The sequence below is a fragment of the Brevibacillus sp. NPDC058079 genome, from assembly GCF_042885155.1.
Classification (GTDB): domain Bacteria; phylum Bacillota; class Bacilli; order Brevibacillales; family Brevibacillaceae; genus Brevibacillus.
This window is the reverse complement of sequence record NZ_JBHVSO010000002.1, coordinates 648482-704114: the sequence shown is the minus strand read 5'-3', so window position 1 is coordinate 704114 and position 55633 is coordinate 648482. Positions and strand designations below refer to the sequence as shown.

66 protein-coding genes, 2 tRNA genes and 1 pseudogene (2 of these 69 cut by a window edge) are annotated in these 55633 nt (G+C 44.0%); 43 read left to right on the top strand and 26 right to left on the bottom strand.

The window, feature by feature from the left end; genetic code table 11:
- The 3 genes in view from ACFVS2_RS09880 to ACFVS2_RS09870 are tightly spaced (at most 52 nt apart) and all read right to left on the bottom strand, a layout consistent with a single transcriptional unit that may run on beyond the window.
- Nucleotides 1-1002, bottom strand: the 5' portion of a protein-coding gene (locus ACFVS2_RS09880; RefSeq protein WP_390233381.1) for a hypothetical protein. Its footprint begins 387 nt before the window's first position; the window shows 1002 of its 1389 coding nt (coding positions 1-1002); it begins with the start codon at nt 1000-1002; the stop codon falls past the left edge of the window.
- On the bottom strand, nt 983-1552 hold the full coding sequence (locus tag ACFVS2_RS09875; RefSeq protein WP_007716978.1) for an RNA polymerase sigma factor: 570 nt from the start codon (nt 1550-1552) through the stop codon (nt 983-985). Before ACFVS2_RS09875 ends, ACFVS2_RS09880 begins: the two co-directional genes overlap by 20 nt.
- A 52-nt stretch (nt 1553-1604) precedes the next feature.
- Nucleotides 1605-3269: a DNA repair helicase XPB gene (locus ACFVS2_RS09870; protein WP_390233378.1), complete on the bottom strand. Its 1665-nt coding sequence runs from the start codon at nt 3267-3269 to the stop codon at nt 1605-1607.
- Between the two features lie 141 nt (nt 3270-3410).
- Between ACFVS2_RS09870 and ACFVS2_RS09865 the strand changes: the two genes are divergently transcribed.
- From ACFVS2_RS09865 to ACFVS2_RS09845, 5 genes are all read left to right on the top strand, one after another.
- Nucleotides 3411-4730, top strand: coding sequence for a hemolysin family protein (locus ACFVS2_RS09865; RefSeq protein ID WP_390233376.1), 1320 nt, complete (start codon nt 3411-3413; stop codon nt 4728-4730).
- 131 nt (nt 4731-4861) lie between these two features.
- On the top strand, nt 4862-5866 hold the full coding sequence (locus ACFVS2_RS09860; RefSeq protein ID WP_173617063.1) for an ABC transporter substrate-binding protein: 1005 nt from the start codon (nt 4862-4864) through the stop codon (nt 5864-5866).
- Between the two features lie 92 nt (nt 5867-5958).
- The gene (locus ACFVS2_RS09855) at nt 5959-7014 is read left to right on the top strand and encodes an ABC transporter substrate-binding protein (protein WP_390233372.1); all 1056 of its coding nucleotides are present in this window, start codon (nt 5959-5961) and stop codon (nt 7012-7014) included.
- A gap of 28 nt (nt 7015-7042) precedes the next feature.
- A complete protein-coding gene (locus ACFVS2_RS09850) occupies nt 7043-7978 on the top strand; it encodes an ABC transporter permease (RefSeq protein WP_390233369.1) in 936 nt (311 codons plus the stop codon).
- A complete protein-coding gene (locus ACFVS2_RS09845) occupies nt 7971-8768 on the top strand; it encodes an ABC transporter ATP-binding protein (protein ID WP_173617066.1) in 798 nt (265 codons plus the stop codon). Before ACFVS2_RS09850 ends, ACFVS2_RS09845 begins: the two co-directional genes overlap by 8 nt.
- Nucleotides 8769-8778: 10 nt before the next feature.
- Here ACFVS2_RS09845 and ACFVS2_RS09840 read toward each other — a convergent pair whose 3' ends face one another.
- Nucleotides 8779-10002 carry an MDR family MFS transporter gene (locus ACFVS2_RS09840; RefSeq protein WP_390233367.1) on the bottom strand — a complete coding sequence of 408 codons (1224 nt, stop codon included), beginning with the start codon at nt 10000-10002 and terminating at the stop codon, nt 8779-8781.
- A 132-nt stretch (nt 10003-10134) separates the two neighbouring features.
- On the opposite strand from ACFVS2_RS09840, the gene ACFVS2_RS09835 reads away from it, so the two are divergent.
- From ACFVS2_RS09835 to ACFVS2_RS09805, 7 genes are all read left to right on the top strand, one after another.
- Nucleotides 10135-11937, top strand: coding sequence for an SgrR family transcriptional regulator (locus ACFVS2_RS09835; RefSeq protein ID WP_390233365.1), 1803 nt, complete (start codon nt 10135-10137; stop codon nt 11935-11937).
- Between the two features lie 100 nt (nt 11938-12037).
- Nucleotides 12038-12469, top strand: a complete 432-nt coding sequence (locus tag ACFVS2_RS09830) for a tellurite resistance TerB family protein (RefSeq protein WP_048033900.1) — start codon at nt 12038-12040, stop codon at nt 12467-12469.
- Between the two features lie 108 nt (nt 12470-12577).
- Complete coding sequence (surE, locus tag ACFVS2_RS09825; protein WP_390233486.1) at nt 12578-13399, top strand: 5'/3'-nucleotidase SurE; 822 nt, start codon at nt 12578-12580, stop codon at nt 13397-13399.
- Between the two features lie 3 nt (nt 13400-13402).
- A complete protein-coding gene (locus tag ACFVS2_RS09820) occupies nt 13403-14443 on the top strand; it encodes a hypothetical protein (RefSeq protein ID WP_390233362.1) in 1041 nt (346 codons plus the stop codon).
- Between the two features lie 149 nt (nt 14444-14592).
- The gene (locus tag ACFVS2_RS09815) at nt 14593-15075 is read left to right on the top strand and encodes a hypothetical protein (protein ID WP_390233359.1); all 483 of its coding nucleotides are present in this window, start codon (nt 14593-14595) and stop codon (nt 15073-15075) included.
- 64 nt (nt 15076-15139) lie between these two features.
- A complete protein-coding gene (gene thpR / locus ACFVS2_RS09810) occupies nt 15140-15736 on the top strand; it encodes an RNA 2',3'-cyclic phosphodiesterase (RefSeq protein ID WP_390233356.1) in 597 nt (198 codons plus the stop codon).
- A 49-nt stretch (nt 15737-15785) separates the two neighbouring features.
- Nucleotides 15786-16454 (top strand): hypothetical protein, encoded by a 669-nt coding sequence (locus tag ACFVS2_RS09805; RefSeq protein ID WP_173617072.1) that lies wholly within the window; start codon nt 15786-15788, stop codon nt 16452-16454.
- Between the two features lie 36 nt (nt 16455-16490).
- Here ACFVS2_RS09805 and ACFVS2_RS09800 read toward each other — a convergent pair whose 3' ends face one another.
- The 3 genes from ACFVS2_RS09800 to ACFVS2_RS09795 form a co-directional block, all read right to left on the bottom strand.
- A complete protein-coding gene (locus ACFVS2_RS09800; protein WP_173617073.1) occupies nt 16491-16970 on the bottom strand; it encodes a chemotaxis protein CheW in 480 nt (159 codons plus the stop codon).
- A gap of 267 nt (nt 16971-17237) precedes the next feature.
- Nucleotides 17238-17345 carry a hypothetical protein gene (locus ACFVS2_RS34605; protein ID WP_354142434.1) on the bottom strand — a complete coding sequence of 36 codons (108 nt, stop codon included), beginning with the start codon at nt 17343-17345 and terminating at the stop codon, nt 17238-17240.
- Nucleotides 17342-17611, bottom strand: coding sequence for a hypothetical protein (locus tag ACFVS2_RS09795; protein ID WP_020477524.1), 270 nt, complete (start codon nt 17609-17611; stop codon nt 17342-17344). Before ACFVS2_RS09795 ends, ACFVS2_RS34605 begins: the two co-directional genes overlap by 4 nt.
- Before the next feature lie 529 nt (nt 17612-18140).
- Between ACFVS2_RS09795 and ACFVS2_RS09790 the strand changes: the two genes are divergently transcribed.
- Nucleotides 18141-18611 carry a DUF6896 domain-containing protein gene (locus tag ACFVS2_RS09790; RefSeq protein ID WP_390233353.1) on the top strand — a complete coding sequence of 157 codons (471 nt, stop codon included), beginning with the start codon at nt 18141-18143 and terminating at the stop codon, nt 18609-18611.
- A 468-nt stretch (nt 18612-19079) separates the two neighbouring features.
- Nucleotides 19080-19397 (top strand): hypothetical protein, encoded by a 318-nt coding sequence (locus tag ACFVS2_RS09785; RefSeq protein WP_390233351.1) that lies wholly within the window; start codon nt 19080-19082, stop codon nt 19395-19397.
- A gap of 566 nt (nt 19398-19963) precedes the next feature.
- Here ACFVS2_RS09785 and ACFVS2_RS09780 read toward each other — a convergent pair.
- Nucleotides 19964-20485, bottom strand: a complete 522-nt coding sequence (locus ACFVS2_RS09780; protein WP_007716952.1) for a hypothetical protein — start codon at nt 20483-20485, stop codon at nt 19964-19966.
- 86 nt (nt 20486-20571) lie between these two features.
- On the opposite strand from ACFVS2_RS09780, the gene ACFVS2_RS09775 reads away from it, so the two are divergent.
- Nucleotides 20572-21252 (top strand): TerC family protein, encoded by a 681-nt coding sequence (locus ACFVS2_RS09775; RefSeq protein WP_390233349.1) that lies wholly within the window; start codon nt 20572-20574, stop codon nt 21250-21252.
- Between the two features lie 41 nt (nt 21253-21293).
- Here ACFVS2_RS09775 and ACFVS2_RS09770 read toward each other — a convergent pair whose 3' ends face one another.
- The gene (locus tag ACFVS2_RS09770) at nt 21294-22382 is read right to left on the bottom strand and encodes an HD-GYP domain-containing protein (protein ID WP_173617077.1); all 1089 of its coding nucleotides are present in this window, start codon (nt 22380-22382) and stop codon (nt 21294-21296) included.
- A 154-nt stretch (nt 22383-22536) separates the two neighbouring features.
- On the bottom strand, nt 22537-23154 hold the full coding sequence (locus ACFVS2_RS09765; RefSeq protein WP_390233346.1) for a MerR family transcriptional regulator: 618 nt from the start codon (nt 23152-23154) through the stop codon (nt 22537-22539).
- Nucleotides 23155-23386: 232 nt separating this feature from the next.
- On the opposite strand from ACFVS2_RS09765, the gene ACFVS2_RS09760 reads away from it, so the two are divergent.
- From ACFVS2_RS09760 to fabI, 3 genes are all read left to right on the top strand, one after another.
- Nucleotides 23387-24112: a ZIP family metal transporter gene (locus ACFVS2_RS09760; protein ID WP_056485663.1), complete on the top strand. Its 726-nt coding sequence runs from the start codon at nt 23387-23389 to the stop codon at nt 24110-24112.
- Between the two features lie 39 nt (nt 24113-24151).
- Nucleotides 24152-24319 (top strand): hypothetical protein, encoded by a 168-nt coding sequence (locus tag ACFVS2_RS09755; RefSeq protein WP_173617015.1) that lies wholly within the window; start codon nt 24152-24154, stop codon nt 24317-24319.
- A 96-nt stretch (nt 24320-24415) separates the two neighbouring features.
- Entirely contained in the window at nt 24416-25189 is a 774-nt protein-coding gene (gene fabI, locus ACFVS2_RS09750; RefSeq protein ID WP_390233344.1) for an enoyl-ACP reductase FabI, read from the top strand.
- A 149-nt stretch (nt 25190-25338) separates the two neighbouring features.
- Here fabI and ACFVS2_RS09745 read toward each other — a convergent pair whose 3' ends face one another.
- Complete coding sequence (locus ACFVS2_RS09745; protein ID WP_390233342.1) at nt 25339-27768, bottom strand: UvrD-helicase domain-containing protein; 2430 nt, start codon at nt 27766-27768, stop codon at nt 25339-25341.
- A gap of 71 nt (nt 27769-27839) precedes the next feature.
- The gene (locus ACFVS2_RS09740) at nt 27840-29204 is read right to left on the bottom strand and encodes a hemolysin family protein (RefSeq protein WP_390233339.1); all 1365 of its coding nucleotides are present in this window, start codon (nt 29202-29204) and stop codon (nt 27840-27842) included.
- Nucleotides 29205-29488: 284 nt separating this feature from the next.
- Here ACFVS2_RS09740 and ACFVS2_RS09735 point away from each other — a divergent pair, with 284 nt between their 5' ends.
- Nucleotides 29489-30190: a YitT family protein gene (locus tag ACFVS2_RS09735; protein ID WP_228088492.1), complete on the top strand. Its 702-nt coding sequence runs from the start codon at nt 29489-29491 to the stop codon at nt 30188-30190.
- Between the two features lie 29 nt (nt 30191-30219).
- The gene (locus ACFVS2_RS09730; protein ID WP_173617080.1) at nt 30220-31149 is read left to right on the top strand and encodes an MBL fold metallo-hydrolase; all 930 of its coding nucleotides are present in this window, start codon (nt 30220-30222) and stop codon (nt 31147-31149) included.
- Here the strand turns inward: ACFVS2_RS09730 and ACFVS2_RS09725 are convergent.
- Nucleotides 31119-31481, bottom strand: coding sequence for a hypothetical protein (locus tag ACFVS2_RS09725; RefSeq protein WP_173617081.1), 363 nt, complete (start codon nt 31479-31481; stop codon nt 31119-31121). The two genes, ACFVS2_RS09730 and ACFVS2_RS09725, sit on opposite strands and share 31 nt — an antisense overlap.
- Before the next feature lie 106 nt (nt 31482-31587).
- Here ACFVS2_RS09725 and ACFVS2_RS09720 point away from each other — a divergent pair, with 106 nt between their 5' ends.
- Nucleotides 31588-32433, top strand: a complete 846-nt coding sequence (locus ACFVS2_RS09720; RefSeq protein WP_390233335.1) for a PHP domain-containing protein — start codon at nt 31588-31590, stop codon at nt 32431-32433.
- Nucleotides 32434-32499: 66 nt separating this feature from the next.
- Here ACFVS2_RS09720 and ACFVS2_RS09715 read toward each other — a convergent pair whose 3' ends face one another.
- The 4 genes from ACFVS2_RS09715 to ACFVS2_RS09700 form a co-directional block, all read right to left on the bottom strand.
- A complete protein-coding gene (locus tag ACFVS2_RS09715) occupies nt 32500-32922 on the bottom strand; it encodes a DUF3995 domain-containing protein (protein WP_173617083.1) in 423 nt (140 codons plus the stop codon).
- Between the two features lie 107 nt (nt 32923-33029).
- Nucleotides 33030-33545 (bottom strand): TetR/AcrR family transcriptional regulator, encoded by a 516-nt coding sequence (locus ACFVS2_RS09710; protein WP_390233332.1) that lies wholly within the window; start codon nt 33543-33545, stop codon nt 33030-33032.
- A gap of 272 nt (nt 33546-33817) precedes the next feature.
- Nucleotides 33818-34273, bottom strand: a complete 456-nt coding sequence (locus ACFVS2_RS09705) for a GNAT family N-acetyltransferase (RefSeq protein WP_390233330.1) — start codon at nt 34271-34273, stop codon at nt 33818-33820.
- Nucleotides 34274-34351: 78 nt separating this feature from the next.
- Nucleotides 34352-34861 carry a YjcG family protein gene (locus ACFVS2_RS09700; RefSeq protein WP_015892264.1) on the bottom strand — a complete coding sequence of 170 codons (510 nt, stop codon included), beginning with the start codon at nt 34859-34861 and terminating at the stop codon, nt 34352-34354.
- A gap of 145 nt (nt 34862-35006) precedes the next feature.
- Here ACFVS2_RS09700 and ACFVS2_RS09695 point away from each other — a divergent pair, with 145 nt between their 5' ends.
- Nucleotides 35007-35165 carry a hypothetical protein gene (locus ACFVS2_RS09695; protein WP_015892263.1) on the top strand — a complete coding sequence of 53 codons (159 nt, stop codon included), beginning with the start codon at nt 35007-35009 and terminating at the stop codon, nt 35163-35165.
- A 2-nt stretch (nt 35166-35167) separates the two neighbouring features.
- On the opposite strand, the gene ACFVS2_RS09690 is transcribed toward ACFVS2_RS09695, so the two are convergent.
- On the bottom strand, nt 35168-35872 hold the full coding sequence (locus ACFVS2_RS09690; protein ID WP_390233327.1) for an alpha/beta hydrolase: 705 nt from the start codon (nt 35870-35872) through the stop codon (nt 35168-35170).
- Nucleotides 35873-36048: 176 nt separating this feature from the next.
- On the opposite strand from ACFVS2_RS09690, the gene ACFVS2_RS09685 reads away from it, so the two are divergent.
- The 3 genes from ACFVS2_RS09685 (at nt 36049) to ACFVS2_RS09675 (ending at nt 37180) form a co-directional block, all read left to right on the top strand.
- Nucleotides 36049-36642 carry a phosphatidylglycerophosphatase A family protein gene (locus ACFVS2_RS09685; protein WP_173617498.1) on the top strand — a complete coding sequence of 198 codons (594 nt, stop codon included), beginning with the start codon at nt 36049-36051 and terminating at the stop codon, nt 36640-36642.
- Nucleotides 36643-37002: 360 nt separating this feature from the next.
- Nucleotides 37003-37079, top strand: a tRNA-Ile gene (locus tag ACFVS2_RS09680).
- 25 nt (nt 37080-37104) lie between these two features.
- A tRNA-Val gene (locus ACFVS2_RS09675) sits at nt 37105-37180 on the top strand.
- Between the two features lie 152 nt (nt 37181-37332).
- Here the strand turns inward: ACFVS2_RS09675 and ACFVS2_RS09670 are convergent.
- The 3 genes and pseudogenes from ACFVS2_RS09670 to ACFVS2_RS09660 all read right to left on the bottom strand — a co-directional run.
- A complete protein-coding gene (locus ACFVS2_RS09670; RefSeq protein ID WP_390233326.1) occupies nt 37333-37677 on the bottom strand; it encodes a site-specific integrase in 345 nt (114 codons plus the stop codon).
- 26 nt (nt 37678-37703) lie between these two features.
- Complete coding sequence (locus tag ACFVS2_RS09665) at nt 37704-38111, bottom strand: tyrosine-type recombinase/integrase (protein WP_390233324.1); 408 nt, start codon at nt 38109-38111, stop codon at nt 37704-37706.
- 48 nt (nt 38112-38159) lie between these two features.
- A pseudogene (locus ACFVS2_RS09660) lies at nt 38160-38336 on the bottom strand (tyrosine-type recombinase/integrase); the annotation flags it as partial.
- 462 nt (nt 38337-38798) lie between these two features.
- Here ACFVS2_RS09660 and ACFVS2_RS09655 point away from each other — a divergent pair.
- The 9 genes from ACFVS2_RS09655 (at nt 38799) to ACFVS2_RS09615 (ending at nt 44167) form a co-directional block, all read left to right on the top strand.
- Nucleotides 38799-39431, top strand: a complete 633-nt coding sequence (locus tag ACFVS2_RS09655) for a hypothetical protein (protein ID WP_390233322.1) — start codon at nt 38799-38801, stop codon at nt 39429-39431.
- Nucleotides 39432-39778: 347 nt separating this feature from the next.
- Entirely contained in the window at nt 39779-40237 is a 459-nt protein-coding gene (locus ACFVS2_RS09650) for a superinfection exclusion B family protein (RefSeq protein WP_390233483.1), read from the top strand.
- A gap of 33 nt (nt 40238-40270) precedes the next feature.
- The gene (locus ACFVS2_RS09645) at nt 40271-40885 is read left to right on the top strand and encodes a hypothetical protein (RefSeq protein ID WP_390233320.1); all 615 of its coding nucleotides are present in this window, start codon (nt 40271-40273) and stop codon (nt 40883-40885) included.
- Between the two features lie 51 nt (nt 40886-40936).
- Nucleotides 40937-41713: a CPBP family intramembrane glutamic endopeptidase gene (locus ACFVS2_RS09640; RefSeq protein WP_390233318.1), complete on the top strand. Its 777-nt coding sequence runs from the start codon at nt 40937-40939 to the stop codon at nt 41711-41713.
- Between the two features lie 19 nt (nt 41714-41732).
- Nucleotides 41733-42167 (top strand): hypothetical protein, encoded by a 435-nt coding sequence (locus tag ACFVS2_RS09635; protein WP_390233316.1) that lies wholly within the window; start codon nt 41733-41735, stop codon nt 42165-42167.
- A 30-nt stretch (nt 42168-42197) separates the two neighbouring features.
- Nucleotides 42198-42671, top strand: a complete 474-nt coding sequence (locus tag ACFVS2_RS09630; protein ID WP_390233315.1) for a hypothetical protein — start codon at nt 42198-42200, stop codon at nt 42669-42671.
- A 44-nt stretch (nt 42672-42715) separates the two neighbouring features.
- Nucleotides 42716-43054 (top strand): hypothetical protein, encoded by a 339-nt coding sequence (locus ACFVS2_RS09625; RefSeq protein WP_390233313.1) that lies wholly within the window; start codon nt 42716-42718, stop codon nt 43052-43054.
- A gap of 252 nt (nt 43055-43306) precedes the next feature.
- Nucleotides 43307-43729, top strand: a complete 423-nt coding sequence (locus tag ACFVS2_RS09620; RefSeq protein ID WP_390233311.1) for an HD domain-containing protein — start codon at nt 43307-43309, stop codon at nt 43727-43729.
- Nucleotides 43730-43885: 156 nt separating this feature from the next.
- Nucleotides 43886-44167 carry a hypothetical protein gene (locus ACFVS2_RS09615; RefSeq protein WP_390233309.1) on the top strand — a complete coding sequence of 94 codons (282 nt, stop codon included), beginning with the start codon at nt 43886-43888 and terminating at the stop codon, nt 44165-44167.
- Nucleotides 44168-44287: 120 nt separating this feature from the next.
- On the opposite strand, the gene ACFVS2_RS09610 is transcribed toward ACFVS2_RS09615, so the two are convergent.
- The gene (locus ACFVS2_RS09610; RefSeq protein ID WP_390233307.1) at nt 44288-44707 is read right to left on the bottom strand and encodes a hypothetical protein; all 420 of its coding nucleotides are present in this window, start codon (nt 44705-44707) and stop codon (nt 44288-44290) included.
- A gap of 42 nt (nt 44708-44749) precedes the next feature.
- Nucleotides 44750-45325, bottom strand: a complete 576-nt coding sequence (locus tag ACFVS2_RS09605; protein WP_390233305.1) for a hypothetical protein — start codon at nt 45323-45325, stop codon at nt 44750-44752.
- 542 nt (nt 45326-45867) lie between these two features.
- Between ACFVS2_RS09605 and ACFVS2_RS09600 the strand changes: the two genes are divergently transcribed.
- The gene (locus ACFVS2_RS09600) at nt 45868-46371 is read left to right on the top strand and encodes a hypothetical protein (protein ID WP_390233303.1); all 504 of its coding nucleotides are present in this window, start codon (nt 45868-45870) and stop codon (nt 46369-46371) included.
- A gap of 91 nt (nt 46372-46462) precedes the next feature.
- The gene (locus ACFVS2_RS09595) at nt 46463-47032 is read left to right on the top strand and encodes a hypothetical protein (protein ID WP_390233301.1); all 570 of its coding nucleotides are present in this window, start codon (nt 46463-46465) and stop codon (nt 47030-47032) included.
- Nucleotides 47033-47223: 191 nt separating this feature from the next.
- Here the strand turns inward: ACFVS2_RS09595 and ACFVS2_RS09590 are convergent, their stop codons facing one another.
- Nucleotides 47224-47772, bottom strand: coding sequence for a hypothetical protein (locus ACFVS2_RS09590; protein ID WP_390233299.1), 549 nt, complete (start codon nt 47770-47772; stop codon nt 47224-47226).
- A 791-nt stretch (nt 47773-48563) separates the two neighbouring features.
- On the opposite strand from ACFVS2_RS09590, the gene ACFVS2_RS09585 reads away from it, so the two are divergent.
- From ACFVS2_RS09585 to ACFVS2_RS09575, 3 genes are all read left to right on the top strand, one after another.
- Nucleotides 48564-49073 (top strand): hypothetical protein, encoded by a 510-nt coding sequence (locus ACFVS2_RS09585; protein ID WP_390233297.1) that lies wholly within the window; start codon nt 48564-48566, stop codon nt 49071-49073.
- Nucleotides 49074-49454: 381 nt separating this feature from the next.
- Nucleotides 49455-50294, top strand: a complete 840-nt coding sequence (locus tag ACFVS2_RS09580) for a hypothetical protein (protein ID WP_390233295.1) — start codon at nt 49455-49457, stop codon at nt 50292-50294.
- 97 nt (nt 50295-50391) lie between these two features.
- Nucleotides 50392-50796 (top strand): ankyrin repeat domain-containing protein, encoded by a 405-nt coding sequence (locus ACFVS2_RS09575; RefSeq protein ID WP_390233293.1) that lies wholly within the window; start codon nt 50392-50394, stop codon nt 50794-50796.
- 541 nt (nt 50797-51337) lie between these two features.
- Here the strand turns inward: ACFVS2_RS09575 and ACFVS2_RS09565 are convergent.
- The gene (locus ACFVS2_RS09565) at nt 51338-52057 is read right to left on the bottom strand and encodes a hypothetical protein (protein WP_390233292.1); all 720 of its coding nucleotides are present in this window, start codon (nt 52055-52057) and stop codon (nt 51338-51340) included.
- Nucleotides 52058-52108: 51 nt separating this feature from the next.
- Nucleotides 52109-52738 carry a matrixin family metalloprotease gene (locus ACFVS2_RS09560; protein WP_390233290.1) on the bottom strand — a complete coding sequence of 210 codons (630 nt, stop codon included), beginning with the start codon at nt 52736-52738 and terminating at the stop codon, nt 52109-52111.
- A gap of 645 nt (nt 52739-53383) precedes the next feature.
- On the opposite strand from ACFVS2_RS09560, the gene ACFVS2_RS09555 reads away from it, so the two are divergent.
- From ACFVS2_RS09555 to ACFVS2_RS09540, 4 genes are all read left to right on the top strand, one after another.
- Nucleotides 53384-53749, top strand: coding sequence for a YhjD family protein (locus ACFVS2_RS09555; RefSeq protein ID WP_390233289.1), 366 nt, complete (start codon nt 53384-53386; stop codon nt 53747-53749).
- A 55-nt stretch (nt 53750-53804) separates the two neighbouring features.
- Nucleotides 53805-54014: a helix-turn-helix domain-containing protein gene (locus ACFVS2_RS09550; RefSeq protein ID WP_390233480.1), complete on the top strand. Its 210-nt coding sequence runs from the start codon at nt 53805-53807 to the stop codon at nt 54012-54014.
- Nucleotides 54015-54739: 725 nt separating this feature from the next.
- The gene (locus ACFVS2_RS09545) at nt 54740-54886 is read left to right on the top strand and encodes a hypothetical protein (protein ID WP_390233287.1); all 147 of its coding nucleotides are present in this window, start codon (nt 54740-54742) and stop codon (nt 54884-54886) included.
- Between the two features lie 523 nt (nt 54887-55409).
- A protein-coding gene (locus tag ACFVS2_RS09540; RefSeq protein ID WP_390233285.1) for a hypothetical protein crosses the window boundary here: on the top strand, nt 55410-55633 show its 5' portion. 28 nt of this gene lie beyond the right edge of the window; 224 of the gene's 252 nt are visible here — the first part of the coding sequence; it begins with the start codon at nt 55410-55412; its stop codon lies off the right edge, out of view.

Genomic DNA, 55633 nt, shown 5'->3' with positions numbered 1-55633 from the left:
AGGAACGGGCATATCTGATGCTTGTACAGCGGTGTTCAAATCCGAGAACGAGGAGAGCGTAATGGGCTGCTTCGCTGCTGTTGGCAACGTTGGACCCACTAATGCATTCTCAGTCGTACCGCCATCAGCAGTGTCTGGTTCCACTTGGGAAGCGATCCCAAAAGTCGTAGGCTTCTCAGCAGCAGCGCCATTGGCTTCCTTAGCGGCTACAAGGTTACCAGTATTTGCTGACTCGGCTGGAACTTCCGATTTCGCTTTTGCCGCTTGATCAGCTGATTTCCCCTGTAATCCGCGAGATGCCACGCTGTTCTGCCCGTCTTTATTGATCGTACGTGGCTCGGGTGTTGCTACTTTTTCCTCTGGTTTCACCATCGCAATCGCATTGTTCGATTGGGGAGGTGATGCAGGAGGCGTATCTTTTGTAGGTGCAGTCGGAGCGACCTGCGATTGTGTAGCAGCGGACTCTGGATTGCTTTCTGCTTTTTTCATCGTCGGACTATCAGCAGCTGCTGGTACGGAAGCGATAGCAGGTGCTTGCGGTGCCGATTTTGATACCGTATCGTTGAATGCAAAAGTGTTCTGGTTGTCGTGCGTCCCGCTTTCTTGTATGGCAGCCATTTGAATATTACCCGGTGCCATTTGTTGGTAGCCGACGAAACCAACTGCGAGCAAGACAGCCGCTGCGCTAACCCAGGCGTATGAAGGGAAGCCTTTGGTCCAACGCTTGTTTGGTTTTACTATCACTGTGCTCGTTTGTTGTTCTGAAGATGCAGTAGCGGCGTGAGGGGGTACACCTTTTCCGGCGGTCTGGTAGATTGCTTGCATGATTCTGTCTTCCAGGTTCGCTTGAGGTAGTGGAACCTCCTTCAAGAACTGCACCTCCTCTTCTGTTGTCATTTGCGTTTCTATCCAAGCGATGCATTCGTCACAGGTTTCAATATGTGAGTGTGAATCGCTATCTGTGTCATCTAGCCATGCTTTTCTAAATGCCTGGCAGTTCATGTACGAGCCCCCCTTCCTTGCGGGATAACAATTTTGCGAGTTCCTGACGAGCACGCAAGTAACGGACGCGAGCTGTAGATTCGGCGATGCCGAGGAGTGTAGCTATTTTTTCAAACGGATATTCGTGCGTACAGCGAAGGACAATCACTTCTCGATAAGAATCCGACAGTAAAGCAAAGGCCTCCTGAATTTCTCGACGTTGCTCTTTTGTCATGAGCGATTCCTGAGGGGATTCATCTCGTGTATTAGATGGCACATAGGCCAATTGTTCATCCGAGTCATGATACTTTCGGCGACGCAAGAAGTCGATGCTCTTATTTCGGGCAAGCGTATGTAACCAAGAAGAAAACTGGCTGTCCCCGCGGAATGTGGACAATTTTTCATACGCTTTTACAAATACTTCCTGAGTGAGATCCTCTGCATCAGAGCGATTGTTTACCATTTTGTAAATGAAAACGTAGATCATATGCTGATATCGCTGGATGAGGTCGCGATACGCTTCGATGTCGCCTTGAAGAATCCGCTGAATGATTTCGGCGTCGGATTGCATTGAATCTTTGGCCTCCCTTCCCTCTATGAGACGCTGGTTATTCGTAAACGTTTCAGACCAGCGTTTCGCTTTCTATAATATCGTATGGATAGCCTTGTTCGACCAGAAAAAGCTGGCGATGAAGCGAAAATTCCTGCTCTCTCGTGTCTCGTGTTACCAATGTATAAAAATGGGCGGTGTTGTCGTCTGTTTTGGGCCTTAAGATACGTCCCAGGCGCTGTGCCTCCTCTTGTCTGGAACCATACGTCCCGGAAATTTGGATCGCGACGTTGGCATCCGGCAAATCAACCGCAAAGTTGGCTACCTTGGATACGATTAGGCGTGTAATTTCCCCTTTTTTAAACTGCGTGTACAAAATCTCACGTTCTTTGTCCGGTACTTTTCCTGTAATGAGTGGCAGTTGGAGGGCTGATGCCATCTGCTCAAGCTGATCGATATATTGCCCGATGATCAAAACACGATCGTGGGCGTGCCTCTCCAATAGCTCGCGGACGACCTCCAGTTTTTTTGGATTTTCCGCCGCAATGCGAAACTTTTGACGAGCGGTTGCATGTGCATAAGCCTCTCGCCACTTCGGCTCAAAGGGGAGTCGAATTTCTCGGCAATGCGCCTCTGCGATCCAGCCTTGCTCTTCCATGACTTTCCACGGAACCTCGTACTTTTTTGGGCCAATCAGCGTGAAAACTTCTTCCTCCCGCCCGTCTTCCCGAACAAGAGTAGCAGTCAGCCCAAGTCTGCGAGTGGCTTGAATCCCAGAAGTAACACGAAAGATGGGTGCAGGCAACAAATGCACCTCATCGTAAATAATAAGCCCCCAGTCGCGCTCTGAAAAGAGTTTCAGATGAGGAAAATCATCTTCGGCGGTGGGGCGGTATGTAAGAATTTGATAAGTCGCCACAGTTATTGGCTTGACTTCTTTGTTGTCACCAGTGTATTCGCCGACCATATTTGGATCAAGTCCTGTTTTGTCCAAGAGCTCTGCGATCCATTGACGAACCGATGTCGTATTCGTGGTCAAAATGAGGGTGGCTGTTTGCAATTGGCAAATGGCACCAAGCCCAATGACTGTTTTTCCAGCACCACAGGGCAGGACGAGTACGCCGCTTCCCCCAGTCACAGCTCCACCAGAATAGAAGGCATCGACAGCTTCTTTTTGATAAGAACGCAAAGAGAATGCTCTGCCTCGGGATGTCGTTTCCCGCAAGCTGACTGCACAGGATTCGCCTTCTGTATAGCCCGCCAAATCTTGAACAGGAAACCCGAGCTTGATCAGCTCTTGTTTGATCAGACCGCGCGCATAGCTTTTGATAACGAATTCATGCTCAAAAAGAGCAGCGATTGATTTATAACTGGTCACCTCTGCTAAAAGAAGTGGGTCATCACTCATTAATACGAGATGATCGCCAATGCGTTCCAAACGAAACAAGCCGTATTTTCGCATCGTATCTTCTATTTCTTTGACGATGGTAGGTGGGACACCGTACTTGCTGTAGCTGCCAAGCACGTCTGTTACCTCTTGTGATGTAAGACCAGAAGCAGCCGCATTCCAAAGCGATAAAGGGGTGATCCGATAGGTATGGATGTATTCTGGATTCTTGATTAGCTCGGTAAAACCACTGATAGCTTGTCTGGCCTCGGGAAATAAAGGATGCTGTGTTTCCAACAATATCGTCCGATCGCTTTGGACGATCAAGGGCAGGTCTGGACGGTACGACAATAGACTCACCTCGTTACAAAAGGCATAGGAATCAGCACTATGGTATCACAATCTCAAAAAGAAAGAAAAACGAACAGGTAACATTTTGGCGAGGATGGGAAACAATATTCCAAAGCATGGACGGAAAGGATGGCGGGGAGCATGGCAATTTGGGGAAGCTTGTTTAATTTGATCTTGGTCATGATCCTCGTACTCCTGAACGGGTTCTTTGTTGCGACCGAATTCGCGATCGTAAAAGTAAGGGAATCGCGCATTGCGCAGCTCGCAGCGGAAGGAAACAAGCGCGCTGTTGACGTCGAGAGGGTCTTGCACAATTTGGATGCCTATCTCTCCGCGTGCCAACTCGGGATTACGCTGGCTTCATTAGGACTCGGTTGGCTGGGTGAGCCTGCCGTCGCGCATCTTCTACATCCAGTTTTTCGTTATTTCCAATTAAATGAAACGGTTGTTTCCAGTATTTCCTTTATTATCGCTTTTTCGCTGATTACGTTTTTGCATATCGTGCTGGGGGAGCTGGCACCTAAGACACTGGCTATTCAATACTCCGAAAAGGTGGTACTTGCGGTAGCCAAGCCGATCCAGCTCTTTTACAAAATCATGTATCCCTTTATTCAAATGCTGAACTGGGCTGCGAGCCGTTTTCTTGCGCTTTTTCATATATCCTTGGAGCCGCATCAGGAAGCACATACAGAAGAAGAGATTCGCATTCTTGTCAATGAAAGTCATAAAAGCGGCTTGATTGATCAAACCGAACTGATGCTGGTTGATAATATTTTTGATTTCTCGGAGACGATGGCAAGAGAAATCATGGTTCCGCGTACGGATATGGTTGTCTTGAACCTGCGCGATCCCTTTGATGAAAACGTCAAGCATGTCCAAAACGGACGGTTTACCCGCTATCCAGTAGTAGATGGTGACAAGGATCATGTAGTAGGTAGCTTGCACATCAAGGATATGCTGACAGGGCTATTAGAAGGAGAGAGCCATGACCTTCAGACCTTCATGCGTCCTATTTTGACTGTACCGGAGACAATCTCGATCAGCCGGTTGTTGACCATGCTGCAAAAACAACGAGGACAAATGGCAATTATCATAGACGAGTATGGGGGCACTGCCGGGCTGGTGACCCTTGAAGATATAATGGAAGAAATTGTTGGTGACATTCAGGATGAGTTCGACGACGAGCGTCCAGAGGTGGAGCGCAGTGACGGGATGCTGTCATTGGATGGGCGTATGCTACTGGAAGAAGTGGGCGATTATCTGGACATCGAATTGGAGTCAAGCGATGTAGATACACTAGCAGGCTGGATTTACATGCAAATCGACCATCCGCCACGCGTGGGGGATCGAGTAAAAGAGGGGAAGTACGAATTTGTTGTGGGAGAAGTCGACCATTACAGAATTACCAGGGTATATGTAAACAAAATCAGCAAAGCAGAGGAAGAAATCAGTTCCACGTAAGTGAGGAAAGGGGGCTTCTCAATGCGTAATATAATTGCTATAATGGGACACAAGTTGCATAGATGGCAATGAGCCTAATTGCTTAGGGTGATTAGAGCAGCAGAGAGTAGAGACTAGAGGAGGAAGTACAGATGAGACGAGCAGTCAGTATGGTACTGACCGCATTGCTGGCGTTTTCTTTGGCAGCATGTGGCAACGAAACAGGTGGGAAAACAGAGACAGCAGCAACGACAGGCCAAGGGCAAACAGTGAAGCTGGGGCTGACACAATTCGTGGAGCACCCTGCACTGGATGCGATTCATAAAGGAATTTTGGATGGTCTGAAGGATGCTGGCTACGAAGAGGGCAAGAACTTGGAGGTAGACTCCCAGAACGCCCATGGTGACATGAACAATACGGTCTCGATCGCACAGAAGTATGCCGGAGATAAAAAGGATCTTGTCGTAGCGATTGCGACGCCATCCGCTCAGGCTGCAGCCAAGGCGATTGCTGACAAACCTGTTGTTTTCAGTTCCGTAACAGACCCGATCTCGGCTCAACTGGTTGGCAGTCTGGAGAAGCCAGACAAAAATGTGACCGGGACGTCCGATAAAGTATCGATGGAACAACAATTGAAGCTGGTGAAAGCCTTCCTGCCTGAGCTGAAAAAGCTGGGCGTGATCTATACGACCTCCGAAATTAATTCAGAGGTACAGGTCAAGGAATTGGAAGAAGCAGCGCAAAAAGAAGGCGTAGAAATCATCAAAGCAGGCATTTCGCAGCTATCCGAAGTGCAGCTGGCAGCTCAAGGGCTTGCTAGTAAAGCAGATGCCATTATTATCCCAATTGACAACACCGTCGTATCTTCGTTTGAAGCGGTACTCGGAGCAGCAGAGGGAAACAAAATCCCTGTATTTGCTTCTGACACCGATACAGTGAAACGTGGAGCGGTTGCTACGTATGGGATTGATTACTACCAAATCGGTAAACAAACAGGCGATATGGCTGCCCGTATTTTAAAAGGGCAAAGTGTTGCTGATACTCCTGTAGAGATTTCGAAACAAGCTGATTTGTATATCAATGAAACAGCTGCTGCAAAGTTTGGGCTCACTATTTCTGAGGCACTCAAACAACAGGCGAAAGAAATCATCAAGTAAAAAGAGAGCGTCATGCTCTCTTTTTATTCTTTTAAAACCGTTTTATCCATGTTAAAATTGTAGAAAAAAATTCACGAGGGGGAATTCACTAAATGTTCAAACAAAAGAAGAGTATTAAGATTTTTCAGAGTTTTTTATTTCCTTTATTGCTTTTGTCTGTTACCGCTTGTGGACAGCAAAGCGCTACCCCTGCAAACAATTCTACACCCGCTCCTGCAACCACGACGGCACCTGCTCCGTCTACTGAAACCAAGCAGCTGACAATTGGAATTGCCCAATTCGTTGAACACCCTGCTTTGGATGCAGCAAGAGAGGGCTTTATCAGCCAATTGGCTAAAAACGGCTACGAAAAAGACAAGCAAGTAAAAATCGATGTGCAATCCGCTCAGGCGAGCATGGATACAGCCATTCAGATTGCCCAAAAATTCGAGGCTGACAAAGTTGATTTGGTGTTGGCCATTGCGACTCCAACGGCACAGGCTGCCGCACAAACCAGTAAAGAAATTCCGATCCTGTTTACTGCGGTTACTGATCCGGTAGAAGCTGGTCTGGTTGCAGCGATGGACAAGCCAGGAGCGAACGTAACTGGTACATCGGATATGAACCCTGTCGAAGAGCAATTGAAGCTGATCAAAGAAATGAAAGCTGATGCGAAATCTGTTGGAATCATTTATAGCTCAGGTGAAGTCAACTCCAAAGTACAAGTAGATGCGGCAAAAGCTGTAGCCGGTAAGCTTGGTTTAGAAATCAAAGAAGCGGCCATTACGAGCGCGACAGAAGTGAAGCAAGCAGCTGAGTCCATGGTAGGCAAAGTAGATGCTTTCTATGTACCGACTGACAACATGGTCGTATCTTCGATTGCTGCTGTTATCAGTGTAGCGGAAGCACAAAAAATTCCGGTCATCGCTGGTGAAGAAAACTCTGTGAAGAGCGGAGCGATTGCCACTTACGGGATCGACTACACGAAGCTGGGCGAGCAAACAGCTGATATGGCAGCAAAAATCCTGAAGGGTGAAGCGAAGCCAGCTGATATGGCTGTTGAAGTGCAAGCAGACATGAAACTCGTATTGAATAAGAAAGCAGCGGAAAAAATGGGTGTGACGATTCCGCAAGCCATGCTCGACCGTGCTGGACAAGTGATCGAGTAATAAATGCAGTAATTGGAGGATTTCTTCTATGAATCAACTGGCAGTAATGGGAGCCATTGAGCAAGGTTTACTATTTGGTATTTTGGCTCTCGGTGTATATCTGACCTTCCGAGTCCTAAACGTTCCTGACTTGACTGTAGATGGTAGTTTTGCCTTGGGAGGCGCAATCGCAGCCAAGTTCATCATTGATGGAACCAATCCGTTTTTGGCTACCCTGCTGGCTTTCATCGTAGGTGGTTTGGCAGGAGCTTTTACAGGCGTCTTGCATACCAAAGGAAAGATTAACGCACTTTTGGCGGGGATCTTGACGATGATTGCCTTGTACTCGATCAATTTGCGTGTCATGGGGAAAGCGAATCTGCCTCTTTTGCGGGAAGATACCCTGTTCACTTATGTGAAGGATATGGGCATTCCGAACCTGTCCGTAGGTGGAGTTACCTTGCTGTCTGGTGTAGCAATCGTCTTTATCGCAGGGGTTATGGTGTTGAAGCTCATCATTGACTGGTTCCTGCATACGGATATGGGTCTGGATTTGCGTGCGACAGGTGACAACTCGAAGATGATCCGCAGCTTTGGGGTAAACACGGATTCGACAACGATCATCGGTTTGGCTCTCTCCAATGGCTTGGTAGCTTTAGCTGGTGCGTGGGTAGCCCAATACCAAGGCTTTGCGGATGTAGGAATGGGGATCGGGATGATCGTCATCGGTCTCGCTTCCGTTATTGTCGGGGAAGTTTTGTTTGGTAGCTCTTCGATTTTCAGAGTGACGCTTGCTGTCATTCTCGGCTCGATTGTGTACCGCTTAGTCATTGCACTGGCTCTGGATGCTGGGCTCAATCCTTCTGATATGAAGCTGATTACTGCCCTGATTGTTATCATTGCCCTGACTGTTCCAACTGTGGCAAAAGGCATTTGGAAAAAGCAAGCGGGACGGACGGCAAGGGGAGGAAGCAGCGATGCTTAAAATTACAAACGTCAACAAAGTATTCAACGCAGGAACTGTGAATGAAAAGATCGCGCTTCGAAACGTCAATCTGAACGTAAAGAAAGGAGAGTTCATCACCGTTATCGGTAGTAATGGTGCCGGTAAATCGACGATGATGAACATGATCTCCGGTGGACTGACGCCAGATAACGGAAGCATTACAATTGACGGCAAAGATGTCACACGTTTAGCGGAGCACCAACGCGCAGGTCTGATCGGCCGTGTGTTTCAGGACCCAATGGCAGGTACAGCGCCGAACATGACGATTGAGGAAAATCTGGCAATCGCTTTGGGACGGGGAAAACGTCGTACACTTGGATTTGGGGTGAATAACCATAAGCGAGAGTTGTTCCGCGAGCAGCTCAAGCAGCTGGATCAAGGGCTGGAGAACCGTTTGAAGACCAAAGTTGGTTTTCTCTCAGGAGGACAGCGTCAAGCGCTTAGCCTGTTGATGGCTACCTTCACGGAGCCGAAGATTTTGCTCCTCGATGAGCATACAGCAGCGCTTGACCCAAAACGGGCGCAGTTGATTGTAGATTTAACCGAAAAAATCGTGGAGCGCTATAAACTGACGACAATCATGGTCACGCATAATATGGAACAAGCGTTGAACATGGGTAATCGTCTGTTGATGCTCCATGATGGGGGAATCATCCTCGACATTCCGGATGAGAAAAAACGGACGATGAAACCGCAGGATCTGCTTCGAGCATTCGAAACAGCCCGCGGTGGAGAAAGCTTCAGTGAAGATCGCTTCTTGTTAACCTAATCGGATCGAATCAGCCTTCCTGTTCAAGCGGGGAGGCTTTTTCGTTGTTGGAAAGATACACGTACATGAATCCGGCACCGATTAAGAGGATGCCTGCAACGATCGTGAAAAGCATCGCGCCGCCATAATGCAGCAAGACAAGGCTTCCCAAGTATGGTCCGCTCATGCGGGAAATATCCCAGTGTGTTCCTGTGATCGCGAAGTACCGCCCGCGCATCGTGACAGGTGAAATCCGTGTGACGAAGGCCATCAACTGAGTCAGACCAATACTCTCTCCGAGGACGAGCAACACTTGCAAAGCGAGAAGGACAGGCACGTTGTCAATGAAGGCATAGCCCAAGGATACGATAAGAAAACAAATATACGAGCTGCTAATCAACAGGCGAGCCGACAAGTGCTGGGTCCATTTGACGAGCAAATACTCGAACAGGAGCAACAGTACCCCTTTTACCGCAATGAGCAAGGCGAGTGTCTGCAAATAGTCTGGTAGCGTGTATTTCAGATGAAGCTGGAGGTTCGTTTCGGTTTGCGCGTAAAACAGACTGATCGGCAAAGACAGCATCATAATGGCAAGGGCTGGTCGATAAACATGCCAGGAGCCGCGTGAACGTACGTCTGCTGCTTCTTCGACAGGAGCCTCTGGCAGTGGTGTTTGAGGGATTTTCCACCAGACGGCAAGAGAATAGATCAATAGCGAGATCGCAGTAAACAAAAATGCCATAGCAGGATCGTACTTATAAATAACGACGCCGACTAAAGGGCCCAATGCGGCCCCGATACTGCTAGAAGTATTGAGAAGGGCAAAAGCACCGGCCATTTGTGCGGAGGAAATCGTATCAGCTAGATGCGCGCGGCTGGCAGGGATAAACAGGGATCGGCCAGCACCGTTGATGATGTACAGGATCGCAAAGCCCAGCATAGAGTCTGCCCAAGCCATTCCCAACATGGCGAAGCCTTGCAGAAACAAGGCGAGTAGCATGATCGTTTTTCGTCGATAGCGGTCCGTGATGCCACCAGCAAATAGCGTCAGCAAAATCTCGGAGAAGGGTTGCAAACCAATAACGAGCATGGTCATAGTGACAGAGCCGCCGATGTTCTCGCTCAAGTACAATACGAGAAACGGGGCGATCATGGCGCTGGATAAAGAGGTAAGCGTTTCGCCGAACAGACGGACCCAGAGGAGTGTCGGATACGCAGCAAAGAATCGACTGAGTGCATTAGGGATGTGTGACATAAGAAAGTCCTTTCTCCGGCTTTTCCGGTTAGTTGGTGTTTTTAGAATTGTAAGGTGGCAAAGACCGGAGAAAAAGCGTACGATTAGGCGAATAGCTTTTTCATGTTTTATGAGGAAATTGGTGGTGGCAAGATGCAACTCGTTGAACAATACATGCGCTTATGTGCGGGTCGGCCTAATGAAACGATAGGGCATCCGCTTGACATATCGTTAGCTGAAGTTGCTTCGCTTTTATTCTGTACATTGCGGAATGCGACCTTGACCTTGAAAAAAATGCAAAGCCAGGGATGGGTAGTCTGGCAGCCGGGGAGAGGGCGAGGAAATCGATCTGTACTGACATGCTTGCTTGTGCCCGAAGACCTGATCATGAGTGTAGCCAAGGAACTCGTGCAAAAAGGGGAGATTCGTGCTGCACGGGATATGATCGACGAATATGGGGTAAATGTGCCTATTTTAGGTGAAAAATTTTCACGATGGATGAATAGTCAGTTTGGACATCGTGTGAAGCGGGAAAAGGGAAGTAAGGGCAGAGGCGATACCTTGCGATTGTTTTACAGTCGACCATTCGCAGTGCTTGATCCGATTCATATTCTCCTGCGCTCCGAGTCACATATGGTCAAGCAGCTATTTGATTCTCTCGTCCAGTTTGATACAGTCACGAAACGGATTGAACCCGCTATCGCTTTTTATTGGGAGGCTAGTGAAGAAGGAAAGCAGTGGACTTTTTATTTGCGGAAAGGTGTCTTATTCCATCATGGCCGTCCACTTGTGGCCGATGATGTGCGCTTTTCCTTGCTTCGATTGATGGAGCATTCCTATAAACATCGCTGGCTAGCTGCTTCAATCGAATCGATTACCGTCAAAGATGACTACGTATTGACGATCTCTTTGCATATGCCGGATGAATTGTTTCTACAGGCACTGAGCAAGGAATATTTGGCGATTGTCCCCTGTGATTATGTTTTGGAGATGGGGGAGCAATTTACGCAAATGCCAGTAGGAACGGGGCCGTTTCGAGTAGTCCGTAACGATGATTCCATGCTCGTACTTGAAGCGTTCACGCCTTATTTTGGGGGGAGGCCGTTCTTGGACCGAATCGAAATCTGGTGCGTACCTGGAATGGCAGCAGAAGCACAGGTAGATGAGAGCTTGTTATCCGTAATGGCTATGGATGATCATCGTGATACGAGCTTTCTGGCGTGGAGTGACGTTGACAGATTGGAAGAATGTTTTCAATACGTGAGCTTGAATGGAGCAAAAAATGGCCCGCTGTCACATAGCGAGTTTCGGAGTCTCATGGTGGCTATCATTTGTGGACAAGCCTTGAGACAAGAGCTACAGGGAACGAGAGAGCATGCAGTCATCTGGGGTGGAACTGATTCGTTCCAAGAAAAAAGAGAGGTGCCGGATTCACAGGAGTTGGTTCGTATTTTCAAAGAGAGCGGATATCTGGGAGAGGCACTGTTGCTCTATACGTATCCAGATTCCGATCATATAGAAGATGCCCAGTGGATTCAGAAAACGTGCAAGGAATACGGAATTGCCATTGAGATCAGGTATGCATCCCCGGAGGAGCTTGCCTTGCCTTCGTTATTACAAGAGGCAGATTTGGTTGTAGATAGTGCGAATGTAGATGAAAGGGCGGAGCTGTCGTTACGAGAATTTCTATACGCTGGTGCGTTGAGTATTTCTCATCATTTAGATCCGCATGGAAAGGAAGAGATCGCGTATTGGATGAACCGCATGTCGTGCGTCCAAACAGCACAAGACCGACAAGCTTGCGTGGACAGTATCATGCATACACTTGCGGCTTACAGTACGTTTGTCCCACTGTATTCGAATCGGGTAGAAATGCTTGCACATCCGCGGTTATCTGGTGTAAGTCTGGATGCCTATGGTTGGATTGATTTCAGACGCATTTTTGTTAGGGAATAGCATAAATTTGTCACATAATTATGTGAAACCGCTTTCGTTTTTCATCGTATTATCATATGTAGTTATATATTATGCTCATAAAGTTTTTTGAGGAGGAACTATGCCGGTGTATACCAAAATCGAAAAGGACAAACACATTTTGTTTGCGTCCATTCGCTTGATGATCTGCGTCGGGCACGCCGATGGTTATATAGGAAATAAAGAAATGGATCGTATTCATGAAATCGTGAATTCGGAGCATTTTACATTGAAAGAACGACAAATTTTAATGGATGACATGGATTATCCGAAGCGTCCGGAGGTCATCGTGGAAGATCTGGTAGCCATGACGCAGGCCGAAAAGCTCGTTATGATGCGCAAGCTCTACCACATGGCATTGATCGATCGGAAGCTATCACCGTCGGAGACAAAAGAGATTGCCCGTATCGCATGCCTGATCGGAATCTCGGAGGAAAAGCAGCGACAAGTAGAAGAGTGGATTCGCGAAGGGATTGTCTGGCGCGAACGCTGGAAAGATATTGTAGGCGAATAGCCGGGGCCCCAATATGATTGGGGTCCTTTCGTTTTAGGTGGAAGCGTGGCGCAGCCTCGTTATCTACAGTACAATAAGAAAAATAACGTCTCAGCGAGTGGCAACGCTATGGATGAAGGAGGAGACCCTATTTTGCGGATCTTGGTTACGAATGATGATGGCATCGATGCTCTTGGTATCAAGCGGTTGGTAGAAGCTTTGCTCACTTTGGAGGAAGCGGAAGTCTATATAGTGGCACCGGTTGAAGAGAAAAGCGGGGTCGGACATGGAATCACTTATCGCAGTGCACTCGCACCTGAACAGCGTGATTTTTACGGAATGCCGGTAAAAGCGTGGGCGGTCAATGGCAACCCTGCAGACTGTGTAAAAGCTGCTTACCATCTCCTGTTTGAACATGGGAAAAAGCCGGATATCGTATTCTCGGGGATTAACGTCGGGACGAATCTCGGACGTGATATTTATTACTCCGGTACGTGCAGCGGTGCCAGGGAGGCGGTAATCTTGGGTGTTCCCGGTGTTGCCCTTTCCTATGATAACTGGTTCGATCAAGACAACTTCGGCGACGTAGTGGAGATGATTCGTCCGATTGTAAAAGAATTCAGCGATCGTGCGGTCAAAGGAGAACTGGCGTCAGAGGTATTCTGGAATATTAATATCCCGCATGTACCGCTGGCTGAGGTGAAAGGAATGGTTCCCGCCACCTTGTCCATGAACCACTATGAAGACAAATATAGCGAAGAAGCAGAAGGCTATTATTTGGCACGCGAGTACCCTCAAGTCATGCCACTGGCAGAGCCGCTGGACTATGATTTGCTCAAGCATGGCTATATTGCGATTACCCCTGTCCACATTGACGCGACAGATCGGACTCTCTTAAAACAAATGGACAATTGGGCATTGCTAAAAGCTTGGGGAAAACAGGAGGATTAACGCATGAATGAGGAATTTTTCCCTCCGCTAACCCCCGATGACACCCTGTGTTCTCCAGATGAGTCAACACAGGGAGAGGTTCTTGATCCCGTGGTTTATCACGATTTGTACATGCTGGCAGAAGAAGAGGGGCTTCCTTACTTTGTCCGTCTAAGTGGAACGGGCGAAGTGGAGCTGTATTTGGTATTCGAATCGGTGGATGCTTTCAGTGAGCAGACGAGAGATGCCGTTTCTCTCGAGTTCAAGACGTATCAAAATAGACTGCTCGCGGTCATTTGGACACTGTCGGACCCGCTGAATCCACTTGGTTTTCCCTTGACGTTCGACATAGCGCGTGCTGATGAGCGTAGCATGGCCTTGAAAATGATCGAGCAGCCGTATACCTTTTTGCACTACTTGGCTTACGCAGATCGAGAGCTTACCCACATCTATTCCGAATCCATCTCTTTTTCCCCAGCGGAAGTGGCTCGTACGCATGAGATGATTCAGGCGCTCTATGAGGGAACACCCGATACACTTCCAGAAGAAGTGCAGGTGCGTGAGGAAGAGACCGAAAGCATCTCAGCGATGAGCTTGCCTGCATCTGTTTTTACAGAATCGGGGATGGCCTTCGTATTGCGTTACAAGCACATGAGTGATGTCCATGGTGAAGAAGGAGCCCAGCATTTATTGATGAGTACTGTGCAGCAAGCAGTGTGGGTTATACGCAGGCACGCCCGCAGCGAGGTCCGGGATACGTCCTTTACCATATGGGCTGCGGAAGCGGACGATTACGCGATGATCGTGTTGACGCCAAGTCTCTCGCATTTATTCGTGGTCGTTCATATGTCAGAGGATGAAGCGAATCCGTTCTCGCGCTTTTTGATGACCTTGCCGGAGTACGTGCAGACGCAGGACGCTTCTCCCTTGCAGTTGGGTGCCTATCCACTATTGCGTTATGAGAGCGGTCGCCTCTATCATTTGGAGCTGGATGAAGATGTACAGAACCATCTCGCGCAGGTGTTTGCGAAAGCGTTTCCAGGAATGTCTATCCCTTACCTGTAATTGTTGAGAGATTGTGAAAAAAGACGCACCCCGGAATCTTTTGGTGTTCGATGAAATATGGGTAAATAAGTCATTTTTCAACAAAGGATATGACAGGCGGGAGTTCGAATTAGGTAAGATAGACAATCCATTGGGGAGAGGTGACGACGATGTACGCTGTTGAACCCAATTTGTTCCAGGCTGTTTCTGAATGCGCCCACCGTTTTCAAGGGGAGATTGAGCAACTGGCACAACGTCATGCGCTTACGATCGAAGGAGGGCTTCCTGCCTTGGAGCTGCAGGTACATCCGCAGTTTCAGGCTTTACTCGAGTACAATCTGTGGGGAGAAGCCGGTTTAGTAGTTATCCATGGGAAATTACATAAGCGCGATCACGTTTGGACAGATTCGTTTTCTGTCATGATGAAGTTTTCCTTGACGCATGATCCGAGTATCGATATCGAAGGAAAGAAGCAGCGCATTGAAGAGTATTTATACGGGGAAGCAGAGTACTTCTGGAATATCCCTCCCGTTGGTCATGTCGGTCATAGTGAGCTGACCTTGCGTTTTACCTACCAGCCTGGATCGAACCTTCTTGCGGAATATGTCAGGAGTGTTTTGGGAATCGTAACCGGAAAGATGATGGCTGCCTAACGCGGCATGAAAGATAAATGGCTCTCCGTCACAGGAGGGCTATTTTTTTCGAAGGAGGACAGAAATGCGCTTATTCATAGCACTGGATATTCCAGCTGAGGCTGCTGCTTATATTGCCGATGTTCAAAAACGGTTGAAGCAAGATGTGGCTGCGGACAGGTGGCAGTCTCTCGCTAACTTGCATTTGACTCTGCATTTTCTTGGGGAGGTGGATGAGTCACTCGTACCCGCTATCTGTGAGGATATGGATATCGTCAGCGCGATCATCCAGCCATTTACCCTGCGTGTTGGTAGCTTTGGAGTTTTTCCGAATGCCCTGCATCCACGTGTGCTCTGGCTGGGACTGCGCGGCCAACTTACTCCTCTCAAGCAGCTGCATTTATTGTTGGGCAGACGATTCGAATTGCACGAAGGCTTGTCCTACGATCGGAAACAGTATCGGCCGCATATTACGCTGGCACGCGGTCCGCATCGCAACGGAGATGAGTTGGCCCTCCTGGACTGGAATGAACGTTATTTAGCGCAGGAGCCGCCACAATGGAAGGCACGGCATTTCCATTTGTATCGTTCCGAGCTGTTGCCAGAGGGCGCGGTACATACGATGATCCACACGAGCACGTTTGATAAAGATCACAGCAAAAAACAAGCGTTGCCTGAATAGACTAAGAAGAAAGGATCAGGGAAGCCTTCCAGAAAGCGGTGGAAAGCGGATGGGTGAGTTCACGACCGGCATTCTTTATCCACGCAAATACGAACCGAAAGTACTGATTGCCTTATCCAAGACAGAGCAGCCACACTTCCACAGAAACGTCAACAGCGACTGGAATGCATTTTTCCTGCAGGATGAGTGGCTGGAAACCTCCACGACGCTTGATTTTTTGCTGAGACTGTCCAAGCAATTCGTACCCCTCCTCTGGTTTCATGACGCTGAGGACAACGGCTGGGGCTTTCGCTTGTTCGATGCAGGCTTCGAGGTTGCGTCAGCGACAATCAGCTACTCGCTCGATGTAGAAATGGCAGAAGCCGAGTTTGGCAGGCTTTATCCAGAGATTGACCTGCAGGAAGGAATCGTAGACAGCGAGGACGTTCGGCAAAAGTATGAAGACATACTGGAGAGGGTAGTGCGTTCGGAGTTGTATCGGCGCGAGGTAGGTAAAGGAATCACACGTATCAAGCCGCAGTCGTTTGGTCGGATCGTGGGTCCGAAGCAGATTCAGCAGTTACGTTCCCTTTTTGATTTGCAGTTGTTGACGAACGTCGATGACGACACAGGGGCTTCACTGTTGTACGACTCGGTTGACCTGTTCAAAGAAATTTTGGGAATCGAAGAAATGGTATGGGTGAATTATGCGTATTTAGCAAGCGGAGGAAGAGAGTAGCCCAGTGCATCATCGCACTGGGCTTTACACTGCCACTTACTTCTTTTTCCACTGTCCAAAAATTTCATCCACATCGAGCAGCATGATCAGCTTGTCGTTCATACGGGCAATGCCTTGCAAATACTTGCCCTCTACACCAGCGATAATAGGTGGGGCAGGCTCGATCAAGCTCTGCGGAATATTCATGACCTCAGAGACCGCATCCACGATAATCCCGATGTTCAACCCATCCATCTGCAAATCGACAAAGCGAGTGTCATCCGTTTCTTCCAAAGGTTCCAAATCAAACATTTTCCGCAAGTTGATTATCGGTAAGATCCGCCCACGCAGATCAATGACTCCTTCGACATATGGTGGAGATTTTGGAAAACGTGTAATGGGCAGCGGCTTGATAATCTCACGTACGAGCGAAATCGACAGGCCGTAATATTCATTCCCCATTTTAAACAAAATCTGTTGGTCAACAGCTGCTTCTGTCTCCCAATCCGAACCGTTGCTTCTTTTCGTCATTTCCATGTGCACTATTCCTCCCCGAACCGCTTTCCATGTCTTTACCCATATTGTACCATGGGCAAACCTACTCAGGACGTTTTTTTGTGACAGGCAAAGACTTATGAACTAGTTTCAGGGGATAATCTGCAAGGAAGCGAGAACACTTCGATAGTAGTAACACCCGCGAACGATCGGCAGCCTTTGCTCATGAGCAGGATTGTAATGCTCCCCGTTGTCAAGACACGATTTTTTGAGGATTAAGTTATGTCCTCCTTTTCGTAGTCCTAGTGTTTAGGATGCGATTTTTTCGATAGTATGGGCGTAAAATTGATCGGGTTTTGCTTCATTTAGAGATTGATGAGGGCGCTCCTGGTTATAAAATTGGACATAACGAGCTATCTCTCTGAACTCTTAACGAACTTTATCATCAATACACCATCTTGCAGTTCGGCAGAATAACAATTTTCGTTTAAATTTTCAGTTGAATATTGATATTCGAGAATTGCATCTGCCATTTCTTGAGTGAATCTCCCCTTAAAATACGGTATATTTAGCTTAGTTCCAACTTGAAAATCTTCATCACAACAATTAATATCAATGTGTTCTATTATCGTTTTAACTGGATCGCTTAAATCAGCCCATTTTAAATTACATTGATTATTCACCACTTTCTTCCCCCTTAAAATTATCTTTTCATAACATCAGAAGTTAAGTCATAAAGCACATTATTATTACCCTCAAGTACGATATATCGATGATTGAATTCGTTCTTTGTTTTTAGGATGCGATTTTTTCGATAGTATGGGCGTAAATTGGTTCCGTTTTTCCATGCTCTTATCATAACTTATTTTTTAACCTCCCGTGTCTCAGTCTATGGGAGCATTATAGATAGCTCAATAATTTTGCGAATACTCTACGTATGGAATTATTTTCGAAGTTCGTGAATAAGACGTTATCAGAAATTTCCTGAATGCATGTTCTTGAAGTAATACTCAGAGATAGTCGGACAACCACTACGCCAGTTTGAAAAGTGAAAAAAGGCACGAAACCCCACATAACACTAAGTTCACAATGCAGGCTTGCAGACCTTGGGACTGGCAGAGTTTTTGGCAAAGGTTGCAGGGTGAGTTGTTAAGAAACGCTTTAAAGAAAACTTTAACTGAAAAATATAAATACCATAGAAGGCGGTAATTTATGAACTCGCTAACTAAAGAAACGGTGGATGAATTATTGGCAGCAATGGACGCTTATAAAGTAATTGCGCAAGAACTCATTGACAAATTAATATTGGAAACGAACCAGCCTGAAAAATCAGAGATAATAAAAGGAAGTTACTACTTAATTTCAAATGCGGAATTACTAAACGATGAAGAACATTTAACCGGTAATTGGTACTTTGATGTTCATGGAGAGCATTGCATGTTTGAAAACTTAGATACTGGACAAAAACTGGAGGTTTCCCTCGGGAATACAGACGATATTGGAAATGTGGATCCCTACTTTTTTTATGACTTCTTGAAAACAACTGAGAATTTTAAACGCTTAATTCAATATTTTGAAAATCCATTTGGTGATATGTTGAATTTTTTTGAAGTATTAGAAAAGCAAAAAATACTTATACATATTCACGGTGTTGAATACAGAAAGATTCTTCAGAATGAATAATAATTTTGGTTCGTGAATAAGAGGCCTGAAATGATGTATCAGTCATCAATAAACGATTTATTGTAAGTGGATATGTTAGTGTCTGTATAGGTATTTTCTTAATGACTGTTGCACTTTTTGGTGGTATTAAAGGTTTGTGATAACGCTTTAAGCTAATGGATACGATAGCTCAATTAACCAGGCCAGTCTAACACTTTATTTTTGTGTTATGACTGGCCTTTTTGTATGGAAGGATTGAATAGTCTAATACCTATTTTTCTAAGGTAAAGAGTTTTCTTAGACAGTAATAGCATCAAATCAACAACATCAGTCTAATACTTTATTTTCTCTGAACACTAGATATCTTTTCCGGAAGGCCCAATCCTAAATGGATTTTGTCTGAGACCGAAGAGAAGGAACTACTCAAAATAATAACCTCCGACCCGACGCAAATTTCACTAGTGTATACCCCTGAGGAGAAGTTTGGTCTTGGCTATCGCGGATTTATTGTCCGCGAGATTAAGACGGATGAAGGGATTTGGAGCAGGACCAATCGGGAAATTGGAAAGGCCACTCCCCATGGAGTTCCGTGTTGGAAGTAAACCAGCGAAGCAAGCCCTCGCTACTGAGTGGCTTTTGCGAACATCAGAAAAGAAAAACAGTAAAGTAACGGACCAACTGCGTGAAGAGGCTGCAAGAGGTGTCGTTTTATTACCTTCGCCAGTAATCATCTGGGGGGAGGGCGCTGGGCTCACCCTGGCCTCCGCGGAGGCCGTCCAGCAAGGGAAAATACCTGTAGTGAAGTGATAGGTGGTCTGTACGCCGATGGTTGGAGTCATCACTGCTCACCTAGCTCATTGAACGTATTGATGATTAGATGCGTAATGAAACCAGGCGGACCACTTGATTCGGATTTTCACTTCTATCGGCTTGTCACGGATGGATCTCATGGTGCGATGTGGGGCCACAAACCAGGAGCAACACCAGCTAAAAACAGAGATGATTGTGGGCGACTTATTGCTTTTGGTTATGATCCAAGAACCATTTGCAGAGGCCGATACACTGAATTCTGTGGCTTTTTCTATCATAATGATCCCGTGGTATTCGTCAAATCTTATTAACTATTCGATTATCTACTTTCTTTGAGGGGATAGTTATGCGATGCCAGGATACAAATGATAGGAAGGATGAGGGCAGGGCAACCAAGACGCCATGCTTCAGAGATTGTACCGAATGTTGGGACAACTTCAAGCTGAATCATCCTTTTGATTCAGCAGAACCTGACGGATGAATGACGGCTCCCTTCTTCCTTTTTCATTTGTCTCACTAAGAACAGACCGACAAGCGTCAGGCTCGTCGGTCTGTTTTCTTGATTATGGTTCACGAAGATCGTTCAATGAGATTCCTTGCTCGAGCGCGAAATCAAAATCATCCACATCGTAAAATTGAACAGGCACGATATATTCCAATATCCGATCCTGATAATCAGGCTGGTCTGTGAGAAGTGGGGCCTCAAATTTCATGGCCGTCAACAATAGCTGTGTCTCTACGGGATCAAATATCTCCCCCCACATGGCGTTGTCCTCCACTTTCACGACCGTCAGGGTCACACCGTTCGGAAAAGAAAAGGGAACCTTGGACCATGGGGCTATCAGTCCTTTTTCCATTCGCTTGCGATTGAATGGATCGGCAAAAAATTGGCTCATTTCTTTCATAATCCGACGGACATACTGATCATCAGTAGAGTAGGGCATGATAGGTTCAGGACTCTGGATAAATTCGTCCAATTCATAGATTGTCGACGCGGGTATCAGATATTCTACTGGTTGCGATGGGACCATCAACTCCCCGTAGATAGCCAACATGATCGCTTCTATAACGAATTGTTTCGACATTTCGACAACCCTCCTCGTTACCATCATACAAAAAATCAGGGGCACCGTACAAGGGTGACGAGTAGGGCTCAAAAAGTTTAGGGAGTGTGCATCCTTTGTTTGAATCTGCCTTTTTTTCGTCACTGCTACTCATCATTACCATCAACATCGTATTAAGTGGAGATAATGCGGTGGTCATTGCCATCGCTTGTCGGAAGCTTCCGATCGAGCAACGAAAACGAGCCATATTGTGGGGGACGTTTCTTGCTATCATCGTACGCGTGATCGCTACGATTCTTGCTGTTTATTTACTGAAAATCCCGTATCTGTACATGATCGGCGGAGTTATCCTGCTATGGATCAGCTACAACCTGTTACGCGAGGACGAACAAGAGGAAGCAATCAACTCGAGTGAAGACTTAGTCCAAGCGGTCAAGACGATTGTCGTAGCAGATGTGATGATGGGGCTGGATAACGTACTCGCCATTGCAGGGGCAGCGCAAGGAGATATCGTCCTCATTGTGTTTGGCCTTTTGATCAGTGTGCCTCTCATGATTTTTGGCAGCCAGCTCATTCTAAAAGCAATGGAGCGCTTTGTATGGCTTGTTTATGTTGGTTCAGGTGTCCTAGCTGTGGCTGCGGTGAATATGATTCTAATGGAAGATACGATGCATGAGTGGATCGCCGGTAGGTTTTGGCTCGAATATGCAATCAAAATTGGGTTGGTCGCTCTCGTGTTAGCTGCGGGATATTTGCAACGGACGAAAACAACGCGTACCTACGCATGAAAAAACTGAGATGAATAATGAATCTCAGCTTTGTTTTGGGCCTATAAGGTTTTGACGATCGTCACGCTCATCCATTCTTTATCGTAGAGATCGATTTCATAGGTGCTAGCTACTTCAGAGCCATCTTCATTAGTAAGAATACGGATCGTAGGTCGATTCACAGCCAATGGATTCACTTTGGAAACGACCCCGGTATGTCCTGTACTCAGTAATACAGTAGAAGCAATTGGATAAATGGCGACGTGCTGCAAGAATAGCTTGAGCAGGTCGAGGTCGAAATAGGTGTTTCCTGTAGCGAACAAGTACTCGGTAGCATCACTTGGCGAGTAGCTTTTCCGAAATGGACGCGGAGAAACTAAGGCATCGTAAACATCAGCGATTGCCACGATTCGTGCATACTCGTGAATGTTTTTCTCACACAGCTGACGAGGATATCCTGTTCCGTTGTATCTCTCGTGGTGCTGAAGCGCACAGTGTGCGGAGACGACCGAGATGTTATGTTGATTCCGCAAAATATTGAAGCCTTCTTCGGTATGGTATTGGACACGTTGCCGTTCTTCTGCGCTTAACTCGGTACGCATGGTCCAGAGCTCCTTAGGAACCTGTGTCATGCCGATGTCGAACAAAAGCGCACCAATGCCCAACTCCATCATCTGCTGCTGGTTGTAGCCTTTGGCCATCCCTACCACACCAGACAGAATGGCGACATTGACAGCGTGATGAAATAGGTAACCATCCAACACGTGAAGACTGGACAGGTTGACCAAGATATCTTTGCGACTGCTCAAATCTTGAAAGATTTCCCGAAACACCTTTTGAAAACTGCTCCCGAAATCAGGGGCGGACGTACGTCGCTTGATCTGCGGCTGATCCATGAGGGTGGTCATCGTTTTGTACACGGCATCCACGGCTTCTTTACGCGTCTCATCGCGGATTACATCTTCCGGCATGATATCTTCTGTGTGCTTGTCTTGAATGTAAAGGGTATCAATTCCCAATTGAACAAGCCGTTCAATGTAACGGGGGGTTAGTTGTACCCCGATCCCCAACAGAACGTTCCCATTTTCTTGGAACACGCTCTTGGCGATAACATCGCCCGGCTTTACCGAAGTAATATGCAATTTTCTCACAACGAAAGCCCCAGTCCTTTTTTGGTGGAATGTAAATAGTCCTGATTTTCAGTCAGTTCATGTAGTACCATTTTATCACAGTAGAACATGGGGAGACTACCGCTGTTGAGGTACTTCTCTCAATTGTCATTTTTTTCCGTATCAAAAAACACGATTATTGCTCGGCTGCGCGATCTGAACGTGTAAACCAGCGGAAAGGGTTGAGTGACCAGCGAGGTTCGTAGCGGGCATAGCGCTCCTTGCGACGAGTCAAGCGCTGCTGCATGAGATCTAGTTCAAAAGTAACGCGACGCATTTCTAAGCGAAGGGACTCTTGCATTTCTTCAATATCGGCAATCTTTTGCAGAATGGTCGATTGCATATGATTCATAGAGGAGAGCTGTGTGAGCTCCTGCTGAAATTGGACGAGTGTCTCGTGGACCGTCACTTCCACTTCTCGCATGCCCGTTCCCAGCTTGTTTGTGGCGCTGATCGTAACGGCGGTTTCTTCCGCCCCTACGAGTTCTTCTTCCAGGAGCATTTCCTCAGACAGGCGTCCTTCTTCTATCAATTGGCGCTGAATATCTTTTAACGAGCTGTTGCCGTTGTCTTTTCTTTCCTTTACTTCCTTGAGTAGTTCAAAGCCTGCTTCGCTGATCAAATAGTGACCCTGCGGATTTTTCAGACGTTCCTGTGCAGGTACGAACAAGTCCAGCCAGTTACGCAGTGTACGAACATGCACATCAAGGCGATCAGCTACCTCTTTTGAAGCCATCCAAACTTGTACATCCATCCCGAATCACTCCTTTTTTCCTCTCGGTATTCCCGGTGGACTCATTATAGCACCAAAATTTTCCGGGCAAGAGAGAATCGACAAAGGTTCTAAAAACTAGTGATCTTTCGTCCGATTCGGACAGATCGTCGTATTTTGTCAAATTTGGTTGTCTGCTCATAATGACCGGGACAGGCGCGTACATATGGAAGGAGTAAGCATGTTTTTGCTCGTTGGGTGAGGAGAGGACCGGATGATGCAATCTGTTTTCTGGATTGTCCTTTTGACTGCTGCCTTGGCGAGCAGTATCGGGGGACTGCTGTTATGTCTGCGTGCCTGGTCATCCGAGGCATTGTTTGCGATGATCAGTGCAGGGGCTGGGCTACTGCTGGCGATTACGCTGCTAGATTTGATGCCACATGTCTTTTCTGACAAGAGCTTATGGTTGATGCCATTTGTGCTTGTTGGCTTTGTGACGCTTTTTGCTCTGGAATTAATCAGCAAGTCGAGCGGAGAATTTGGCTCCACGGGAATTATTGGGGTCATGACGGGTTTTTTATTGCATGCATTTGTCGAAGGCGTCTCATTAGTCGCTAGTTTGCGGATGGATTCAGAAGTAGGGGTATCCGTATTGGTGGCGATGCTGCTGCACAAAATTCCGGATGGCGTGACCATTGCCTCGCTTTTGCTGGCAGCGACCAATTCGAGAAAGAAAGCATTTTGGGGGGCGACATCGCTTGGAATCGCGACGATTGCAGGTGCTCTTAGCTTTGGTTTTGCCGAGCAAATGTTTCCACCGAATTGGTCTGGCATTATGTTGGCGATGACGACCGGTATATTTTTGTATGTATCCGCCAGCCATCTCGTCCCTTATATCGGACAAACCAAAAAGGCACAGTACGGAGTTTATTTTGTTGGTGCCATGGCCGTGTATCTGATTTTGTCTGCCTATTTGCACGCGAACCACTTGCATGCATAAAAGGTCCCATTCCTAGCCAGTCTAGACTGGAGGAAGGGAGTGTGGACTGACAGTATGAACCATCAAGAGCAATTGCAAACAGACGATCTCTTGCAGTCACTGACTGAATTCCCGGTCATGGGGACATCGTTGAATCCATTGCAGGAATCGTGGGCTTCCTCTGACGCTCTAACTGCGCTAACCGATCAGGCCGGAAGTACCGATTAAATGTTTTTGTACTGCCCCTCTCGTTTATCCCCTCGTATCCATGGACAAGATCGGTTATAATGCAGGGGAATAAGTTGGGAAAGGGGCAGATACATAATGAATACATTGTTGCAAGGAAAGAACATCGTCATCATGGGCGTAGCAAACCACCGCAGCATTGCCTGGGGAATTGCGCAATCCTTACATAATGCTGGAGCGAATCTGATTTTTACCTACCAAGGGGAGCGCCTGCGTGAAAACGTGGCGGCACTCACAGAAAAATTGGGAGTAGAAGCGCTGTTGGTAAATTGCGATGTCACGAAGGATGAGGATGTCGAAGCGGCTTTTGCTGTGATCAAAGAAAAAGTGGGCGTTATTCACGGTCTAGCGCACTGCATCGCGTTTGCGAAAACGGAAGAGCTCGAAGGCGAGTATGTTAACACATCCCGCGAAGGATACACATTGGCACAAGACATTAGCGCATTCTCCCTGGTAGCAGTTGCTCGTGCTGCTCGTCCTTTGATGACCGAGGGCGGTAGCATCGTGACCTTGACTTACCTTGGCGGTGAGCGCGTGATTCAAAACTACAACGTAATGGGTGTAGCCAAAGCTGCGCTTGATGCATCTGTTCGTTATTTGGCAAACGACTTGGGCAAAGAGAACATTCGTATCAATGCGATCTCTGCTGGTCCAATCCGTACCCTTGCTGCAAAAGGAATCCGCAATTTCAACACCGTACTGAAGGAAATTGAGGAAAAAGCGCCATTGCGCCGCACGATTGACCAATCGGAAGTAGGCGACACCGCTCTCTTCTTGTTCAGCAATCTCTCCCGAGGAATCACGGGTGAAATTCTGCACGTTGATGCTGGCTACAGCATTATGGGCGGCTAATCAGAAGTAATTTTCCCGAAAAAGAATAACAGGCCCCGCTTTCTCGCATACTATACCCAAAATGCGTGAAAGGGGGCCTGTTTATTATGTTTCCATTGATTACGAACATGGAAGAATTCTTGATTTATATGGGCGGCGGCTTTCAGTACTTACCTGCCCATCTCGGCGATGAAGCGGGAGGTGCGGGTCTTTCGTCCGAATCGCTCTCGGGGGATACCGATACACAAGCTGTGACGGGCCCGGGTAATCGCGACGTATAAGAGACGACGTTCTTCTTCAAGCGCACCCGAGCCGCCTTTTCGTAGCTCATCCAATGTGTACTCATGAGGAAGGGCACCTTCTACCAGATCAGGCAAGAAGACATGGTCATATTCGAGACCTTTTGCCCGATGGATACTTAAAACATGAACAGCTTCGTCCGGGAGTGGTCGCATCGTGCGCCACTCTTTTTCTTGTCGCGCCATTTGATCGATATAAGCTAAAAAATCGCTGATTGTCGCATGGCGCTTAGAAGCTGCCAGTATTTGCTGCAGCTCATCGCTCCAACGTTCCCGGCCATCTTCCCGGTCTTTCGCGCGTTTTTTTAGATAGTCACGCAGTTTGCCGTCCTCATAGATGAGCTCCAACGCCTGAGCAGGTGGAACCTCCTTACACGCGGTGAGAATCTCATTGATTTGCTGCATGTGCTTGCGCTGATACGGTTTGAGCTGTGTCAAATGCGGAAGAACGTGCAGAATCGGCTTGTCCTCAATGATTGCTTGACTGCGCAAGGCATTCCACATTTCGGCTGAGATGTAGAGGGTCGACAATATTTCTTTTAGTGCATCGGTGTCATCTGGGTTTAACGCGAGCCGCAAATAATTCAGCGTCCAGCGAACCGTCTGGCGTTGGTAAAAGGAATCCTCCTCTTGCGTGTAATGAAAAGGAATTCCTGCTTCGCTCAGGCGCTCCAAAATGGGGCGTGCAGATTCATTGGTGCGGTACAAGATCGCGCATTCACCCAAAATGGCCCCTTGCTCACGACGATGGATAATTTCATCGACGATCCGGGAAGCTTGTTCTTCTTCGTCTTCCGGCTCGAATAAATACGTGTCGCCTTCCTCGCGATGAAAGGACTGACAATCCTTTGCCCAACGCTCCCGGTTGTGGCCGATCAGCGAGTAGCCAAGACTGACAATCGAGGAATGGGAACGGTAGTTGACCTCGAGTGTAAATGTCGACGCCTGCGGAAAGTCTTTGGTGAAGCCCAAGATGTACTGAGGATCACTGCCACGAAAGCCGTAAATGGACTGGTCGTCGTCCCCGATGACACACAAATTGTTTTGTGGAGCGGCTAATAGCTTGACCGTCTCATACTGAATGCGATTGATATCCTGAAACTCATCGACCATTACATAGGTGATGCGTTCCTGATAACGGCGAAGGAGTCCTGGATCATCGCGCAGCATTTCGTAGCAGCCAATGAGCATGTCGTCAAAGTCAAACCATTGATGCTTTTTCTTCGTGTCCTCATACAGAGGATAAAGCTGGATCGCCCGTTTTTCTGCATCGCTCGTTGCTTCCCGATACGCGACCTCATGGGGGAGGATGTATTCGTTTTTCCAACGACTGATGATGCCGAGTGCTTCGGTGATCTCTGTTTCTTTTAACGTGGCAAGGTCGTCATGACCGAGCAGTGCACCGGTCTCGCGCATCAACCGCCATTTTTGCCAATCCTTTTTCAAGAGGCGCTGCTGATCCCAGCGTTCTGGCTGGTGATGCAGGAGCATTCGGTAAAAGATGCTGTGGAACGTACCGGCAATCAGCTCACGTGCTTGTCCAGCGGGTAGTTGCCGGGCAATGCGCTGACGAATTTCATCGGCGGCTTTGGTCGTAAAGGTCACGACCATGATTTGATTTGGCTTTACACCCAAGTCTGAGATCAAGTGAGTCGTGCGTGCAGTCATGACGCGCGTCTTGCCACTTCCGGCTCCCGCGAGGATGAGAAAAGGCCCCTCGGTAGCGTGCGCCGCTTGCTGTTGTCCCGGGTGCAGCGATTGATCACGCATTTGCTCAGCCATGTGAGAGATGGTCTTCTTCGGCATCAAGCGTTTGCGGAAAATCGGTGGCTTCGGTGCAGGCGGGGGAGGCGTCGTGCTCGTGCCAATCGTTCTCTTTTTCGGAAGGCGAAAGGAGCCGATGGTCTTTGTATTTTCTTCGTCTATGGATGCCTCGCTGTGCTCCTTGGTTGAGAAAGCGAGTGGTTCTTTCGTGTTATCGTCGCTGTGCTCCTTTTCGACCGTAGCAGCCAAGACAGCCTGAAAGGCAGTGGCAGCCTGAAAGGCAGTGGCAGCCGTCTCATTAATCGCTTGTAGCGAATCGAGAGAAGCAGGACCACTTTCCGTCAGAAGCGGGCACTCTGCTCCTTCAGGATGGAAGAAATGCGGCTCGAAGCTGATGCCAGCATGAAGACGAAGCGCCGATGCACAGGCAGGACAACGTACCTTGTCCTGCCGGGCAGCCATGCGCCAAAACGGTATGCGGTTGTAGTTCTCTGGTAGCAACAGGATGGGTTTGTTGTCTAGTAAAGCGTAGTTCATCATGACACCTCGGAAACAAGAAGTGCCCCCTGTCGGCAGGGGACACTTGCCATTTTGGTTGTTCTTTTTGATTAAGAGTGCAGCGACACGATATCCTCGGGAAGAGCGGACGAATCTTCTGCTCCCAAATACGTGATGCTCACGCGTGTAATGCGATGGTTTTCTAGTTCACTGATCGCAAAAAGATAGCCTTGGAATGTGACGGTTTTGCCTTTCGCGACCTCTTCATTTAACTGGCTGTAGAGCCATCCGGCAATGGTGTCGACTTCGTCGGAAACGACTTCAATCGATATGTAATCATTCAGTTCTGTCAAGAGAGTTTTGCCGGAAACCGAGAGCGTATTGCTGGAGCTTTCTTCAATTTCAGGGCGCTCATTTTCATCGAACTCATCCTGAATATCACCGACGATTTCCTCCAAAATGTCCTCCATCGTTAACAACCCTGCTGTACCGCCATATTCATCAATCACGATGGCGAGCTGGGAACGGCGCTTTTGCATTAAGCGCAAGACGTGGCTAATTTCCATGGACTCCGGCACCGTCAATAATGGACGGAGAAAATCAGTTAACTCTGCTTTCCCTGTCGTTAGTGCAGAAAGGTAAAAATCAGAGGTGTGCACAAAGCCAATCAGCCTGTCCTTATCCTCATGAGCAACGGGAAAGCGTGAATGGCGAGACTCTCTCATGATTTCGAGGTTTTCGTCAAACGTGTTGTCGTCGTAGAGGCAGATCATTTCGATTCGTGGGATCATAATTTCCCGGGCAAGACGTTCGGAAAACACGAAGACATTGTCGACGAGAGCCATCTCGGTCTGGTCAATGTGACCACTTTTATGACTCTGGTTCATGAGCAGGCGGATTTCTTCTTCTGTATGAGCAGATTCGTTTTCGGTGGCAGGCTCGACTCCAAGGCGTCTAATGAGTATATTGGCTGCTCCGTTTAAAAACCAGATGAGCGGATAGCTCAGCTTGTAAAAAAACATGAGTGGTGCGGCAGTCCATAGGGAAGTGGCCTCCGCTTTTTGAATCGCCAAAGACTTGGGAGCAAGCTCTCCGAAGACGATATGTAAAAATGTGATGATAGCAAAGGCGATCGCAAGTGAGGTCGGACTGACCAAGTAAGATGGGAAATGAAAAAATGCCATGACGGGCGCGACGTAATGGGCGACGGCAGGTTCACCGACCCAGCCTAACCCCAACGAAGCCAGCGTAATTCCGAGCTGGCAGGCGGACAGATAGGCGTCGAGCTCACGTGTGACTTTTTGCGCGTAGCGGGCACTTTTGTTATTGCCTTCACTGACGAGCTGGGTCAGACGAGTTTGGCGAACTTTTACTAACGAGAATTCTGCTGCGACGAAGAAGGCGTTCAGAAGAACCAAAAATACCACGAGCAGCAGATTCAGCGTAATCTCCCCTATCGGACTCTCCAAGCACACCTCCGCCTCCCGCAGTGCGAAAGGTGGAGAATTCACCTCCGATACGATAATGGTATTTTACATGTACGACCAAAAATGGATAAATATTCGATCTAAAACCTGCAATGGATATGCTTTTCATGAGCCATGCTACAGGTTTTCTTGTTACTCGTAAGTATACCAATAGGTCAACCGAACAGTCAAAACGTTCCGATTTGAACGAGCGCATTCTTAGGCAATGCTTGGACATACCTGCTTCTTTCCGATCATAAACTAAACGAGCACGGTCCAAGGAGGGGAGCGACGTGTACTGGCTGCAAAAAAGTGTAGCGATTCTCACAGGAAGCGTGCTTCTTGGCATAGGAGTCAATCTGTTTTTGGTTCCGCATCGCCTGATGGACGGGGGCATGATCGGGATCGGTTTGTTGGCGACGTATTACATGCAGATGCCGCCGGGTCTCGTGATGATTTTTGTTAGTATCCCTGTGTATTTCATCGTCTTTTTTTATGATCGCAGATTGTTTTTTCACAGCTTTCACGGCATGCTGATTTCTGCCTTCTTTATAGACATTCTCTCGGATATGCGTGGTTGGAATCTATGGTCAACATCCTTTTCAGCAGTAACTGGCGGCGTGTTAATCGGAATAGGTATCGGCTTGATGCTTGCCTACGAGACGAATACGGGTGGGACAGACCTACTCGCGCAATTTCTTGCTAGGCGATACAAGCTGCGCGTTGCTTTGCTGATCTTTCTAATTGATGGGTTGATCGTACTCTGCTCGATTCAAACGATCGGGATGGAGAGAATGATATTCTCTTTGCTGACAATCGTTGCCGTTGCGGCGACTACGCATATGTTCAGTGGACTCGGACGACCTCTGCCACCGTATACGATCATTGGCCCGCTTTTTTCGCATAAAATGGAGGGTCGCTCGTCGCGGCTCCAGGTAAACACGAACACGAGATATAGGAACAGGAAGGGGAAGGCGATATTTTGGAGAAAATAAATAGGAAAAGGATGAAATGAGGGACTGTTTTGTCTGGACAAGCATTTCAAATGATAACGGAGCATGTTGGATATTTTCCCGGTCATGTTAACATAGGCCTTGTTATTGGTGAGCATGGAGCGATCCTGATTGATTCAGGTCTGGATACCCAGAACGCAAAAAAAATCAAGAAAGGACTGGACGCTATCGCCCAGCCCTTGTGTGCAATCATTCAAACACACTCTCATGCCGACCATTTCGGTGGCAACGCCTACTTGCTCGGATGCTGGCCCGAAGCAAGGGTCTATGCGCCACCGCTGGAAGAGGCGATCATTCGGAATCCGATACTTGAGCCCATTTACTTGAACATGGGTGCAGCACCACTTGAGGATCTCAAAAACAAGTTTTTGTTGGCGCAACCTTCTCGGGTGGACCACCACCTTCCACTAGATGAAGGGATCGAAATTGCTGGCGTACCTTTCTATATCCTTTCTCTGCCGGGGCATAGCTGGCAACAGGTTGGCGTCGTCTGTGACGAGATTTGCTTCGCTGCCGACAGTTATTTAGGCGAAGAGGTTCTGGAAAAGCACAAGCTGCCGTTTCTTGTGGATGCGCATGAGACCCTACTCAGTCTTCATAAGCTGCTTGCAACCAACTACAAGGGATACTTGCCTGGGCACGGAGCATATACCACCACCTCTCATGATGCCGTGAACAAAAATATTGCTTGGCATGAGCGGATTTTCTCGGTGATCTGCAACATTTTAGTAGAGGAGAGGACACCAGAAGAAGCGTTAACTCTCCTGTGTGAGCGTTTACACATTTCCATAGAAAATGCTTCGAGCTACGTCCTGTTTCGGACGGCGTTTATGGGTTACTTGGTCGGGCTGCAGAAAACAAAGAGGGTGGCATACCGGTTTGAACATAATCGGTGGTTGTGGAGAACCGTTCAGGATGGAGCGGAGGGAGCAGACAGGTAATCGGCGATTTCTGCTAGCTTATGCTCTGCAGCTTCGCGGACGGCCTTGGGAATGAAAAAAACTTCTTCGGATGTGGTGTTCATATAGAACTTTGCTTCTAAATACGGATGACCCAGTTTGACATTCAGTTCCCCTTTTCCGGTTGTTGTGCTGGTGTAGTTCGTAGGGATACGCAAAAAATACGCGCTGCTGCTGGCGGAATCGTACATGACGACATCGTACGTGGGCATACTGTCCCCGCCTGATCGATGAAAGCCTTGTTGTCGCAGCATTTTGTCAACATAAGAGAGTGGCTGAACGACACCGGTAAGGGTCTTGTTTTTTAACCGCATGGACATCCTCCTCGGTTCAACCATTGAGAAATCAAGCTTACTCCAATACTATGTACGGCAATACCGATTCAGACTTGTAGAAAAAGAAAAGAAGGAGTGGACGAGGATGCAACTTATGGCAGATTTGCATACACATACAAAAGCGTCAGACGGTACCTGCGAGCCGGCGGAAAACGTACGTTTGGCGAAGGAGGCGGGACTTGCTGCACTGGCAATCACGGATCACGACACGGTAGCAGGGATTCCAGAAGCAATGGAGGCTGCCCGCGCACTCGACGTGGAAATCATTCCGGGAGTCGAAGTGAGCTCCGTGGGGAAGGGGCAGGATATTCACGTTCTTGGCTATTTTGTCCCGTATGAAGACCCAGCTTTTGAAGAGCGTCTCTTCCGTTTGCGAGAGACAAGGCATGAGCGTAACCAACTGCTGATAGCACGGCTGCAGGAGCTCGGAATCGACATTTCATTGGAAAAGGTATACCGCCGCAAGCAGGGCACGGACAAAAACATCGGGCGACCACATATTGCTGAAGAACTGATAGAGCTGGGGGTCGTTTCTACGATTGCGGAAGCCTTCGATAAGTACTTGGGCAAAGGGGGAGCGGCTTATGTCAATCCTCCACGCATTACCCCGCAGGAAGCAATCACGCTGATCAAAGAGGCTGGCGGAGTGGCGGTGCTGGCTCATCCGGGTCTGTATGACGATGATGAGCTTGTCCAGGAGTTGATTATATTCGGATTGGACGGGATTGAAGTCAACCACCCGGACAACGATGAGGTACAAAAAATGCGCTACAGCAAGTGGGCAGCGCAATACGGACTTGTTGTCACCGGCGGTTCTGATTTCCATGGCTGGCGTGGAGAGGAGCCGTTTCATGCGATGCTCGGCTCTCATACCGCAGCGATGGATGCTGTTGAACAGCTACGTGCGATTGCGGCGAAGCGGAAGTTATAATTCATTCATCCATACGTAACGGAAACGACCCTCTTCGCTTTTATGGGAAGAGGGTTTTTGGTGAACTTAAAACAATGCCAGAAGAAAGGATATTCCTAACCACAAGCATAGAGGGCTGAACAATGCTGTATCTTGACGGGCAAACTTCGTATTTTTTACTTTTTTAAAAAAGCCAATGTAGTTGAAGTCTCCCACAGCGCGCAGGACAAATACAGCTGCACAGATCATGCATCCCCATTGAATCAAAGAGGGGGCTATTACGGGCGAGAGATAACCGCTCTGGGCGAGCAAAATGTAACCGGCAAAAGCCAATAAGCAGGCAACGACGATCGTTCCGCCTTTCCCGGGGGAAAAAGTTCGGCGTGAATGATCGGCTGTTGTGGGGATGACGGAATCGGTCCCCCATTTTCCTCCGAAGGCCCAATAAAAATGCAGCAAGGACACGATAACTAAGAAGATAGCAGATGAGATAGGGAAAACATGCGTCATGGGAATACCTCCTATTGATTCATAAGGTTTTTGCGGAAGATACGCACCCGTATGTTTTGGGTGAAAAAATCCCTGCGCAAGACAATCTGTCAGGCAGGAAGGGGTAATCAAATCCAAGTCATAAAATGATGCAAGGGTGCGGACATATCAAAAGGCGCTTCCAGCTCTCTGCGCACGAGCCAACCAATATAGAGGAGGTACGCGAGCTGAGCACGTGTCTTTGCATCAGCGGGAGCCAGCCCTTTTTTCTCATACAAAGAGGCAACGAAGCCGATCCTGCGCTTCTCGATTTCCACGAGACGTTTGGAAAGGGCAGGATGCTGTTTCGCCCAGTTGTAGATAGCGGCTTCGATTTTTCGCTCGCTGCTAAAAACGCTCGACAACAGCTGTTCCAACGACACGTTGTCTGAGTGTGGCGCTCGAATGATCCGCTCGGTCGCATGCTCCTCCCAATAATCGATCATGGAGTCCAGTAACGCTTGACGATCTGAAAAGTGATGATAAAAGCTCCCTTTGCTGATCTTCAGTTTTCTGGCGAGAGGTTCCACACGGACAGCGTCAATGCCTGCTTCAGCCAACATATCGAGCCCTGCCCGAATCCAATCTTCACGTACGTATTGCATGGTTCACCTCAAAAGATACGGTATCGTATGTTTCTGGTTCCATGTTATTCCACCGGGTGAGAAGTGTCAAGAAGCATTGATTTTTGTATTGAGAAAGTAGCAGAGGGCTACGGTGATGACTCTTTTGAACGAGTGATTGAGGCGATTCGGAAACCGCTGGCGATTTAATTCTTTTCGCTGGTGCCAATGAAAAACACCCTCGCTTCGCATGATGATCATAGCGAAAACGAGGGTGTTTTCCGACAAGGGGATTGAGTTGCACGCAGCTTCAGTTATTCGCGAATGGATTTTACCATCGCAATATGCTCGATACCCGCATCGTCGAATAAGTCGCCAAAAGGTTCATAGCCGAGCTTTTCATAAAACCGTTGGGCTTGCGTCTGTGCGTTCAGCTTCAAGCTGTCATACTCGTGCTGTTTGGCTAGCTCTTCCATCGCGAGCATGATTTGGCGGCCCAGCCCGGTACCGCGTTCTGTTTTAGCAACCGCCACCCGTTCAATTTTTCCCACGCCAGGTGCGTAGGTACGGATACGGCTCGCGCCCACTGGCTTTCCATCGCGGTAAGCCACAAAATGAATCGTCCCACCATCCAGTGTGTCATGCTCATCTATTTCCAACTCTTCCGGTACTTCCTGTTCCTCGATGAAAACGACTCGGCGTACAGACAGGGCATCCGCCAATTCTTGTTCAGTGGTGACTTTTTGGATCTGGTAGGTATGCAGGTTCATCGGTATTCGTCCTTTGTTAGAAAATATCCCTCCCTACGATGGATACGCAAGGAGGGTTGGTGATTGAGGAAAGGGTGTTTATTTTTTGAGAAGGAAAGTCTGGTAAACGCTCCAGATGCCATCCTCGAGCTGATAAACCAAGTGGAAGCGATCAATTTCGCTGTTCAGGTCAATTTTTGCCATGCTTAGTTGGCCGGTTACATCACGCAGCTCATCGTCGGACAGGTCGCGCCCGATGGTCAGATGCGGTACGTATGCGTAGGTTTCTTTTTCATTCACACACTGATTCGCAATTTTTTGATGCAGCTCGTTAAATGGTTCTTTGTTTTGCACAGCCAAATAGATCACGTTGGTGGTAGGGTGGAAAGAAGATACCCGATGGAAATGAGCCGAAAAGCTGTCAGTAGAGGAGGCAACCTGCTCCAGATGGCTCACCAGCTCAGGCAACTTCGCTTCGTCCAGCTCAAAGGCTTCCTTCAAACGGATATACGGAGGAACCAAAGCATAGCCCGGGTCATAACGTTTCCGGTAAGAGTTGGCTACTTCTTGCACCTTGCTAGATGGGAATATTACGATACTGTACATCATCAGAACCACTCCTCCTTACTATCTATCATGCTCTACAAGATATTATTTTAACAGAAAATTCTTCATTTGTGTAATGTTAAGCGTGGGGCCGTATATTCCTTGCGCGAAAGGAAAGACTGTGTAGTGCAAGGAGGTGCCGCACTGCATGCATACGGCTATGATGATCACATTCATTTTTCTCGTCCTGCTTCTACTGTCTGTGCTGACCTTCACGATCTTGACTGCGATACGAAAAGGAGAATTCGAAGAGGCTCTCGTATCGACGATCAAGGATGAAGGTCCGCAAGAAGAACAGCCACGGTAAGTTTACCCGTAAAGCGTCTTGAGCATACGCGGTAGATTGCGCTGCCAGTAGCCCCACGTATGGTCACCCTCAAACGTTTCATAAACGAGGGTGGCTTTTTTCGTGCCCAAAATCTCGCGCAGTTCTTCATTGGCCGCAAGAAGATTCAATGTGCCGCGGCCCGTGCTTACTGCCGTTTCCTCCGTCCCGATTTCCAAATAAATGGTTTGCGGTACGGAAAAGTCAGCGTCAGCTACCAAACGATTTAGCTTTGCGTCCATGGCAATTGACTGGCAGGCAACTTGTCCAAACGTATGTGGATAGTTAAGAGCAGTGAACAGAGAGACAACCCCGCCCAAAGATTCGCCAAGAAGTGTTCGTGCGTTCCCCAAAGGATGTGTGGAGTAATGCGTATCGACATAGCTCACGACTTCTTCGGCGAGGAAGCGTCGGTAGGCCATGTACTCTTTGCCATCCGGATGATAACGGTCATGCCGTTTGCTTTTCTCGACAGGGAGAAAGACAGCGATGATATCAGGCAGTTCTTTGTCCTGATTCAATTGATCCAACAAAGTAGCCATCCTGCCCATTGCCAAGTAATCTTCTCCATCCTGTACGTAGAGGACGGGATACGAGTAGAGTGGCGAGTAGCGTTGGGGTGTGTAGACAACCAGCTTTTCCGGCGTCCCCAAATGCCGGCTTTTCAAGACGATTTCCTCAAGGGCCACTACGGTGTCCTCCTTATTGGGATATTCTGTTCATTATTATACAGGAGGGAGCGTGCATGCCCAAGAGTTTGGGTGCAGGGTCAGGCAGTGGGCGAAAGATTGTCGCAATTTGGTCAGCGTGTGATACTATGGTAGGAAACGACTTCACTCGATTTGTGGAAGGGGTTGTCTCTTATATGAAGAAGCAAGTACACAGCATCGAAGTCAGAAACGCTGCTCTCGCACGTTTGGCAGAACGCGGAGTGACGTTGGATGATATCGCAGAGATCGTCTATCTCATGCAATCGCCCTACCATCCAGATCTCACGATGGCGCAGTGCATTGAGAGCGTGAAAGCGGTCTTGGAAAAAAGGGAAATGCAGCACGCCATCCTGGTTGGCGTTGAGTTGGATACGTTAGCAGAGAAGGGCCTCTTGTCCGAGCCGCTCCAATCCATCATCGCGTCAGATGAAGGACTATTTGGATGCGACGAAACATTGGCGCTAGGCTCCGTATTTGGATATGGAAGTATCGCGGTGACCACCTTTGGACATTTGGATAAGCACAAGGTCGGAGTGATTAAAAGGCTGGATACCAAGTCGGCAGAGGGACGTGTTCACACATTTTTGGACGACCTCGTGGCGAGTGTGGCAGCCAATGCATCTAGCCGCATGGCCCATCGGATGAGAGATGAGCAGGAGGCAGAATTGGCACGAAGTGAGGCGTTGAAGCAACAGGAAGCGGAGTTGCGTGTCGAGGAGAAAGGGAAAGGGACGGAGCAGGCGGGGTAGGTTAGGGTTGCGATGAGGGAGTTTGTTATGATCGTTACCTAATTATCTTGTTTGTTTTAAGCTCTATTGAATAGTTTTCAGCTTAACAGGAGCCAATTCTTCACCGGTGTAGCCCATATGCTTGATGAGTCATGTATGATGTGATGCCATCTTGTAGGAAATCCCCATGTTTTGTAGGGGATGTGGGCAGCAGCGGTGGGGAATGGCTTTTTACAAGGAAAAAACAAGCCTGATTTCACTGGGTTTCTTAGTGTTCTTTTGGTACGAGTGAAAATTTTTACAAGAAATTATTCATTTCCTCTTGAAATTCATTTTACGATACTGTATAGTAATAAATGTGATCGACGTCCGATACGATTCGGGCCCTTAGCTCAGTTGGTCAGAGCGGTCGGCTCATAACCGATTGGTCGTAGGTTCGAGTCCTACAGGGCCCACCATTAAACGATTACACACATATCCCATGATCCGGTAGCTCAGTTGGGAGAGCACCATCTTGACAGGGTGGGGGTCGCTGGTTCGAACCCAGTCCGGATCACCATATAACGAATGCTGAAACCCTTGTTAATCAAGGGTTTTTTTATTTTATGCTTTGATTAGCCACAGTCACTAATCACCATATTCTACGTTTTGGGTGGCAAATGGGTGGGATTCGTACTTGGGTGGCATATTTTAATGATTGGGTGGCAAATGCTATTCGTTAACTGTTGACTTGAAAAAACTCCTTCCAAACTCTTCAGCAACATCTTTTTGCAAACTCGGTAAAACGTGTGTGTAAGTATCAAGTGTAATTTTAATGGTGGCATGACCCAGCCGTTCGCTTACTACTTTGGGATTTACACCTTGCACCAGTAGAAGTGTTGCATGGGTATGACGTAAGTCGTGAAATCGAATTTTGGGAACATCCACTCTTTTAAGTAGGCGCTGATAGGTTCTATTCAAATTTCTGGGGGATTGTGGCGTGCCTAGCGTAGTGCAAACGACAAGGTTATTATCAGTATAACTTTGTCCGCAAGCTCTTTTTTCGTCTGTGACCATCGATTTGTGTTTTTTGAGATCGTGAATTACTTCAGATGGAATTGTAATAGATCTTCTGCCTCTGCCGTTTTAGGTAATGGGGAGAATTTCTGCCCATCGTGAGATAATGTTTGCTTCACATAAAGAATCCCTTTTTCTAGGTCAACATCCTTCCATCTTAACCCCAAAATTTCCCCTTGCCTCATTCCAGTTGTAAGAGCCAACAAAAACGCAACATAGAGTCTATCGGTTTTTGCTTGCTTCAGAAACGTTAATGACTGTTCGTTGTCCCACACTTGCATTTCTTCTTTAACAGCTTTTGGTCTATCAACTAGAACAACTACATTTTTTGATACCATTTGCCAGCGTTCAGCTTTATTAAGTGAATCCTTAATGATGGTGTATATTTTTTGCATAGTGGAACCAGCGTAATTGTTCTTACTTAATTCAAGCATGAATTTCTCAACACGGTGGGGAGTAATCTTTGAAATCTCTAGATCGCCCAATGCGGGAATGATATGCAGACGTACCCAGTCGCTGTAACTTTTCCATGTGCTTTCTCTTACACTGATCTTTTTTGAGTCAAGCCAATCTGTAAGATAGTCCCTGTAAAGTACTCTAGATGGTTCAACATAATCACCTTTATTTGTAGTGCTTAATAAATCTGCTAATGCTTGTTGAGCCTCTTTCTTGGTTTCAAAGCGCTTTTTTTTCGAATCCTCTTTCCGTTCTCATCTACTCCTAGTGTTGCTTCGTAGTACCAAAATCCCTTTGTTTGTCCTTTTTAACAAAACCAGTCGCCAATATTATCACTCCTTTAAAGTTAGTAAGTTTCGGGGTCTTACATAGGAAATTATAGCATTAAATCAATTGATTACCTATTTGATATTGTTAATTCTAACTGTCTTTCCACCCATCTTTGTTCATTCAAGTATAGGTGTAATATTTGGTATAATTGGCATATGAGGAGTTTGAAAAATACACAGGTGTTTAGTCGTATAAGCAGATAAAGGAAGACAATCCTGATTTGGACGAAGATGATAATGATGAAATTTACAACTAAGAAACGTGAATGCTGGTCAGCATATAAGACTTAAGAATTTGTAATATAATCAATATTTCATGAGAAGAGGGTAATATCAGTGAAAAAGAAACGGGATAGATTTCATATTGCATGCTGGGACAACTATAATCCAAAATCAATCCTAGATTCTTACAAAGATTTTGATCGGTCGTATCTATTTAACGTATATCAATCGGCACAAAAGTTACATACCAGACTTTTAAGTAACCGAAAAAAAGACGAGATAATGTTACGACAGATTGCCCCTATAGTTTATTTGTATAAAAGTTACATTGAGCTAACTTTAGAATACATGATTTCGCATATGCGAACCATAAACAGATTGCATGAAGCGATACAAGGTGAATCCCTGCTTAAAGAGATCAGATTTGATCTTCAGAGATGTGGTCTATTAAAAAGTTTCGAGATGATAGAGTTAGAAATGAAATCTTTATCATGTGATTTCCAATATTCCGAAACCTTCAGGGGTATTATTAAAGGATTTGAAAGTGATTTAAGCGGGGAGGAGCTGGAGTATTTAGACCTCAATATAGAAAATAGATGGTACTCAGACGAATTCCATGGCGGGCTACTCCGTCTAAAAGACGATATTGGTATTATAAATGGTGAATTTGATGACATTCTCGAATTGTTGGACAGTGAGATGGATGAATTGAATGAAATTAAGAGTGAAGTCAATCAAATCTTTTAATAAAAGGAGAACTTTATGGGATGTTTAATAGTCCTAATATGGTTTGTGGTGCTATTTTCCTTTGGATTTGACACGAATTATACAACAGACGTAACAAGTTTCAGTGGTTGGCATTATTCGTGAGTGGTAAAAAGAACTGTTTTAAATGGCTTTGGTCGATTCTGGATTATATCCACTGTCATCTTAATAGTAGTAGGAGGGGCAATAGCAGCATTTATTGATTACAGACTGAAATACAGGAAGTCAAGAGGATATGACGACTGAATAAAAGATGGTTTTAATGGGAGTTGAGATGGTTTGAGGTTTGACATTGGAAAACTCATTTCAGACTTATTTAATATAGCTCCATTCTTTTTCTCTTTGTTGTTCATTTTTCTGGAGTTGTTTTATTTATACCTGATTTTATGAACGAAACACTTGGCATAAGTGGATTTGTAATACAGCAGAAGCAGTGGATCGGAATCACATTTATCATTTCAGGATGTATTGCAATCTCACAAATGATTACTCATATTGTTAAATTTATCTCCAAAAAACTCAAGTTAAGAAAACTACAAAGAAATCGCGAAAAATACCTTGAAAGTTTATCTCAAGAAGAAAAAGAAATTCTCAAGTTTTACTTTTTAAATAATATTAGGACTCAACAAATATCATATAGCAGCGGTATAACAAGGGGACTGGAATACTACCAAATTATTTACAGATCATCAACGATTGGAGGTGGCATGGGCATCTTATTCCCATATAATATTCAACTATGGGCATGGACGTATTTGTTGAAAAATAAGCATTTAATAGATTTGTGATAAAATGAAGATTTTAATTAGGGAGAGTGTTGCATGCATTACCCTTTAGTTGTTGCAGTTATAAAAGAGCCTTATTATCAGATACCTGATTGGTTGAATACAGATGTGGCTTATACTGAATATGTCAAGTTAACAGGTCAAACTACTAGTGATGAAGTTGATTTGTTTATTGCGATGCTTTTGGGATACAACAATATAGACATTAAGGGTACACCTCATGAAGTGTTAAAGCGATTATTTGATGAATTGGATGTAGTAATTGGAGGAGGAATCTATCTCGAAAGCAATGATAGGATAATTCCTCCGAGTTGTTGTTCTGGTCTAGAAGCTTGGAGAGATGTGCTAGATAGTGTTATTAACAGGAAAAGCCCTTGGATGGGTCATAATCCAACACCAAGAATGGAATTCGCTGATAATATAGTGCGTGTTTGGTCGGATGATTCTAATGAAGAAGATGTAGACAAGAATGAACTGTACTATATTGATTTTGATTATGTGGAGTTTATTGCAAAGCTAGAAATGATTGAATCGGACTTAATGGAATTTGCAAGAGTGCCTCTCTTCAATAGATTTTTAGAGTTTGACCTTGAGTTAGCCAATGATGTGGTGAAAAGGTTTGAAAGTTGGTTTATCTTCAAAGGTGACTAAGAGGGGCAGTAAAGAAGTGAATAAAGCGGTGATTTGATTGGATGAAAAGGCATGAAACATTGTATATCTGAATTTTTTAAGCGGTTAGGGCTCTTTGTTATCAGTTTCTTGGTGCTTGGATGGTTACTACAGAATTTAGCGGAAAATGGTTTTTCAATTTGTATAATTTTTGCATCTTTGATTACTTACTTCTATTTTGACAGAAAAAAATGGTCGATAGGTTTAAAGTTGAATGGCTTGTTTTGCGATTTGACCAAGGGGTTGTACGGTGGATGTATTTCTCTGTTAGCCATTTTCACTATTGCTTATTTGTTTGAAGGGCATAAGATAACTGAGTTTGCCTTTGATTGGACAGTGTTTGTTACTTGGACAGTTTTCTGCATTATTGCTGTACTTGGAGAAGAAATTTTAGTTAGAGGGTACATATACGGAATTTTGAAATATAAGTTTGGTGCACTAGCATCATCTTTAATTAGTTCAGGACTGTTCGCTGCATTTCATTTTACTAGATTAGGTATCGACTTCCTTTCAATAACAACTTTGTTTTTGGCTGGAGTATGGTATGCCCAGTTGAGAGAAAAGTCTGGAGCGATTTGGGTTTCATGTGGTTTTCATTTCGCGTGGAACTACACCTCTGGGTTATTGGGGATATGGCGAGATAAAACAATATTGTTAACAACAGAGTTGTCACAGCAAACGTTAATAAACGGTGGCGAGTACGGCATTGAGGGAAGTGTCTTTAGTGTAATGACTTTTCTAAGTTTTGTTGTCTTTACCTATGTAAAGTCTTATAGAACAAATGAATTAAGAATCCAAATGAAAAGGTAATTTGATTAGGGGGGCAATTGTGATTAGAAAAATATTAACTGCACTAGTATCATCCGTAATTTTCTGCCTGTCATTAGCGTTTTTAAACTATACTCCAGAAATTGATCGTGAACCTAATGTACAATACTTTTCTTTTGTCAGTTTGGTGATGATTTATCTGATATATGCCACTCCTGTTTATCTGTTGTTAGGTGTTCCAAGTTCATTAGTAATTGATATTATTAAAAGGAAAATAAAGATTTCAAATTCATTATTTAAGTATGTTTTTCAAGGTGTTGTTTACTTGATTTCTGGTATTTTGGCAACATTTATTTTCTTACTTGTTCTCTCAGGTGGAAAGATACTTTTAGATCTGACAAATACTAGAGGATTCTTTCAACTTGGGGCTATAGCTTCTTTACTTTATTATCACATTTATATTATGAGCTATCTTGTTAAAAGGCAAGAAGGGTAGATAAAACAGCGATTTGAAAGGGTTGTTATGATGGATACAGTAATTGTTACTGTGATAGGGACGCTCAGTGGTACTTTAATTGGAACACTAGGAACTTGGATAATGAATAATCAGAAAAACAAGCATGACAATATGCAAGCCGAAAAAAGAAGAAAATGGGAATTGGAAGATAAGGAACGTACTGAACTGCGAGAAAGTGAACAAAACAAGTTTATTGTTTACAACAAAATATTGAAGAGTGCTAGTGAACACATGATAGTGACCGCTGGAAAGTATATAAATCTACGTGATTTCAAAATAAAAACCTATATGGATAGTGTGCGTCCAATTATCTATGAGAATCTTCACTTACTTGATAAAGAAGTAGTTAGTCGCGTTAGAAAAATTGATACCGAAATTGACAAGATGAATTTCCTAGATGATTCAGAACCTGAGTGGGTTGATAACTGTGCTCGACTCTATGATGAAATGCTTGAGATGATTGAGTCTAAGTATTTAGGATAGAATTAAATATCGTTTTTATTAGGAAATTTGGGGGATGAACCTTTATGAATCAGAAAGTACCAGTAAAATATTTTGATATTCCTGATAAATATGTTGAACTAGATAGCCCAACTGTCTACTCGATTGCTGAGAAAATGGATTTCGTGGAATATTGCAAAGAGCATTATAGTCCTAAGAATATTCGATATTACTTTACTGATAAAAAAGGAAGAAAGGTAAGTCCAAGATGGATTATTACCTATCTGTTTCACACAGGGAGCGATTTACTCAAGCCACTAAATCATGAAACTGAAGTAGAAGTTTACAGTAACTCATATAGCGCAATCAACATTTTTAATAAAATCGGTGTCAAAGTGGAGGAAAAGAATAGATATCTTGATTAAATTGGCATTTCAAAAGGAAGTGTAATTGAGTGAAAATGAAGCAAATGGTTACTGAATGTATCAGTGCCTTGCTGCTTACGTTTTTATTTTCGGTCATAGTATATTATTTAATTGAAGAAAGCTTTTGGGTGCCTGCCGAAAATAAGCCAATCCTATATGGATTATCATTAATATCTTCGATAATGCTTGTTAATTTGATTGTAAAAGTTACAAGACGATAAAATGGGGATTTCATAAGAAAGGAGAGTGTAAATGAGTACATTAGAAAAGGCAATTTACATTGCAACACAAGCTCATGAGGGACAAGTTGATAAGGGTGGCAACCCATACATACTTCACCCTTTGCGAATCATGTTAAAGATGTCGACTGTAGAAACTATGATATCAGCTGTTTTACACGATGTGCTTGAGGATACAGATGTTACAGTGGAAGAACTTCGAAATGAAGGGTTCTCTGAGGAAATCATTGCGGCAGTTATTGCTTTGACCAGAAATGATGACGAAACATATATGGAATTCGTCGGAAGAACAAAGCAAAATTCAATCGCAAGGTTAGTGAAGTTGGGTGACTTAGAGGACAATAGCGATTTGTCAAGGATTCCAGAGCCAACTGAGAAAGACCTTGAGCGACTGCTGCGTTACAAGAGAGCCATTAAAGAACTGCTTTCAACATAGAACGAGAACGGGAAGCACAATGCTCCGATTTGGAAAGGGTTGCTTGAAGTAAATGATGATTTTACCTTAATTAATTACACTATACTCCTGTTAGAACATATGTGGTATTAAAGAAGTCATATGAAATGTTAATTTGAACGGGAAAGAGTGAAAGAGATGGATAAAGAAGAGATTATTACTTTTGAGCACTTTATGGCAATGTATTACTGCAATAATAATGAGAAGCTAACGCAAGGTATACTTGAAAAATACAGTAGTTTTTATCGATTAATGGAAGATCAAGAAGTGGTAGATGAACTTCTGAGAGATTTGACTTTGATCAAGACCGAAATATTTGACAATGAATTAAACGATATATTAAAGCAATATGGTTTTGGAATTTCAATAAACGAATTTCGCTTATTAATCGATCCATTGATAGGTGAATTGAACGAATAAAATGCACACTTTTATTTACACAGTGTCATTAGCAATTTTCTTTTGAACCTGATGCTTACAGGAACTTTTAATAGCACTGCCATGTAAGCATCAGGTTTTAACCTTTCCTAAATCAGGAATTTATTCGTTATACTCATCAGGTGTTGGAGCATTTTGCATTGCAAGATCAAGCGCTAAACCAAAGTCATGGACATTCTTTTTACTAACACTTATTGAAAACTCATCTTCGTCCTCTGCCAATAAATCAAATGTTAAATCGTAAATGTCTGATGAAGTTTTGCTCTGCCAGCGCATTTCTAGATGCTTCTCATAGTGAGAAAATACACCTTTGTATTTTTCAATTGGGAACTGTTTGAGCAAGTCTATAAATAATTGTAATACTTGATTTGTCCATCTAAACTTCAACTCTAGTTCTAAGCAGTTTTCTGAATAAAACTTTGCGACTAACTTACTGCCCTCATCTTCGTCTCTATTATGATACAGAAAAGACAACTCGAGATATCTCCCCGTATCAATTTCATCTTTTAGTAATACTACCATGATGCCCCCCTAATTACCGCACTTACGGTAACATGTGGATTCTTACTCTCCATAGAACCAATCAATCATTGACCATCTACCGTCATTTGGTCTGTTTTTAATCGCTTTACCTGAATCTGTGTAAACCGTAAGTATGTTCTTACCACCCTTGCTCATTACAACGACAAGTTTACTATTCGGATCAACGATGATTTTCCCTCCTGTTACTGTGTCTTCATATGTTTGTAAAGCCTTAATCCCAGTTGATTTGCCTGAAAGAATTCTGTCTATATCTTTAGCTGTAATTCTATCATCGTATGCTGCTGCCTTTGCGTGTCTGGTTATTGTAGTTTTAATCTTCTTTTTTGTTGCATATACTTTCTCGGTTGTATTATTCTTGTCACCCTGTTTAAACGTTAGTTTAATCAGTTCTCTAATTATCCTACCACCTGATCTAATTTCATCCTCTTCGCCTTCAACAAGATCTTCATCTGTAAGCACCTCATTTGCTGCTTTAAGTTTCGCATCATACAAATCAGTGTCAAATCCATCTCTTGCATATGAAGTTTCTGGTGTCAAGAAACTCACGCTCAATACTAGCGTAAGGCAAATCATTAAAACTTTGTACCACTTTGTCATTATTAATCTTCCTTTTCCTGATTATTTGTATCAACCAACAACATAAACACATAATCATATATTTATGTTCTTATGTTATGGTAATACATTTATATAATACCAACATCAGGAATTTAGTCAATATGAAAATATGCAATTTAATGGAAAAATTTTACGGAATTATCCTTTTTACTTCCTAAATTAGTTAATTGTTTTACTTTTATGACCCGAAATGCTCTCTATCTTGTTTGTTTTTACAATCTTCCAATATCTCAAGTTCACGTTCGTTGAATCCTACTTCATTTAGTTTCAGCAGCATCTTGGACATTTCCTTTTGGGTGATCTTCATGCCCCGATATTTCTTAACATTAATGATTGAAAGAGATGCCAATAAAAGAGCTGAAAAAGTATTATATAAATTGCTAGTACCTGTTAATTTACAAGTTGTTATTGAACTAATGAAGTGGCAATTTAGAAATTACAAACCCCAGTTTGTACTAGAACCATTTAACATTGCAATCGATATTTAATGCTATATTAAGAAATAAAAAGGGAGGATGCTCATGGAAACGATCATACTTGAGCCACGAAAAGGAATTGGGCAGATAACGTTAGGAATGACTAGAGAGGAAGTAAGAAAGTACGCCGAAGCAAATGGTTTGAGACTCTACAATCCAAGGAAAGATTCAACGGCGGTGCAGTCCGTTGGAGATTTCAAGGTAGAGTACGATTCAGATGATAGGGTTATCTTCATAGAGCTGTCTTCTTTTAAAGGTGATAAAGATATTGCCTGTATGCTTTTGGATATTAATGTATTTGAGACAAAAGCAGAGGATTTAGTTGAACGAATTGATAAAATTTCTCCATATGATAGAAATGATTGGGAGTTAGGATATAGCTATACCTTTCATGAACTGGGGCTGTCATTTTGGCGACCAAATGTTTTTAGAAATGAGGATATGCAGCAAGAATGGCTTAAAGCCCATGATAAAGAGGAGCAGGAATCTTATTTAATAGATCAGTATTTCAGGACTGTAGCAATAGCAGTGGATGGGTATTGGAAGTAGCTTTCTGATAAAAGAGGCATTTAATTGAGTCTTACAAACTACAAATGGTAAAATACAGGAAAATACACTTATATCAGGAGTGAATGAGCCTATGAAACATGCTCTAATTGTAACAGGTTTATTGGTCACATCTTTGGTTGTGGTCGGATGTTCTGAGCAGCAACAGGTAAGTAAACAAGAAGTTGAAGTTACTCAAGAACAAGCTATGCAAAGTGCAACAGAGACTAAGCCTATTGAACAAAAGGAAGATACTTCAGTGACAAAACCACAAGAGGAAAAGGCGACTGAAGTAAAGAGTGAAGAGAGTAAAATCAGTACAGAAGTGTTTGCATATGCCAAGAGTGTTGATGTAAATGATTCTAGAGAGCTGACTCAGCATATTGATGTTGTGGTACATATGCATGAAGAACTGACTGCTGGGCTTGCTACACAGCATGTACTAACACAAACTTACGACTTTCTTCAACAGGAAGACATTAAGGGAGCTAAAAGCGTTACAATAGGTGTAAAGCAAGGGGATAATCGTGTTTCTCAGTTTACAGTTGATGTAACCAAGTTTAAAGCAGGTGAGCATTTGATTAAATCTATTCTAGACGCTTCAACAATTGATAAGATGAGCGATGAAGTAAAGGAATATGGTAAGGTTTTGGAGTTATGGTAATTGATTTATTTATATTAAATACCCAATTACTAAGAAGACTTTGCCGAATGAGTGAAGTCTTTTTTACTTGCATCTTTCTTTAACTGGATCAGGACTTTACAAAATGCTCAGAGAAGAAAAGAGGTTTGAACGATGTAATGCAGAGTACAAATTCACTCATGAGATAAATGCTTCAAGCTGATTAAGTACAATCAATTTTTAAAAGTAGTACGTGGTGAAACCATGATGCTATTGTAGTTATTCCGATTATCTGGGTCAGTATTCGAAAACATTACCATAAAATCCTCAACTTTATACCAAATCTCATATCTATATTTTTGATTCCCGTACGTATTTTCACCGAAAATATTAAAAATCTGTTCTTTTGTTAATGATTCAAATTTTGCTTGTATGGCAGTTAGACGTTCCTCTCCTTCGTATTTATTAAGCATATATCTATACCCGTTTCGGTCGAAAAAGCTGGTATGTAACCTAACTGAAACATAGTCTTCGTCTTTTATACCAAATTTTGATTTTAGTTCTTCTTTTGTAAGATGAAAAGTGATATCACCACCTAAATTTCCTTCATGGATATTCTCTAGAATGTGGGTAAGAAACTCTTGAGCGTTTGATTGAGATTCTTGGGGTTTGAATCTTTCATAGGCGGTCATAGATGAAACATCTTTCACATAGGAAAATGCCGGGGTAAGAAGATACATTATTAAACCAATTACTAGGGCTATTTGTTGGATCTTATTCATGCAAGGCCTCCAGGATTATTTCACGATTTCGTTCATTAGTAGTACTTTTTCAACAGATCTTGGTTCGGCATAAGTGTTTATCTTTAAGGTTGTATTGCATCACCTCGTTAGTTGCAAGTTACTTCCAAAATTATCATTATATCGGATTTAGTGTTTAACACAACAGTAATTTTGAATAGAACAAAAGGAACTGTCAGTAATGTTGAAAAAAATACCCCACCTAGATAGGTGAGGTAAAAAAATCATTACAATTTTTTAAGTACCTACGGTTCGATAACGGTGTAACTAATCGTGCTTTTCCGACCTTGACTATCGGTGACATCATAAGAAACTGTCGCGGTTCCGCTGGCGTGTCTCCTAATCATTAAGACACCAGAATCATTTGTAATGGTCACTTTCGCAGGAGCACTGCTGGTTAAATTAGATAGGGTTACTGTGCCTCCGTAACCGTCGACTGCTACCGCATCTGAGTATATTCCCAAACCAGCACCAACTTTTATAGAAAAAGTAGCGCCGTTTTCCCAACCTGGATTAAGAGTAACATTTGCAGGTGGTCCGCTATTCTCGTCTTATACCTCTCTATCTCTCGGTTTTATAACGAGCCTACACCGTGCGGGCGACTTTCATCGCACACGGCGTTCCCTCAGCGGGCAAAAAGGTAAAGATTTACAACGGGCAGTTTTAGCCTATCAAACTCGTCTCACAAAATTCTCACAAAAATATCTCAAGCTAAGACTGTGCACAACACACGATTTGTTAAATGAGAATCTAGAAAAGGGTAGGTGGTGTAGGTGAAAGATAAGCTGATCGAAAAAGTATGTGAAAAATGCCCCGCTACTCAATGGGGCAAGAAATCGATCTGTAGTGTCCACAACCTCCACGTTGGTAAGATCGAAACCTGCCCGGAGTGGGACAACTACATCATAGAGAATCAAGGCTTGCTGGATCGAAGCGGGCAGCTCGCCTTTATCAATCTTGAACCAGCGCTTGAAGTAGTACAGAAAATCGAAGAAGAAATCAAGGATTATCATTGGATGGTCAAAGAGGTAGAGCGTTTGAGAAAGGAAATTGATAAAGCGATTATTTCAAATCCGGCGATCCAGCAAAAGTTAGTCGCTACTTATGGTGATGCAGGAGGTATGCCAAGTGGGAAAGGTGTACGCCTCTCCACCATGACTATTCCGGAAGAACGGTATGAAAAGCGAATCGAGCGAATGAAAAGCCTTGAAAACAAGGTGCGGCAGATAAACGAATTTTCATTAAACCTGGAGGACAACAAATACAGAACAGTCCTGGAATGAATGATGGACGGCATGCGTATGAACAGTATTGCAAGGCACGTAGGAGTTTCACGGCAACGATTAAACGAGATTAAGCGGGATATCGTAAACCGATTGGCGAGGGAACTATACTATGAAGAGTTGTTAGGTTTCTAGTAGGTAGACGCATCTGACACATTTAAAATTCTTGACGTTTATAGGTGAAACAATGAATCAGCCGCTCAGGTACGAACTGAGTGGCTGATTTTTTGTGGGGCACTTGTTACTAAAGGAATAAACTATTCTCCCAATGCCACATCGAATAACAACGAATAGAATTTAAAGAAAATATTGGAATTAATATTAATATTATGGTAAATTTGATTACGGATAACAAAAAACAGATTAGAAGGAGTCCTACTAATGTTCAAAACAATGCTTAAAGCAAGTACTGTCGCGCTAATTCTTGCTATTAGTTCAACTACAGTGCCTGGTTATGCTGCAAGTAATGAGGTAACAGAATCATCCGAGATTGAACCACAATTTGAATTATCAGATGAGCAAAGGGAAGCAATAGAATTTTACGAGGCTTATAAAGCTGAAGTTTACGATCCTAGTTCAGAAGAAGATGATAGTGGCGTAATGTTGAGAGCGAAGTATGACGATAATCAAAAAGCATTACGCACTGGCAATGCAATTGAGGCTTTCCTAAACGATGATGAGGGATTATCTCTATCTGATATGAAGAGGTTAAAAAATCATGCAGACGAGGCAAGAGATACAGCTGAGCGGTATTACAAAAGTGACTCAATGTTAAGAGATGCCTACAGACATTTTCTGTGGAATTATCTTGGTTCTAATGATAGTCGCCTAGGACAAGTACAGACTCGCATTGCAACAACAAATCATGAATGGGGATTGCTCCTTCGTCAGGATGCACTTGACTATTATGATGAAAGATTAAGTTATTATACCGATTTAGGCTTAAATGGATTAGAAGCGATGGGTCCTGCATTTGGGGATACTTTAAATCGTTTGCCAAAAATGAAAAGAAACAAGATCTCTTCGTATAGTGATTTTAAGAGTGTTGCTGATGATTCGAATGTAATGGATTGGACCAATAATTATTATGGCAGATACTATTCCTATATGGATGATCAAGATGCTGCATTTAAACAAGCAAAGCCATTCTTGATTTTGGCTGAAAGTAAAGTGAAATCCTCAGACTATAGAAAAGTGTACGATGGAAATTGGTATAAATAATTGTTTGATTAGAAAACCTGTTGCTACAATGTAACAGGTTTTCTAAATCACTTGTCGAATAGTTTAATATGAAAAAATAGCATCGAGGTGCCAGTTAATGAAAAAACGCTATATATTCTTAAGTGTATTTCTGTTTATCTTTGGAGTTTTCTTCTATCAGTTAACTGGTGGTACGGCTAAAGATGTACCTAATTTCAACAGCGTTTATGATGAGTCTTTTAATCCTCAGGAGTTTATTAAGTCTGCAAGAAGCGGCGATCTGAATAAAGTTAAGTTCCACATTGAGAAAAATATCGATCCTAATGTAACTGATAGTGACGGAAGGACTGCCCTTTTAGGTGCTGTTATTGAAAAACAATATGAAGTCGTAGATTACTTACTTCTTAGCAAGGCTGACCCGAACAAGAAAGATAATTACGAACAGTCACCACTCAAAACTGCCATGGAAATAAATGATAAAAAACTGATTGAGTTGCTCCAACGTAATGGGGCTATTGAGTAAACAGGCACCGATCTAGGTGCTTTTTCTTTTGGAAAGCAAGGTTGTAAGGTTAATGAACGAACGGTTGACATATCTGACACTTTTGACGGTTTTTGCAAGCAAATCGATAAACGCTCTATACTAAGGCTACGCACGATGAATAAGCCGCTCGGGTAATTTGAAGTGCACCCCCTAAAGTAGACATTTGAACTTTAGGGGGTGCACTTTTATGTTAGCAAAGAAAGGGCAGAAGTTTAAACGTTACGGTGAAGAGCTTCTTCTTCCATCTCAAATCGGAAGGGTTCTACCTGTATGATATCCGAAGTCTAGACGAGGCACAAAGGTGAATTGAGGAGTGTATTTAATTTTACAATCAAAGTCGGTCACAAAGAAAATTAAAAATGCTAACGCCTGTTGAATTCAGGCGTCAGCTATCGACCTACCGGTGGGGGGTATTCTTACTGTCTACTAAATGAGGTATTCATCACAATAAGCAGAAGTTATTTCTTGACGAATTAGGCAGCAAATTTGCTCAAAGGGTATTTATCAATGGAGTGTCAAGCTAGTTATTGACTATACGTTCAACTTCGTTTGTAAGCTCAGAGATATTTTCTCCTGAATAATTTTCTTGCAGGAAAAAAAGATTATTATGTTTATTACCATGTTCTATTACTTCCAATGAAACTTGGGATACAAGGGTGTTCTCGTCATTAATCTTTATTTTTCCTTGAACTGACCCTACTATGTTATAAACGTCATCTTTATCTTCTGTTAAGAAAACAAAATATTTATTTCCTTCTTTCATAGGTATACTTCCTTCAATGCCTACCGATGTTATTCTGGGTTCACCAAGATCATCATTCACTTTAGATCCTCGCTTTCCTGCGAAATATTTGGCCACCTCTCTTTCATCGAATTCCCCTCCAGTTTCCAGTACAGATACTGTATCATCTATCTCTACATCACCTTTATAGACTTTAGTTAATCTTAATTCAGAGACTGTATATACATCTAGTCTTTCATAATTAGCGTTATTTTCTTGAGAAATAACTTCAGCTTCGGCTATGATATCTGCATTTTTAGCTAGACCCTCCACGTTAGTGAATGTCTCGGTAAACATTGCTTCACCAGAAACTATTCTATAATCTGAATCACTGGAATAAAGGAAATTTTGATTTTTTAAGTCGCCTATATAGTAAACAGCAAGTCCTGCAATTGTTATAAAACCAATAGTAGCTAATGCTATTTTTTTTGTGGATTTTAAATTCTTAATGCTAATCATTAGTATTCTCCTTCCAAACACTTGATAAATTGGTGTTGAAATATAAATTAATTAGGGTCCATACAATAGTGCTGCAGCTTTAATAGCATCATCATCGGGATAATAGATTCCCCATTTAGTCCATGGTGTTGAATCCGCATACATCAGGGTATCACTGTGAAAATCAGTATGAGCGATTCCGATGGCATGACCCATCTCATGAGCAATCATAGCTTGGAAAACAAGTTCTTGTTCTCGTGCAATCGGTAAATTATAGGCTTCACTATCTATTTTGTACTTATCGAAATCTTTTTGTCTAAGAATTGTTGTAAATTCATACTTTTCATTCCATGGATGGACTTGTCTATTTCCACGAAAAAACATGGTTACTCCAAGTACCCCTTTTTCATAAGTGTATCCAGTGAAGTCCATAATTGAGTCATTTTTAATACCCGTTAATCTCCATTTAACCCCAGTGTTTCCGGTGTTGTTTGTTTCATTCCAATCTGCCACTGCTGATTTAATCAGCATTCCTTGTTGACTATTCTCCTCATCACTCATCCAGTATTTTTGGTTATTAATATGAACATCATACTTATAACCGAAAATATTAAAAGCAAGGGCTTCTTTTTCGAAAATCGTGTTAAGCCCTAAGACTGCTAAGAGGACATAAAAGATTGGTATTAAGTATTTTTTTTTCATAATCTAATTTCTCCCTCATCTAAATTGAACTAATTTTATTTAGGATAACGTGCTGAAGAATGTATTATAGGAACCCCTTTTTTTGGTACATTTATCCTAATTTTCATATATTACTATATTTAGTTAATTTAGTAAAATGTAACATTGTGTATTTTATTGTATATTTCTTGTCGAAAGCTAGAATATGAGCATGTTGAATTGGTAACCGTTTTATTAGTTGTTTCAAAAAGAAGTTATCATGATAAGCTCTAACATCTATGTAATCAATTTCATAATTGCTTTTCTAAAAAAAGCTTAGACTGACCCTGCTGTTTAAACTGTCCACTTTGTAAAGATCACTTCTAAAAAAGCTAGGCAACGTTAAGAAGATGATCTCTGTATTGAACAGTTTTTTGTCCCACTCCTTCATGTTATTGTTAACTCTATTGAAAGGAGTGTGCTTTCCAGTGATACCATCGTTCTATTTCATCGTACCTTGGTGTGAAGCCAGTACAATTGGAGAAGTCGCATTCCTGTTTCCAGACTTACCACCTCGACTTTATGTGCAAGTGCGGAATATTTTCGGATCGAACGGAATTCCCATTGAAAAGTTTAAAAAGTGATCACATAATATAAGAACAAAAGTTCGCAAGTGAGGTGTTTGCTGTGGAGGCAAATGAATTAGTCATGGGGTGGCTAATTTGGCATCAAGCCGTTAAGTATATCCAGCACGATTTGGCGAAAGTGGAGTCATTAGACTTAAAAATTCCTAACCTCGGAATGGCTCTTCTTCGACAGGTCGGGAGCCTTGCCTTTAAAAAGAAGCAGGAAGCAGCAAAAGAACTGCAATCAAAGGGCATACGAGTTGTGAAGGAAAAGAATGAAAACAGTGAGGTTCTGATCGCATGGGCGAAACGTGGTCAAGTGGACATTCTTTGCGTGCATGAGTTAACCCTACAGCAAGAAGGACAGGGGCGTATTGAAGAGTTGATGGAAAATATTGTTGAAGTAAAAAGGAGCCTGTCGATTTAGTCGATGGGTTTTTTATTTGTTCAAGTTAATCAAACGATTCGACATATACATACAAATGGGAGAGGATAATAATATGAAAAATAGTATTAACATTTTGGAATCTTATCCAGATGTGCTAGATGTAAGGGACATAAAGCAGATAATGAACATTGGACAGCGCCAAGCGTATGAACTTTGTAATTCAGGCCAATTCCATATAGCAAGAGCTGGAACAAGAATTAAGGTAGCAAAAAGTGTGTTTCTTAATTGGTTAGAAGGGAACTAAGAGGAGTGAATATCTCCCCTTAGTTGGCATCAAAAGTGGGTGGCAAAATGGGTGGCGAAATATCGGAAAAAGCAGTATTTCTAAGGTTAATAGAGGTTAATTGATTACCTTAGAAACGTTGATGTTATGCGATTTAGGATATGAAGGGATAAGAGGGGATACGGTGATGTCTTAATTGACAGGGTGGGGGTCGCTGGTTCGAACCCAGTCCGGATCACCATAGTATGAACGTTAGAACCCTTGAGAAATCAAGGGTTTTTCTTATATCCTCGTCCAACCACTCTGACAACATAATCCTTCTACGTTGTCGCTTGACAACATTTTTCAACTTGTGGCGTATATCATGAAAACGAATGGCTGGGAGTCCGCTTTTCTTCGTGATTCGTTCGTAGTGTTGCAGCAAGTTGAGAGGGTCTTGTGGACTATGACTCACAATCAAAAGATTATGGAGCAATTGAGGCTTACCTGAAAGCAGCAGTCAACGAGCTGCCCTGTTATTCGGTCCGTGTATAGGGCCCTTACGCTGTTGTATAGGAAATGGCGAACGGGGAGCCTGCAAACATTACTGGCAGACTTATGCCTGGAGCAGGGGCAAGTTCTCGAAAGCTGCTAACCTCTATCAGTACCAAAATGGACAGGCGCTCGCAGGGCACATAGTAGACTACAAAGATGCCTTGGGCGGCGAGGGCAGGTGGAATACTAGTCCACCTGCTGTGGAAAAACCTGTGAACAAGTTTGACAAGCAATCGGCAGAGGAAGTAATCGCGATTCTCGGTTCGGTCTGGATGGCAAGCGATAACGATCCAGAGGTCAGGGAAGTCGCTCACTACGCTGCTAATGCTTTGCGTGATGCAGCAAACATATCCAAATAATAGTGTAGCCCTCCTTTATCTTAACAGGAGGGCTTAATAGATTATCATCATTAATGATAAATGTTTCTATCGTTTTCATTTTTGTGTACTTTTTAGTGCTCGGATTAATTGTTGGAGATTTAATAAAATAACAAGGAAGTATACTATAGGTACAAAAATTGAATTCATCCCAGTTTGTTCACTATTAAAATAGCTGCCTATAACAAAGCATAAAACTACTATGTTAACTGCATATAATTTCCAGTATTTCCTTGATGGATTCTTATTAATTGTGAAAAACAAAATGATCAAAAAAACAGCAATTACACCAAACAATACGATGTTCATCATGTTCACATTAACCATATTATCGCTCCCTTAGAGTATTAAAAAGTCGCACGAATGCGGCTTTTTTCATCGACTTATTGAATCATGAACTTTTTGAAACTAAATTTGAAGGTATATTTAAGACGGATTACAGGACTGCTCACGACAGAACGGTAGATTCTGGGCGTCCATGGTATCCACCAGAGGAGGAGTAATATTGGCTTCATATGTTTTGTTACTAAAAGAATTTGAAAATGATGAAACTGTTGTCTACAAATTTGGACCAAATGAAAATATAATGGGTAAAATTGAATTAAACAAATTAACCAGAAAATTTTCTGAGCTAGAAGGTATACCCGACCCAAGTATTCCATCCAAGTTTTATTTTGACAGAGCGGCACAGCGGTTGGCAGTTTGTCTAATTAGAGAAGGCGGAAATTT

Coding starts and splice junctions, on each gene's coding strand:
- ACFVS2_RS09875 (WP_007716978.1), bottom strand. CDS start 1,552: ATGCAATCCGACGCCGAAATCATTCAGCGGATTCTTCAAGGCGACATC.
- ACFVS2_RS09865 (WP_390233376.1), top strand. CDS start 3,411: ATGGCAATTTGGGGAAGCTTGTTTAATTTGATCTTGGTCATGATCCTC.
- ACFVS2_RS09860 (WP_173617063.1), top strand. CDS start 4,862: ATGAGACGAGCAGTCAGTATGGTACTGACCGCATTGCTGGCGTTTTCT.
- ACFVS2_RS09855 (WP_390233372.1), top strand. CDS start 5,959: ATGTTCAAACAAAAGAAGAGTATTAAGATTTTTCAGAGTTTTTTATTT.
- ACFVS2_RS09850 (WP_390233369.1), top strand. CDS start 7,043: ATGAATCAACTGGCAGTAATGGGAGCCATTGAGCAAGGTTTACTATTT.
- ACFVS2_RS09845 (WP_173617066.1), top strand. CDS start 7,971: ATGCTTAAAATTACAAACGTCAACAAAGTATTCAACGCAGGAACTGTG.
- ACFVS2_RS09840 (WP_390233367.1), bottom strand. CDS start 10,002: ATGTCACACATCCCTAATGCACTCAGTCGATTCTTTGCTGCGTATCCG.
- ACFVS2_RS09835 (WP_390233365.1), top strand. CDS start 10,135: ATGCAACTCGTTGAACAATACATGCGCTTATGTGCGGGTCGGCCTAAT.
- ACFVS2_RS09830 (WP_048033900.1), top strand. CDS start 12,038: ATGCCGGTGTATACCAAAATCGAAAAGGACAAACACATTTTGTTTGCG.
- surE (WP_390233486.1), top strand. CDS start 12,578: ATGGATGAAGGAGGAGACCCTATTTTGCGGATCTTGGTTACGAATGAT.
- ACFVS2_RS09820 (WP_390233362.1), top strand. CDS start 13,403: ATGAATGAGGAATTTTTCCCTCCGCTAACCCCCGATGACACCCTGTGT.
- ACFVS2_RS09815 (WP_390233359.1), top strand. CDS start 14,593: ATGTACGCTGTTGAACCCAATTTGTTCCAGGCTGTTTCTGAATGCGCC.
- thpR (WP_390233356.1), top strand. CDS start 15,140: ATGCGCTTATTCATAGCACTGGATATTCCAGCTGAGGCTGCTGCTTAT.
- ACFVS2_RS09805 (WP_173617072.1), top strand. CDS start 15,786: ATGGGTGAGTTCACGACCGGCATTCTTTATCCACGCAAATACGAACCG.
- ACFVS2_RS09800 (WP_173617073.1), bottom strand. CDS start 16,970: ATGGAAATGACGAAAAGAAGCAACGGTTCGGATTGGGAGACAGAAGCA.
- ACFVS2_RS09790 (WP_390233353.1), top strand. CDS start 18,141: ATGAACTCGCTAACTAAAGAAACGGTGGATGAATTATTGGCAGCAATG.
- ACFVS2_RS09780 (WP_007716952.1), bottom strand. CDS start 20,485: ATGTCGAAACAATTCGTTATAGAAGCGATCATGTTGGCTATCTACGGG.
- ACFVS2_RS09765 (WP_390233346.1), bottom strand. CDS start 23,154: ATGGATGTACAAGTTTGGATGGCTTCAAAAGAGGTAGCTGATCGCCTT.
- ACFVS2_RS09760 (WP_056485663.1), top strand. CDS start 23,387: ATGATGCAATCTGTTTTCTGGATTGTCCTTTTGACTGCTGCCTTGGCG.
- fabI (WP_390233344.1), top strand. CDS start 24,416: ATGAATACATTGTTGCAAGGAAAGAACATCGTCATCATGGGCGTAGCA.
- ACFVS2_RS09745 (WP_390233342.1), bottom strand. CDS start 27,768: ATGAACTACGCTTTACTAGACAACAAACCCATCCTGTTGCTACCAGAG.
- ACFVS2_RS09725 (WP_173617081.1), bottom strand. CDS start 31,481: ATGCGGTTAAAAAACAAGACCCTTACCGGTGTCGTTCAGCCACTCTCT.
- ACFVS2_RS09720 (WP_390233335.1), top strand. CDS start 31,588: ATGCAACTTATGGCAGATTTGCATACACATACAAAAGCGTCAGACGGT.
- ACFVS2_RS09715 (WP_173617083.1), bottom strand. CDS start 32,922: ATGACGCATGTTTTCCCTATCTCATCTGCTATCTTCTTAGTTATCGTG.
- ACFVS2_RS09710 (WP_390233332.1), bottom strand. CDS start 33,545: ATGCAATACGTACGTGAAGATTGGATTCGGGCAGGGCTCGATATGTTG.
- ACFVS2_RS09705 (WP_390233330.1), bottom strand. CDS start 34,273: ATGAACCTGCATACCTACCAGATCCAAAAAGTCACCACTGAACAAGAA.
- ACFVS2_RS09700 (WP_015892264.1), bottom strand. CDS start 34,861: ATGATGTACAGTATCGTAATATTCCCATCTAGCAAGGTGCAAGAAGTA.
- ACFVS2_RS09695 (WP_015892263.1), top strand. CDS start 35,007: ATGCATACGGCTATGATGATCACATTCATTTTTCTCGTCCTGCTTCTA.
- ACFVS2_RS09685 (WP_173617498.1), top strand. CDS start 36,049: ATGAAGAAGCAAGTACACAGCATCGAAGTCAGAAACGCTGCTCTCGCA.
- ACFVS2_RS09670 (WP_390233326.1), bottom strand. CDS start 37,677: ATGGTCACAGACGAAAAAAGAGCTTGCGGACAAAGTTATACTGATAAT.
- ACFVS2_RS09665 (WP_390233324.1), bottom strand. CDS start 38,111: ATGCTTGAATTAAGTAAGAACAATTACGCTGGTTCCACTATGCAAAAA.
- ACFVS2_RS09645 (WP_390233320.1), top strand. CDS start 40,271: ATGCATTACCCTTTAGTTGTTGCAGTTATAAAAGAGCCTTATTATCAG.
- ACFVS2_RS09640 (WP_390233318.1), top strand. CDS start 40,937: ATGAAACATTGTATATCTGAATTTTTTAAGCGGTTAGGGCTCTTTGTT.
- ACFVS2_RS09630 (WP_390233315.1), top strand. CDS start 42,198: ATGGATACAGTAATTGTTACTGTGATAGGGACGCTCAGTGGTACTTTA.
- ACFVS2_RS09625 (WP_390233313.1), top strand. CDS start 42,716: ATGAATCAGAAAGTACCAGTAAAATATTTTGATATTCCTGATAAATAT.
- ACFVS2_RS09620 (WP_390233311.1), top strand. CDS start 43,307: ATGAGTACATTAGAAAAGGCAATTTACATTGCAACACAAGCTCATGAG.
- ACFVS2_RS09615 (WP_390233309.1), top strand. CDS start 43,886: ATGGATAAAGAAGAGATTATTACTTTTGAGCACTTTATGGCAATGTAT.
- ACFVS2_RS09610 (WP_390233307.1), bottom strand. CDS start 44,707: ATGGTAGTATTACTAAAAGATGAAATTGATACGGGGAGATATCTCGAG.
- ACFVS2_RS09605 (WP_390233305.1), bottom strand. CDS start 45,325: ATGACAAAGTGGTACAAAGTTTTAATGATTTGCCTTACGCTAGTATTG.
- ACFVS2_RS09600 (WP_390233303.1), top strand. CDS start 45,868: ATGGAAACGATCATACTTGAGCCACGAAAAGGAATTGGGCAGATAACG.
- ACFVS2_RS09595 (WP_390233301.1), top strand. CDS start 46,463: ATGAAACATGCTCTAATTGTAACAGGTTTATTGGTCACATCTTTGGTT.
- ACFVS2_RS09590 (WP_390233299.1), bottom strand. CDS start 47,772: ATGAATAAGATCCAACAAATAGCCCTAGTAATTGGTTTAATAATGTAT.
- ACFVS2_RS09580 (WP_390233295.1), top strand. CDS start 49,455: ATGTTCAAAACAATGCTTAAAGCAAGTACTGTCGCGCTAATTCTTGCT.
- ACFVS2_RS09575 (WP_390233293.1), top strand. CDS start 50,392: ATGAAAAAACGCTATATATTCTTAAGTGTATTTCTGTTTATCTTTGGA.
- ACFVS2_RS09565 (WP_390233292.1), bottom strand. CDS start 52,057: ATGATTAGCATTAAGAATTTAAAATCCACAAAAAAAATAGCATTAGCT.
- ACFVS2_RS09560 (WP_390233290.1), bottom strand. CDS start 52,738: ATGAAAAAAAAATACTTAATACCAATCTTTTATGTCCTCTTAGCAGTC.
- ACFVS2_RS09550 (WP_390233480.1), top strand. CDS start 53,805: ATGGGAGAGGATAATAATATGAAAAATAGTATTAACATTTTGGAATCT.